Origin of the sequence: Kibdelosporangium banguiense (assembly GCF_017876405.1) — a bacterium.
GTDB classification, from domain to species: domain Bacteria; phylum Actinomycetota; class Actinomycetes; order Mycobacteriales; family Pseudonocardiaceae; genus Kibdelosporangium; species Kibdelosporangium banguiense.
This window is the reverse complement of sequence record NZ_JAGINW010000001.1, coordinates 10159917-10217587: the sequence shown is the minus strand read 5'-3', so window position 1 is coordinate 10217587 and position 57671 is coordinate 10159917. Positions and strand designations below refer to the sequence as shown.

The window sequence follows — 57671 nt, the reverse complement described above, 5'->3', positions numbered from 1 at the left end:
TCGTCAGCGCGGTCACGGAATCGACGTCCAGCCCCTGGCCGATCCACAGGTCCAGCCCGTGCCGCTCGGTCACGCGGGCGTGCTCCAGCAAGTCGTCGATCACGTTGCCGGTCTGGCCGGACAACCGAGCCTGGATACCCAAACGCATCAGAAACAGACCTCTTTCGTTCGCTGGCTGGCGGCCGCATTCCGGAAGATACTGTACCGACGGTATATTAGTAGTCAACCGGTGGGATACTAATATCGGTCCATGACCTTCCAGCGCGCACGCAGCGAGGAGCACCGCGAGATCCGGCGCCGGGCCATCCTGGACACGGCGTCGGCGATGCTGGAGGACATGCCGGTCGGCGAGATCACGCTCAACGAGCTGAGCCGCCGGGTCGGGCTGGCCAAGTCGGCCATGCGGCGCTACTTCGAGTCGCGCGAGGCGGTCCTGCTCGACCTGCTCGACGTCCAGCTGCACCGCTGGGTGGCGGAGATCTCCGTGCAACTGTCGGACGGCGATGGCGGCCGCGCCCGCGAGCGTGGCGACCGCCTGGCCGCCCTGGTCAGCCGCTCGATGCTGCGGAACTCCAGGCTGTGCGACCTGATCGCCGCCCAGCCCGGCGTGCTGGAGCACAATGTGTCCGCCGAAGGCCTGCTGCGCTTCAAAAGATCCACGCACACCAGCATCGGCATGTTCGCCGAGGCCGTTCGCCGTTACCTCCCCGAACTCGGTGAGGATTCCCGCAGTGTGTGTGCGATGACCCTGGTCGTCACCGGTGCACTGTGGACGTACGCGCACCCTTCGGCCAGTGCGCTTGCCGTGGGCGAAGCCGACCCCGCGCTGGCCGGTCTGCACCTCGACTTCGCCGCCGACCTGGAGACCACCCTGGCCCGGCTCATTACCGGCACCCTGGCCCGCCGCGCCGGCTGATCATGCGTCAGTGATCGACGATAAGAGACCATTGGTTCACTACTTGTGACCCGGCGTGAAAGCTAGGTCCGGTACCCGGAGCCGGGAACTTCACCGCCGGCCGAGACCGCGATCAGGAGCGGTTTGGTCAACCTGGTCATCTCGACGGGCGTTCGCGGACATCCTCGCTGCAACCAGTCGGTGGCCACCCCTATCAGTGCGCCGGCGACGAACGCCGCGGGCACGTCGTGCGGCATGTCCGCCGGGTCAGCCGTGTCCGATGTGGACTCAGTCGCGGCGAGATGCCGGGAGGTGTGGGCGGCCGCCGCGGTGCGCAGGCGCACGTGTTCGATGACGCGGGCGCTTCCCGTCGGTCCCAGCAGACTGCGGTAGAGACCGGCGTGCTCGGCGAAGTGTGCGAAGAAGGCCGTCAGTGGCGGGTCGGGGTCCTCCGGGGAATCGGACGGGTTCGCGTGGGCGGGGTCGAGGGCGATGACGACCCCGATCAGGTCGTCGATCATCGACGTGCTGGCGGCCTCGGCCAGTTCGTGCACGTCCCGGTAGTGGTCGTAGAACGTCGAGCGGTTGACCTCGGCCCGATCGACGACGTCGGCGACGCTGATCTGCGCCAGGTCCCGCTCCTCGACGAGGTCGATCAGGGCGCGCTGCAGGGCCGTCCGGGTGCGCCGTACGCGTCGATCGCCCGGCGGGGCGCTGCTGTTGTTCGTGGCGGTCATCCCGCTGAGCCTACCTCGATCGCCTCGGTTGGACAACGGATGGCGGTTTTCCGACGCTAGTTGGCAAACCGACATCCGTCGGCTAACGTGGGCCCGTGCCGCTCAAGGCGGTGCTCAACCACTCGGGAAACGGAGAAGGACATGCGTGGACTGCGCGGCAAGCGGATCGTCATCGCCGGGGCTACCGCCGGGATCGGGGCGGCAACGGCCGTGCGGCTCTCGGAGGAGGGTGCCTCGGTCGTCATCGGTGGCAGAAACCTCGATGCCGGGCAGGTGCTGGCCAAGCGTCTGAACGAGGCCGGCGGCAGGGCGATCGCGGTGAAGTTCGACCTGGCCGACGAGGACTCGATCAAGGCGCTCGTCGACACGGCCGCCACCGAACTCGGCGGGATCGACGGGCTGTTCAACGTCGGTGCCGAACTCTCGGCCCAGCACCTGGCCAGGGACAAGAACCTGCTGGACATGGATGTGGCCGTGTGGCGGCGCACCTTCGAGGTGAACCTGTTCGGTTACGCCATCGCCATCCGTGAGGTCATCCCGCACCTCCTGGCGCAGGGCAGCGGTGCCATCCTCAACACCTCGGCGGGCGCGGCCTGGATCGGTGAGGCCGAGCGCCCGGCCTACGGGGCGTCCAAGGCCGCCATCAACTCGCTGGCCAGGCACGTCGCTTCTGCCTGGGGCAAGCAGGGCATCCGCGCCAACACCCTCGGCGTCGGCGTGACCATGACCGAGATCGCGCAGGAGCAGATCGGCGAGGAGTGGCAGGCCAGGATTCTCGCCACGATGCGCAGTCCGCGGCTGGGCAAGCCGGCCGATGTGGCCGCTGCCGCCGCCTTCCTGCTGTCCGACGACGCGGAGTGGGTCAACGGGCAGGCCTGGGCGGTCGACGGCGGCCTGACCATCCGCGACTGAATCGCCCCATCCGCCATCCGAATACCTACCGCTCGAGAACCGGAGTTGCTGTGAACCTCAACCTGACCAACAAGACCGCCGTCGTCACCGGTGCCAGCCGGGGCATCGGGCTGGCGACCGTCCGGACCCTGATCGCCGAAGGCGTCCGCGTCGTCGGTGCCGCCCGCACCGTCACACCGGAACTGAAGGAAACCGGCGCCCATGCGGTGGCGGCGGACCTGAGCACCGCGAACGGAGTTTCCGCTCTCATCGACAGCGCTCTCGCCGAGCTGGGCGGCATCGACCTGCTGGTGAACAACGTCGGCGGCGGGGACGGGGCCACCGTCGGCTTCCTCGACGTCACTGACGCCGAGTGGGCCAGTGCGTTCGGCATGAACGTGCTCAGCACGGTCCGTGCCACGCGGGCCGCTCTGCCCAGCCTGATCGAGCGCCGGGGAGCGGTCGTCAACATCTCGTCGATCATGGCCCTGATGCCCGGAGGCTTCCCGCCTGCGATGAGTTCGGTCAAGGCGGCGCTCACTACGCTGGGCAAGTCCCTGTCCGAGGAATTCGGTCCCCGGGGCGTGCGCGTGAACACCATTTCGCCCGGCCTGGTCAACACCTCCGTGTACTCGAACCCCGACGGCGCGGTCGCTCAGTGGGCCGCCGCGTCGGGCATGAGCCTGGCCGACTTCCGTCAGCAGATGGTGACGGGCCAGAACGTCACGACCGGCCGCATGACCGAACCCGAGGAGGTGGCGGCCCTGATCGCGTTCCTGCTGTCCGATGTGGCCGGAAACATCACCGGCGTCGACTACGTCATCGACGGCGGCACGATCAAGACTGTCTGAAAGCGAAACGCGGCCGGCGACGCACCGGCATCCGCGGAGAGTTCTCCCTCCACGACCTGGGTGCCGCGGCGTTCCAGGTCGGCGACCTTGTCGCGGCTGCCGGGCCGCACCAGCACCAGCAGCCGCGTGTCCGGCCGGGTGAGTACCTCCTCGGCGATGGTCTTGCCCAGCGCTCCGCCGCCGCCAACCAGAGCGATCACTTTCGAGTCGATGATTTCTTCCATTTTTGAAGGGATTACCGCTGTTTCCGCCTGATGCGGGCGGCCTGTTCAGATCTTGATGACGATCTTGCCCCGGGCGTGGCCGGCCTCGATCCGGGCGTGGACCTCGGCGACCTGGTCGAGGCGGTAAGTGGCCGCGACGTGCGGGACGTACGTCCCGGCGGCGCCCAGGGCGGCGGCCTTGACCAGGGTTGGTGTGATCTCGTCGGGGGTCCCCGACATCGAGAAGCGAGCACCGTGTTCCGGGGCCGTGGTGTCGGCAATGCTGACGACGGCGTCAGCACTGGGCGCAATCTTTACCAGATCCGGCAGGTTGGCGCCGGCCACGTCGAAGACGGCGTCCACGCCGGCGGGGGCGAGTGCGCGCACCCGGTCCGCCAGACCGGGGCCGTAGGTCGTCGGGATGACGCCGAGTGAGCGCAGGTATTCGTGGTTGGCCTCGCTGGCGGTGCCGATCACAGTAGCCCCGCGGCCGACCGCGATCTGGACGACGGCGTCGCCGACTCCGCCTGCGGCGCCGTCGATCAGCAGCGTGCTGTCCGCTCCGACGCCCAACTGGTCCAGCACGCGGATCGCGGTCTCCGCCACCACGCCCGCGGCCGCGGCCTGTTCGACCGTCCACGCGTCCGGCTTCGGCGACCACGAGCTGAGCACTGCGTACTCGGCCATGGTCCCGGTGACCGGAGACAGCCCGAACACCTGGTCGCCGACGGCGACGCCGGTCACGCCGTCACCGACCTCGTCGACGATTCCGGCACCACGATTCCGTGGACCGAGCCGAATCCGCCGGCCCAGCGGTATTCGGCGAGATCGCCGAGGTGTGGTGTTTCCGGAGCAGTCACTTTCGGGGGAGCGCGGGTTTCCGGCTGGACCGGTGCCCACCCTCGGGCCGGGCGCACCAGCCGGGTGAACGGCCACAGGGTGAACAGCGCCATCCCGATGAGCACGTGCAGGTGGAATGCGAGCCCAGCGTGGCCCATCGCCTCGACGTCCGGTGACGAAGTGCGGCTGGAGTACCAGAGCGTCCCATGAGACACCGTTGCTGACCGTCCAGCCCGACGCGGCCTGCCTCCGTTGCATAGGAGCACGCCTGCGCACTCGCGAGCGCGAGGCATTGCCACCTGGGCTGGAACCCGCAGGGGAGCGGGCCGGCGTCGCGTTCCCCTGCCGACCCGGCGCTACTGCGCTGTGAGCTCGGTCTTTGCCGCCGGCATGCCGTCGGTTCTGACCGTCACGGTGATGGTGCCTTCTCCTGTGGTGCGCACAACGGCGAGTGCCGTTCCGTCGAACGTGGTGTGCCTTTCGTCCTGAAAGCTCTCATCCGACACGGGGTTGGCGCTGCCTAGGGCGATGAGCTCTGCGGGGCCATCGACCTCAACTGTGACGGCCGCCCGTGCGCAGGCTACGGCCAGGCCGTCGGCGTCCACGAGTTCGATGGTCACGAATCCGAGACCGCCTGCGGCACTGATTGCGGGCTCGTCGACCTTGAGCGCGAGTCCGGTGAATTCTCCCGCCGATCGCAGCGTGCTGCGGCCGACTTCCTGGCCACCCTGGTAGGCGACTGCCACCAGCTGGCCCGGCGTGTAGCTCGTCTCGAACTCCGATCGGAATCGATTGGCTTCACCGGCGGGAACGCGTCCCAGGCTCTGCCCGTTGAGCAGCAGCTCGACCTCCTCGGCATCGCTGTACACCTCGACCGTGATGGGGGCGCCTTCGAAGCCGTGCCACGTCCAGCTGCCGATGCTGTCACTCCAGGTCCACGGCCCCGCCAGCTGAGTCTTCCCGTGGTGCTCCGGGCGCTGGACGGCGATGTACGGGGCGGACTGGAGGCCGAAGACGATCTCGCGGTAGAAGGAAGCCGGTCGGCGACTGCCGGTGATGTCGAGGTCTCCGCACCAGGCGGCGATCCAGGGGAACGGCCCGCTGTGGGTGGGCTGCGGCGGGGTGTCTTCGCCGGCGTACTGCATCCGGCCGAGGCCGACCTCGCCGAGGTAGTCCCAGCCGGTCCAGGTGAAGTCCCCGAAGACATGCGGGTTGTTCTTGATGATGCGCCAGTTGTGGTCGATGCGAGTCGGGAAGGTCTCGGTCCCGATGATCAAGCGGTTGGGGAACCGCTCGTGATCGGACTCGTATCGGGCATCCAGGTAGTTCATGCCCGCGATGTCCAGGAGGCCAAAGGATTCCTCAGTGCGGTCGGTGACCAATGGTGAGGAGCCGATCTGGTTCATGAACTCGCCGGGGCCGGACATGAGGGTGTTGATGCCGGTGCCCTCATCGACGTTCTGACTGCGCTCTGCCGCCATCTTGATGATGTCATCCATCACGGCGAGCATCCCGTTGATCGCGTTGGTCACATAGCGCGTCGGGTCCAGCTCGCGCACCTTCTCTGCCAGGGCACGGCCGGTGGCCGCCCCCGCAGGGGAGCCGACCTCGGGGATCTCGTTGCCGATGGAGTAGAGGATGACGCTGGGGTGGTTGAAGTCTTTGGCTACGAGTGCACTCACGTCGCGCTCCCACCACTCTGCGAAGTGCAGCGAGTAGTCGTAGCCGCCCTTGCCGGAGGTCCACACGTCGAACGTTTCGTCCATGACGTACATGCCGTAGCGGTCGCAGGCGTCCAGCGCCGCTTTGCTCAGCGGGTTGTGCGCCGAGCGGATCGCGTTGAAGCCGGCCTCTTTCAGCAGGCGTACCCGCCGGTACTCGGCATCGGCGAAGGTCGCGGCGCCGAGGATGCCGTTGTCGTGGTGGATGCTCGCGCCGCGCAGTTTGACGCTAGCGCCGTTCACTCGCAGGCCGTGGTGAGGGTCGAGTTGAAGTCGGCGAATCCCGAAGTTCGTCGCCGCCTCGTCCAGCGTGTCTTCGTCGGCGAGCAGCTGCACGCGGGCGTGATACAAGGTCGGACTCTCGGCGCTCCACAGCGAGGGCGAGGTGACGTAAAGGCGATGGCGCGCGACGGCGCTGGAGCCCGGGTAGAGACTGACAGGAGTAGTGCCGCGCGCGACGGTCTCGCCGTCGGGCGAAGTGAGGGTGACCGTTGCCCGCACGGTGCGCAGGCGGCTGCCATGGTGCTCGATCGTGGTCGCCACCTCGACAAGCGCACCCTCCTCGTCGATCTCGCTGGCCGTTACGCGAAGACCGTCCAGAGCGATGTGGGTGTGCCCGGACGTCCACAGCCAAACGTCGCGGTAGATCCCGGCCCCGGTGTACCAGCGTGAGTCGTCGTGGGTGCGGACCTCCACGGAGACTTGGTTCGTGCCGGGGACCACATGCGCGCTGGCGTCGATGTAAAAGCCGGAGTAGCCATAGGGGTGCTGGCCGGCCAAAGCACCGTTGACGTAGACCATCGCATCCCGGTAGACGCCCTCGAACTCCAGCACGACGTGTTCGGGCAGATCGCCCTCGGGCAGCTCGAAGGTCTTGCGATACTGATACACGCCATCGGGGAAGAACGCCTGGGCCTGCGGCGCCTGCGGGCTGCGCTCACGCGTCAGCATCGCGTCATGTGGGACGACCACATCGCGATAGGCGGAAACGCTTCCGCCCAGCTCGGCGAAGGGGTTCACCTTCTCTCGGAATTGCCATCCATCCACGAATGCGGTGCGCTTCATTTCAAGATCCTTTGCTGGGGTACGTCGAACCTCTCGACGGGCCGTCCCGGGCAGCGACACCGTTCAAGGTATCACGCGATACCAATACTGTTGACACGTGATACCAGCCCATCGCACACTTAGGTATCGCGCGGTACCACCTGGCTGCGCCTTCCGCTCCAGGACGGAGCTCTCAACGATGAGCGCACAAGACGCCAAGCAGGCGGCAATTCCCGAGACTGTGCCTACGCTCCCCTCTCGCCCGGCTGACCAGGCCGAGGAGAACTTCCCGAAGATTTCGCTTCGCGAGAAACTTTCCTACTCGGTCGGAGACATCGGCTCGAACGTCGTCTACGCCCCGGCGACGACATTCGTGCTGTTCTACCTGACCAACATCGCAGGCATCGGCGCCGCTGTGGCCGGAACCATTCTGCTCGTCGGTCAGCTGCTCAACGGCGTCACGGATCTCCTCGTCGGCGTGTTCATCGACAAGACCAAGACCCGCTGGGGCAAGACCCGACCCTGGATTCTGGTGACCGCGATTCCGATGGGCCTGAGCCTGGTCCTGCTGTTCTCGGTGCCCTCCGGCTTCTCCGAGACCGGCAAGATCGCCTGGGCGTTCATCATGTACGCGCTCCTGATGGCCGTTTTCTTCACCGCCTCCAACATCGCCTACAGCGCGCTGCTGGCGGTGCTGACCCCGAGCCCGAAGACGCGCGTGACTCTCACGACGTTCCGTTTCTTCATGGCTCTTCTGACGACCCTCATCGTCAGCTCGATCACGCTGCCTCTGATCCAGACGCTGGGGAATGATCAGCACGCTTGGACCAGCCTGACGAGCATCTACGGCATCATCGCGGCGGTGACCCTGCTCATCGTCTTCTTCGGCACCAAGGAGCGCGTCGTCACGGCCGCCACCGCCGCGGACGCCGAGCCCGAGCAGCCGCTCGGCACGCGACTGAAGAACCTGTTCCACAACCGCTACTTCGTCCTGGCGGGGCTCCTCTTCATCGCCTTCTATCTCCTCAGCGGCCTCGCACAGGGCTCGGGCGTCTACTACGCCACCAACATTCTCGGCGACGCCTCGCTGTTCTCCATCCTCAGCATCGCAACCATCTTGCCGAGTCTCATCGGCATCTCCTTCATGCCGGCGATCATGGGCCGCTACGGCAAGCGCCCGATCTTCCTGATCGGCCTCGGAATCATGCTGATCGGCTCGCTCCTGCCGTTGTTCGGCCCGCACAGCTTCGAGCTGATCCTCATCTCCCAGCTCATCCGCGGCGTCGGCCAGATCCCCCTCACCGCCGGCTTGTTCGCGATCGTGGCCGATGTTGTCGACTACAGCGAATGGAAGCATGGTGTGCGCTCCGACGGCCTGATCTACAGCGCCGCGATCTTCGGACAGAAGGTCGGTGGCGGTTTTGGCGCCGCCGCAGTCGGCTGGCTGCTGTCGTGGGGTGCGTACGACGCCAAGGTCGTGCACCAGAGCGCAGCCGCGAACCAGGCGATCTTCGGCGCATACATTTATCTCCCGATCGCGCTGATCGTCGTCGTCGGCATCATCGTGTACTTCTTCAGGATCGAGCAGTACACACCACAGGTCCAGGCCTTCCTTCGCAAGAAGCGCGAGCAGACTCAGGCGGCGTCCTAAGGGCTGAAACCCGGCGTTGCAAGCGCTTCCCTGCGAGGACGCTTGCAACGCCGTCCGATCTAACGTTGCTGGAACCGGAGGACGTGTCCATGCCCAATCAGGTTCGTTGGGCGATCATCGGAACAGGCGATGTGTCGGCGATGATCGCGCCCGACTTCGCGTTGGCCCGCAACGCCACCGTGACCGCGGTTTGCTCCCGAGCCCTCGACACGGCCGAGACTTTCGCCGATCGCTTTGCGATCCCGCGGCGCTACGACAACCTCGGGCTGCTGCTGGACGACGCCGAGATTGATGCGGTCTACATCGCCACACCCCACGGCACGCATCACAGTCTGGCCATGACAGCCCTCGCCGCCGGCAAGCACGTCATGGTGGAAAAGCCGATGGCGACCAGCTCCGCCCAGGTGCGGGATATCCTCGGCTACGCACGCGGTCGGGGCCTGCTCGCCATGCAAGCAATGTGGTCGGATTTCAGCCCCATGGCCGCGCTGCTCAAACAGTTGCTGGACAGCGACGCTATCGGCGCTGTCACGAGTGTCCAGGCGAGCTTTGGCTTACCGTTTCCCCGTAGTACGGGGAGCCGCTGGAATGCGGCGCTGGGCGGTAGCACTCTGCTGGATCAGGGGATCTATCCGGTGGCGCTGGCGCTCTCCGTTCTCGGACGTCCTGACCACATCCGTGCCCGCGGCCGCGTCACCGCGAACGGGATCGACCTGGCCGAGCACATCACCTTCGAATATAAGGACGGTCGCTACGCCCAGCTCGCAGCGTCGATGGTCGACTTCGTAGAGCCGAGCGCGACGATCAACGGCACCACGGGATGGGTCTCTCTTCCTGCGCCGTTCTGGGTCGCCGACCGGCTCGAACTGCGCAGCGGCGGGTTTCCGCAGGCCTTGATGAACAGTCGGCCGCGATCGGTGACTGTGGAAGGCCACGGATTCGTCCCCATGATCCGCGCCGCGAGCGAGGCCATCCTGGAGCAGAGAACGGAGCACCCGCTGCACGACGCGGCCCGGACCCTGGCGGTGTTCGCCGCCCTCGACGAGATTCGCTCCCAGCTGCCCCCGGGCACGGCCGTCCTCGGCTAGGCAGCCGGCGGCGCCCAGGCACTGCCGGCTGGCCGGCTCACGTTGTTCCGCCGGGAACCAGGGTGGCGGCGCCCTCAACCGACTGAGGAATCCAAGGAACATCCGTGACGCGCGAGGTCATCTCCCCGATGGTTTGCTCAACTTCGCGAGCCACGTCCACGGCCACAGTTGTCAGCGGAGGATCGAGCAGCTGACCCAGCGGAGTGTGGTCGACCCCGACGATGGAGACATCTTCCGGAACGCGGAGCCCCATTTTCCTGCAAGCGGCAAGGACCGCAGTGGCAACGTCATCGTTGTAGCAGGCGACACCGACCGGAAGCGTCCCGAACAGTGGGCGTAAGGTCTGTGCCGCCTCGTCAACGGACAGCTGGATCGTCACGCCCGAGGGAGCAGGCAGCCCGCGCTTCTGGCACGCAAGAGTCACCCCAGCCTGCCGGTTCAGATCGATCTGCGCTCGATCGCGCTCGTCGTCGAGGCCGACATAGACGATCTGGCGTGGTCCCGACGCGAGCAATGCGCTCACCTGAACCTCGCCGATCCGCTGGTCCAGCAACGGTCCTTTCCCGTGCTGGGCGGTTTGAGTGCTCGGCACCACCAGCACGTCCGCCCGCTCCATCGCTTCCCGGTCCTCTCCGGTGAGACCGCCGAAGTCCAGAACGGCCAACGGGCGAAGGTACAGAATCGCCTCCAGGGTTGACTTCGAGTCTCGTCCGGCGAATCGAATCAGGACGCTGGCTCCCAGTTGCTTGACATGATCGGCCACGTAGTCCAGGGCTTCCTGCATCCGGAATCCGATGGTGATGTTCGGAAGGACGACGATCACGGTGTCGGTTCGGCCGTTGACCAGTGCCCGGCCGGCAATCGAGGGCGTGTAGCCCAGCTCGCGCGCCGCTGCGTGGACCCTCAAGCGGGTTTCTTCGGGAAACTTGGCGACTCGGCCGTTGAGAATATGGCTGACGGTGGCACGCGAGACGCCTGCTGCGCGCGCCACATCCACCGTCGTCGCGCGCCCGCCAACGTCTTCGGGCTCAGTCATAGGGCAAGCGTATAGCGCCTCGGTGGCCTGCAGCCGCACACGCAGGATGGCGGGCGTGGCCTGGACGAGCTGTAATCAGGAAATGGCTCGGCATGCTGATCCGGCAACATACCTTGGGAGGGATAGCGGCCGCAGCATCGGGCCGAGCCGACCTGGTGGACAAGCGACGCGGTCCACTCCCCTCCGCAACTGGCCCGGCGCGAGCATGTGCATCGACGGCATCTACCAGTCGGGCGCCGCCTACTGCATCCACAATCCGTCGACCGGGCGGGAACTCGAGCTGCCCCACCAGGTCGCCCGGGCCGAGACGCCGCAGAGGGTCGCGGTTGTCGGCGCGGGCCCGGCCGGCCTGGAAGCCGCTCGGGTCCTCGCCGAGCGAGGTCATGACGTCCAGCTCTTCGAAGCCGCCGACAAGGTCGGTGGCCAGCTGCTCCTCGCCTCGCTGGCCCCGCGCCGCCGCGACCTGCGCGGCATCATCGACTGGCGCGCCGACGAACTCGCCCGCCTGGGTGTGCCGATTTCGCTGAACACCTACGTCGAGGCGCTCCCGGCGCAGTCCTGGGACGTGGTCATCGTGGCGACCGGCGGCACCCCGGCCGCCCTGCGGATTCCCGGAGCCGATCTCGTCCTCGACACCTGGGACGTGCTCTCCGGCGCGCGCCGGCCAAGCGGCCGGATCATGGTCTACGACGACCACGGCGGCACCCAGGCGCTCGACGCAGTCGAAGCCCTGGTCGCCAACGGCGCGACGGTCGAACTGGTCACGCCGGAGCGCGGGATCTCGCCCGACGTAGGCGGAATCACGGCCGCGGGGTACTTCCACGAGCTGGCGAGCACGGCGACACCGTCACGATCCTCCGCCGGCTGCGCGCGGTGACACGGTCCGGCGGCGGAGTCCAGGTGGAACTCGGCATCGACGGCTTCGACTTCCGCGAGCGCCGGACCTTCGACGCCGTCGTGGCGGAGATGGGGACGGCGCCGGTCACCGAGCTCTACGACGAACTCGTTGCGGCGTCGACAAACCACGGGGCCGTCGATCTGGCCGCACTGCTGGCCGGGCGCCCGCAGGATGTGGTTCGCAACGAAGCGGGGTCGTTCCGGCTCTACCGCGTCGGCGACGCGGTGAGCAGCCGCAACGTCCACGCCGCGATCCTCGACGCAGCTCGGCTTTGCCGCGCCGTATGAACCCGATCCGGTCTGTCCACTCCAGACTCTGCCGGGACCTTTCCGGCGGTGGCACCCCCAACGGCACACGGTTGATCCTGTGGACCTGTCAAGGCAACGCGAATCAGCGGTGGACCAGGTCCTGATGATGAGCCGATGCCCCGGACGGGTGTCCGGGGCATCGGTGCGGTCAGTGAACGAGTTGCTTCATCACCGTCGGTCTTTGCCTGCCATCATCGTGTCCCACAGCACTTTGGAGCCGGTGTAGGTGTAGACGCCGGGCCCGCCTTGGGCGGCACAGCCCTCGCCGCGGGAGACGATGCCGATCTGGATGTGCGTCTGGGTACCGGGAACGGTGCGGAAGATCGGACCCCCGCTGTCGCCCTGACAGGAGTCCGTGCCCTCCACTCCGGCGCAGATGTCCGTGACCCTGTTGTACGCGTTGACGCCCTTTTCCGGACCGTAGGCGATCTCGCACTCGTTGTGGGACAACAACGGCACGTCCACCTGACGCAGCCGGTCAGGATAATGGGGCATCTCGGTGTCGGTGTTGCCCCAGCCGATGACAGTGGCCTTGGTGCCGGGGCGAATCAGTCCGTCAGTGCCCGGCGTCGGCTGCTGGATCGGTTTGATGCCCTCCACGATCTTGTCCAGGTAGAGGATGGCGACGTCGTAGCCCGGCTCCTTGCCGTAGCGCGAATGCGAAGAGATGGCTGTGACGTTGCGGAGTTGGCCCTGCTGGTTGTTGGACAGCACGGTGCGGCCGACGACGACCTCCAGGTCTGCCGGGTCGCCCCCGACGCAGTGCGCCGCGGTCATGACGATTGCTCTGTCGATCAGGCTGCCACCGCACGTCTGCCTCTCAAGGGCGCTCCCGGGTCCTTTTCTCAGCAGAGCGGCCATGAACGGATAGGCATCGTTGGACACCTCGGTGCCGCCTATGATCGGCGGCCGAGCATCGACGTTGGACGGTAACGGGTCGGCCTGCGCGGCCGTCGCGACGAGCGACAGCGTGACGCCCGCTGTCAGCAGTGTGGCGGCTGCTTTGCGGGCAAGCGGAAGTCGCATGAAACTCCTCGGTCGGGGGGATGCGGACACGAACGCGCAGCGGTCCGCTGTGATGCTCGTCGAGCCTCGCAGAGATCCACATCGGCAGCCACCCTCCGAAAGACGGTATGTGCCAGGCAGATCGGATCGATTGCTGCCATCGACATCTCGAATTCACCCGTGCCATCTGACCGGGTGGCAAGAACTGTGCGTTGTCCTATTTGGACAAAATTGAGCGGGGTCGCGGCCCCTGTAGGTGCCGACAATTGCGTCCGTCGAGGTCAGGCGGCGTGGTGATAGTGGTGGAGGATTCCGCCGAGTCGATCTTGTCGTCGGATGTTGAGGTGCTGCAGCGCGTGTGGTTCGGCGATGGGTGCTGGTAGTGCTCGTTGTGGTGCTGCGGCATGGAGTGCGCGGTGAGGGCGATGCTGGTTGTCGAAGTCTTCGTACTCGCGCAGTGCGTGCAGTAGGTGTGCCTGGTTGTGGATGAGGGTGCGGTCGAGGAGTTCGGTTCTGCAGGTGCGGATCCAACGTTCCATGATCGCGTTCATGCTTGGCATGCGGATGCCGGTGGTGATGGTGGTGATCCCGCTGTCGGCGAGGACGGCATCGAATGCGCTGTTGTATTTGCTGTCGCGATCTCGAATCAGATATCGCACCGCAGTGGCGCCAGCATCTTGGAGATCCATGATGAGGTTTCGGGCTTGCTGAGTGGTCCAGTCAGCGGTGGGGTGCGCGGTGGCGCCGAGGATGCGGACGCGCCGGGTGGTGTGCTCGATGACAGCGAGGATGAACGGCCTGGCTCCTGTGAGGGTTCGGGTTTCGAAGAAGTCCGCGGCGAGGATGGCGTGTGCCTGGCTGCGCAGGAAGGTGGCCCAGGTCTGCTGGGCGCGACGAGGCGCCGGATCGATGCCGTGGGTTCTGAGGATCTCCCAGACGGTGGAGGGAGCGATCTTGATGGCGAGTGTGGCCAATTCGCCGTGGATGCGCCGGTAGCCCCAGTTCGGGTTCTCGCGGGCGAGCCGGAGGACGAGGGTGGATGCTGCGGATGGTGGGTGGCCGACCGCGACGCTTCGGCCGGGATGCCCGAGCGTGGTGGCGGCGGAGGAGGTCGCGGTGCCAGCGCAGGACAGTGTCGGGCGAGACGATCAGGTGTAGTTGTCGCAGCTTGGGTCTGGGGAGGCGGTGGAGCAGAGCGGCGAGGAACGCGCGGTCGGGTGGAGTGAGGCGCGGTTTACTGATTTGTCGTTGCAGGATGGTCAGTTGGTGGCGCAGGACCAGGATCTCGATGTCTTTGTCGATGTTGCTTGTCGGCAGTAGCCGGAGGAATGCGAACACGCCGGAGAGCGCGAGGTAGGGGAGTCGCAGCACGACGGTGCATCTTGGTGCAGTGTCCACAGACGCGCTTCAAGAGCGTTGGAGATGCGCAGGTCAAGGCGCGCAGATGGGGTTCTCGGCACCCACACGGTGCTGGTTGTAGTGCCGCTCGTATTCGGTGAGTGCTTCTCGGGCGTGTGCTTCGGTGAGGATCAGAACGCGGTCGCAGAGTTCGGTGTGGAGCGTTCTGTTGACTCAGTGTGCGTTCATCCGCGGTGCCTGGGGTGCGCTGATCAGGATGTTCATCTCTTCGGCTCGGAACACGGCATCGAACGCCGAGGAGTACTTCCCGTCCCGGTCGCGAAGCAGGAACTGGAATGCGAGTAGGTAGCCCACTCCGCTCGCACCGCCGCCCAGGAGCTCGGCGGCATACGTCTGTTCGACGTACCGCCAAGCCCACCCACCGACATTTCCGATCAGCCGAGTTTCAGCTCGCCCGCGGCGACCGGCCGGCCAAGCAGGTAACCCTGGGCCTGATCGCAGTCGAGGTCCCTCAGGATCTCCAGCTGCAGCGGGTTCTCCACGCCCTCGGCCACCACGATCAGGTCCACCGCATGCGCCATCGCCACGATGCTGGTGACGATCGCCTCCGCGTCCTTGGACTGGCCGAGGCCCGCGACGAAGGACTGGTCGATCTTGAGCGTGTCCAGCGGCAGGGTCAGCAGCTGCGCCAGCGAGGAGTAGCCGGTGCCGAAGTCGTCGATCGCGAGCCGGACCCCGAGGTCACGCAACGCCGCGAGAGTGGCCGCCGCGATCTTGGGGTCACGCATCAACGCGCTTTCGGTGATCTCCAGGCATAACGTGCCCGGCGGCAGGCCGGTCGTGCGGATCGCGTCGCGCACCGCCGGGATCAGCCGGGGGTCGTCGATCTGGCGCGCGGACAGGTTCACTGTCAGGTGCAGGTCCGGGTTGTGCCGCGTTCGCAGTTCGACGATGTCGGTCGCCGCCTTGCGCAGCATGTGCGCGCCGACGATGTTGATCAGGTCGCTTTCCTCGGCGAGCGGGATGAACTCGACCGGGGAGATCGGGCCGTAGCGCGGATGTGTCCAGCGCAGCAGGCCTTCCACCGTCGTCGTGCGGTCGGTGCGCAGGTCGACGATGGGCTGATAGGCCAGCCACAGTTCGCCCTTGCGTGGCGCCTCACGCAGGTCCTGTTCCAGCTGCAGCCTGCGCTGGGTCCGCATCCGCAGATCCACGTCGAAGAACGCGTGCCGGCCGCGGCCCTGGGTCTTGGCCTCGTACATCGCCAGGTCGGCGTCACGCAGCAGGTCGTCGCCGTCGCGGGCGTCGTCCGGCCCGGCGATGACGATGCCGATGCTGACGTCGACGTGCAGGTTGCGGCCGTCGACGGCGATCGGGCGGTTGAGCTCGGTCCGGATGTGCTCCGCGAGCACCATGGCCTCATCAGACCCTGTCATCCCGTACGCGATGACCGTGAACTCGTCGCCGCCGAGCCTGCCGACGACGTCACCGCGTCGCATGCTCTTGCTCAGCCGCGCGCCGACGACCCGCAGGACCTTGTCGCCGACGCTGTGGCCTAGCGAGTCGTTGATGACCTTGAACTTGTCCAGGTCGATGAACAGGATCGCGGTCGGCCCCGACCGGTGACCACGCGCTGTCGGGCTGAGCCGGTCTATCGCGACAGTACGGTTGAACAGTCCGGTCAGCGCGTCGTGAGTGGCCTCGTGCTCCAACTGCCCGTCGAGCATCCGGCGTTCGGTGATGTCGTTGAAGGAGACGACAACCGCGGTAGGCGGGTCGTCTTCCATGTTGAGCACGCGGCAGCTCACCGACAGCCAGATGCGCGTCCCGTCCGTTCGTTCCACGCAGACGATGCGCCCGTTCTGCGGCTGCCCAGTCAGTCGGGTGTGGGCAGACGGGTAGCTGGACGGCGGGATGCGTGCGCCGGTCTCGTCGTAGAGCACGGCCATAGCGGCCGGGGCGCCAATGGCTTCCTTGGCCACGACGCCCAGGAGCCGTTCGGCCGCGGGGTTGAGCGACTCCACCAGCCCGCTCGCGCCGACGACGATGACACCTTCCTCAATGGCCGCGACCACAGTGGTGAAATGCTGTTCGGCGCGCCTGCGTGCGGTTTCGTCCGCACAGATGAGCACGTAACCGTCGTCCATACGCGCGACCGACACACGGACCGCGAGGTCACTACCGTCGATGTTGTGATGGACGGCCTGCGTCACGCCACCGGCGTCCAGGATCGCTTCCGGGTCGAGCGGTGCCCCGACCACGTCCTGGATCGGCTGCCCGATCGCCGCGGCCGCGCTGTGGCCATAAACCGCCTCCGCGGTGGGATTCCAACTGGTCACCACACCCTGGGCAGTGGTCGCGACGAGCGCGTCACTGACATGCGCGACGAGTGCGGCTTGAAAGCGCAGCGACGCCGCCGCGGCTTTCTGGGCGGTTACGTCCCGCATGATCACCTGGAACGCCGGGCGTCCCTCCCACATGGTCCGTACGGACACCGACTCGACGTCGAGCGTGCCGCCGTCGAACCGCAGCAGGACGGCCTCAGCGGGATCGCTGGTCGCGCCCGGCACGGTCAGCTCCGAGATCCGGCGCAGCATCTCGGGCGCCGAGCCGGAGTGGACGAAGTCGGTGATCGGGCGGCCGAGGATGTCGTCGGCCGAGTCGGCGCGCACGAACCGGATCGCCGCCGGGTTGGCGTACACGACCCGGCCTGCCTCGTGCACCACGATCGCCTCCGGCGCCAGGTCGACCAGCAACCGGTACCTGTCGGCGAGATCGGTCAACTCTTGCTGCTGGTGGTGCTGGATGGTCACGTCGGCCGCGATACCGACCAGCCGCCGGCGGCCGGCGTGCCGGGAGACACGCGCGCGGAACTGGATCCAGCGCGGCTTCCGGTCCGGGATGCTGCACGGTTGTTCCAGCTCGAACGCCTGCCATTCGGACGCCGTCCGCGCGGCGACGGTCAGCGGGGCGATCAGTTCGGCCAAGCGGGCCCGGACGAGCTCCTCCTGCGCGCCCGCCATACCGAGGACCTCGTCGAGGCCCGGCCGCCAGGAGATGTCGCCGGACGACACGTCGTAGCACCACACAACGGCCGCACCGACCGAAAGCGCGAGTTCCACGACCAAGTCATGGTCGAACCCGGCGTCGCCCATTAGTTCCTTCACGCTGTGGCCTCAGGCCCGATCTTGTGTCCATTCCAGGTGGAGCGACCATTGTGGAGCCTTTCCCGTCGCCCGCGCAAAGCCGAGCCGAGCCGACGTACCCCACATGATCCGTTATATCGGTGTACCCGAAACGGGTGACGATCAGGTCCCTAATGCGCCTCGGCTATAGCCTGGAACTGGGCATATACCCTTACGATAGCCATGTTGACGACGCAACGACGTCAGTCGCACCGGCCCTCGAGTCGAGAGGGAGAGCGCAAGATGACCGCTCGAGGCTTAGGCATCTGCGGGATAGGTGCGGTCAGCGGGTACGGGTGGGGCCGTGAACCGCTGTGGGACGGGCTGTTGAGCGGCAAGCCGGCCGCCACCGTGACCCCTGACCTGGGCCGCAACCCCTGCGGCGGAGTCTGGGTGGCCCGCGTGCCGGACGGCGGCGAGGAGCGGGACGGGCCGAGCCGGTTCGCCAGGGCCATGCACGCGGCCGCACGCGAGGCCATCGAGGACGCCAGCAACCGCGGCTGGCGCCCAGGACGCCGGGTGGGCCTGCTGCACGCCGTCGTGCTGGGCGAGGTGGACCTGTGGCGGGAGTTCTACACCACCCGAGGGGGCGAGCTCTCGGTGCACGAGTACCTGGCATTGATGCCGTCCACACCGATGTCCACCCTGATGCAGGAGTACGGCTTCCACGGCCCGGCCATGAACGTCTCCGCGATGTGCGCGTCTGGCAACGCGGGCCTGCTCACCGCCATGTCCTGGCTGGACGCCGGCCTCGTCGACGACGTGGTCTTCGTCGCGACCGACCTGTCGCTGACCCCGGAGAACGTGCTCCACTTCGTCCGTCTCGGCGTGGCGGTGACCGACGCCGAACCTTTACAGGCGTGCCGGCCGTTCCAGCAGGGCAGCCGCGGCTTCATCATGGGCGAGGCGTCCGTCTCGTTCGTACTGTCCAACCGCACGGGCAACCCGTACGCGCGCACGCTCGGCGGCTCCATGTCCCACGACGCCCACCACGTCACCTCAATAGACCCCGAGCTCGGCCAGATCACCGCCTGCTTCCAGGACGCGCTGGCCAACGCCGGCGTCCCCGCCTCCGCCGTGCGCTACCTCAACGCCCACGGTCCCGGCACCGCCCAGTGCGACGCCGCCGAGGCAGCCGTGCTCGACCACCTGTTCCCGTCGAACACCGACGTCTACTCCGTCAAGCCGCTGACCGGTCACTGCCAGGGCGCCGCGTCGGCCATCGAGGTCGCGGTGGCCGCGCTGGGTTACGACCGTGGACTCGTCCCGGCCCCGCCGATGGTCGCTCCCGGACATCCCCGGCTCCTCAACGGCGCCTCCCCGATCACCGACGGCATCACCATCAAGTCGTCGCTTGGCATGGGCGGCCACAACTCTGTCATCCTGCTCGCGCCGCCGTCGTAGCCAGCATCCTGAGTGCCTCCAACAGGGTGACCTGCCGCCGACCTCGGAAGGCACGGACAGCGGCAGGGAGCGGGTAGCCTGTGGCAAAGCAGCCCGGAGAAACGTTGCCATAGGGTCGGAGCCGAAGTTACGCGAGACGGTCCTCAATGGACGGATACGCTTGATCGCGGTACTCGCCGGGCCGCTGCTGGCGTTGGCGGGCTTGTTCGCTGACATCTGGCAGAGGTTTCCGGACATCTTCCCGGACAAGCCAGACGGGCACCTGGCGTTCGGGATCCTGACCGCGCTGTGCGTCGTGGGCGCGGAGTCGGAGTGCTGGCCTGCGACTTCTTCGAAACCGTCACACTTGCTGGGACTCGCCTGTACGTGCTGGCCGTGATCTAGCACGCGCAGCGCCGGATCCGCATCCTCGGTGCGACACTACATCCCACCGCGGCATGGGTGACCCAAGCGGTCCGTAACCTCGTGATGGACCTCGACGACGTCGGCCGCCGAGCACGGTTCTTGATCCGGGACAGGGACGGCAAGTTTCCGACCCTGTTCGACGGCGTTCTCGCCGACGCCGGTATCCAGGTCGTGCTCAGTGGCATCCAGATGCCCAGGATGAACTCCATCATGGAGTGGTGGGTGCAAACTTGCCGCCATGAATTGCTCGATCGCACCGTGATGTGGAATCAGCGGCACCTACTCCACGCGCTCCGCGAGTACGAGCAGTTCTACAACTCCCATCGGCCCCACCAGGGCATCGCCAATGCTCGGCCTCTCCGACCGTTGCCGCCGCCAATCGTCGGTCAGGCCCAGATCGCCCATCTTCACGTCCGCCAACACCAACGATTAGGCGGCATCCTCAACGAATACCGACATGCTGCCTGAGCAGCATGGATGACATTCTTGGCAAGCGCAGCGTCGATGGCGGAACTCCACTGGCGCGCAGGATTTTGCGGATGGTTGAGGCGGCGACTCGGTGGCCGAGGCGGCGCAGTTCGCCCTGGATACGAACCGCGCCCCGGGTCCGGTTCTCTCTCGTCAGGCGCAGGATGAACGTGGCTAGTTCATCGCTGATCGGCGGGCGGCCCGGCGGCTTGGGTTGTTGCCATCGCGTGGCGATCAGCTTGTGGTGCCGGCGCAGCAACGTTGCGGGTGTGACTATCCGGTGGCCACGTAGCGCCCTGGGAGGCATTCGGGCCGGCCCGGCCAGGACTGCGCGGCCTGGTCAGGACAGGTGAGGTCTGGGGGTTGTTGCGTCGCAGCACGGCGATCTCGTGGCGTAAGGCGAGGATCTCGGCGTCCTGTGACGCCGACGACCGAGCGAGCAGGGTAAGCCAGGACAGGACCTGGACCAAGAGCCGATAGACCAGCGGAACAGACACGACCGCCGATCATTGGACGTCGCGATCGCCCAGGTCAAACCGGATTACCGCATTCTCGAAGGGGACCTATTGCTCGCTGATGACCCATCGTTCGGAGTCGGCCGGCAGTCCCAAGTACTTTTCGAGCAGGCGGGTGACGATAGCCGCGAGCACGTCTCGTTCGGCTGCGTGGTCCGTCGGCTGTCCCAACGAGCCCCAGTCGATGGTCACGAAGCTGCCGGCCGCCCAGTCGTCGACGTACCAGTCGACGCTGCCGAAGATGTCGGTGAAGCCGAGGTCGGACAGCACCTCTTGCGGCTTGCCGCTGTGTGGGTAGGGCAGGTTGATCGAGTTGCCCCGCAGTTGCAGCCAGCGGCCGGCCGTTTCCCTGTCCTCGACCGTGATCGTGAAGTCGAAGTACTCGGCCGCGATCTCGTCGAACAGCCGGCCGATGATGTGTGGGGTGTCAAGAGCCACCGGTTCACAGTACCTGTGACAGGAACTGCCTCAGGCACGGCGACCGCGGGCCGTCGAAAACGGTTTCCGAGGTGCCCTCCTCCACGATGAGACCGCGGTCCATGAACGCTGACGGCGCTCTTCGAAAGTGGTCCTGTCGCTGATTGCGTGATCAATACCATGGAACCACTTGGGGCGCCGTTCCTGCGTCTGTGATCATGATCTGGGCGTGATCATGATTGGTTACTGTAACAAACTTGGGGCGGTATCGCGGATATCGATGGCCCCGTTGAACGATGTGGCGATTGTGCGCCCATCAGGGGTGAATGTGACGGCCGACCCTCCCGCCACTTCGGTCTGTTCAAGGGGATGGCGGGGAAGGATTTCCTTGAGGCTGTGTGTCCCACAGTCTGGGGTGCGTCAGGGTTGACTGCGGCCAGGAGGCGACCGTTCGGGCTGAAGGCCACATCCCAAGCAGGCGCGGTTTTGGTGGTGAGCACCGCGGTTTCTCGACGGGTTCTCGTGTCCCACAATCGGATGATCCCGTCGAGATCGCTGGTGGCGACGACGTGTCCGTTTGGGTGATACGTGACGTCCGTGACGGTACTCAGAGGACTGGATGTCATCGTGGGACCGGCTACGTCCCATGTCACAGTGCTTGCGTCGGAGCTGACAGCTGCCAGTCTGTTGCCGTCCGGGCTGAAGTCGAGGGACACGACGATGTCTGGCTGGCCCTTCAGCACAAGGGCCTGCTTCTTGCTCGCCAGATCCCACAAGCCCTGAGTATTCACCGCGATCTTGAGGCTGGGTGTGTCTGACAAAGGAAAAGTGCTCCTGGACTGGGAGAATGAGGGTGTCTACGCCTTATCCCCAGCTATCCCAAGGAGCACTTTTCCGGTGCAGGACATTACCTCATGGTCGGCGGATCTGGCCGTCGAGACCGGCGGCCGGGACGTGATCAACCACGCCGGCACCGCAGCGCTGCGGCTGATCGCCGACCGCACCGGCCTGACCACCGGGTTATCGCACGCACTACGTAGTCAGGCGGTGCGCCGCAGCGCAGCGGATCATCCCTACCGTGGTCGGCGGCTTCTGAGAGCGGGTGGGGCGGCTATTGGCGAAACATTCCTTGACCAGCGTGGAGTCTCGCCGTGGTCAGGAAGGGGGTGTGGTTCAGGGTAGTTGCGTGTAGTTGAGGGCGAGCAGGTAGAACCGGAATGACGCCGCGTTCCGGCCGGTCGGTGAGGGCAGGTCCAGGGCCGCGTTGATGGTTGGGGTGAAGCCGTTGCAGTCCGTCGCCTTGGGTGTGGCGAAGGATGTCTCCGTGTAGTTGGCTCCGACGATGTCCTCCCCGTTCGGGCCGAGGGGGTAGATCCGGAGCGAGCCGGCTACGGGCGTCATCGTGAACGCGATGGGTTCGTCGACGGTGCCGATATGGCAGTTCTGGCCGAGGCCGGGACCGGTCAACCGGAAGCGCAGGGATAACTCGGTGAAGGTGGTCGGAGTGAAGTGGCCGCCGTACTCCGGGGTGATCCAGACGCCGACGGGGAGCCCGGCGAGCCGCATCGGACGAGAGTCCAGTCGCCCGAAGATGAGCTGGTCCGGTGGGCCGTAGGCGACCGTGAGGCGGATCGGCTCGGTCAGCGGTTGGTCGAGTCGGCCCATTCGGATGTACCCGGCGTCGAAGACCATGTTGCCGCATGTCCACTGGGCCGGGTCGGCGTCCGGCGGCAGGGATGGACAGGCGTCGGCGACGAACGCGGGTGGGACGTCTGCGGGAGGTGGTGCCGGTTCGGGTCGGGCGGGCGTGGGTGCTGCCTGTGCCGGGAGTGATGCGGCGGCAAGGAAGCTCAGTGCGCACGCGATGCCGACGACCATGCGGCGGACTGCCTTCGTCATGAATGGCCTCACCTTCGCCGAACGACGCGAAATGCCAGACATGTCTTATATAGGGGCCGTTCGCTTCCGCGTCAACGAGCGACTCGGATCTCAGGACCGTGGGGGATTCATGGGCGATTGAAGAACAGCGTGGCGGGGGAGTCGCACAGGATGCGGTGGCGGTCTTCCTCGGCTAGCGAGCCGGTCGTCCGCCGCGACGTGCTCACCCAGCCGATGACCGACTTCCCGATCGCCTGGTCGCGGTCCTGTGCCTGTCCTGGTCGAAAACTCGGTTACCGGTTCTGGCCTGGACTTTCATGCGGCGGGTTGATACTCGTTAAGTAGTCCGCCGAGACACTGGCGGTGTCGGATCGTGTCGATCCGGGCCGGGAACGGGATCGTGTTCGGTTTGTCGTTGGGAGCGCGCAGACGCATTCCGTTGCCTTGGTGGCTGCGTCCGGTGTTGTGATGGGTGACGTAGGCGTCGAGTACGTGGTGTAGGTGGTGTTCTCCGGTGATGAGGATCCGGTCGGTGCATTCGCAAGCGCGGCGAGGGTCGCGCGATCCGGCCATGACAGGCGAGGTCTCGGGTTGTTCCGTCGCAGCACGGCGACCTCGTGGCGTAAGGCGAGTATCTCCGCGTCCTTCGACGCCGACGACCGAGCGAACAGGGCAAGCCGGGACAGCATCTGGCCAAAGGGCCGGTAGACCAGACGAACAGACACGACCGCCGATCATTGGACGTCACGATCGCCCAGGTCAAACCGGATTAGCATTCTCGACCAGGACAGGCGCCATCGACTCGGTGATCGGCGGACATGAGCGTTCGCCGCCGGTGTTCGCCTTAGCCGCTCTTCGCTTCGACGTGAATCATCCGTCGTGAGACAGTGGTATCTCGTAATGAGTTGCATCTGACCGGTAGTCGTGTACGCTGACGTCTAAGTGTTAGTCAGCTACCACTTGCCACTGAAGGCGGCGATGTCCGCACCAGCATTCCCGCTCGATCAGGCGGCTGACGCCCACGCGACCATCGAGGCCAGGACCACGGTCGGCAAGACGCTCCTTCTGCCATGACAGGTACGGAAAACGAAACAAAGGGTGGACAATGACGGAAGCACCGGAACTGCCGTTGGAGATGCGGCGCGACGGGCTCACCCCGGCCGGGGAGTTGGGCCGGGTACGGGACGAACAAGGTGTACTGCGGCAGATGGGCCCGTTCGGGCAGCCCGCCTATCTGATCCTGCGGTACGAGGACGTCCGGGCGGTGTTTTCGGACGCGGCCCGGTTCAGCAGCGCCATCTCCGAGTTCCCCGACGCGGACGGGATGAGCGAGAAGGAGCAGGCCCAGTTGCGGGCCGGGAATCTGATCGGGTTCGATCCGCCGGAGCACACGCGGTTGCGGCGGATGCTGACGCCGGAGTTCACGGTGCGGCGGATGCGCCGGCTGGAGCCGCGGATCACCGAGATCGTGGAGTCCGCATTGGACGATCTCGAGCGAGCGGGCAAACCGGCCGACCTGGTGTCGAACTTCGCACTGCCGGTGCCCTCGCTGGTGATCTGCGAACTTCTGGGCGTGCCGTATGCCGACCGGGCCGAGTTCCAGGACCGCACCGCGCGCATGCTCGACCTGTCCGCATCGGTCGAAGACCGCAACGCCGCGCGGCAGGAGGACCGGGCCTACATGACGAGCCTGGTCGCCCGGGCGCAGGCGGCCCCGGGGGAGGACATGCTGGGGATGCTGGTGCGCGAGCACGGTGACGATCTGTCCACCGATGAGCTGATCGGCATCGCGAGCCTGTTGCTGTTGGCCGGGCACGAGACCACCTCGAACATGCTCGGCCTGGGCACTTTGGCTCTGCTGCGCCACCCCGTTCAGCTGGCGATGATCCGCAACGACCCGGCACGGGTCGAGCCGGCCGTCGAAGAGTTGCTGCGCTGGCTGTCCATCGTGCCGTCGCTGATCCGCACGACCACGACGGACGTGGAGATCGCAGGGCAGACCATCCCCGCCGGCTCGCTCGTCGCCCCTTCGCCACTGGCAGCCAACCGCGACCGCGCCCTCCTCGACGACCCCGAGGCCCTCGACATCACCCGCGGCGTCGCCGGTCATGTCGCCTTCGGCCACGGGGTGCACCACTGCCTCGGGGCGCCGCTGGCGCGGATGGAGATGCGGATCGCGTTCCCTGCACTGCTGAAGCGCTTCCCCGGGCTGGCGCTGGCCGAGCCGGACACTGACATCGAGTTCCGGGTCTTCAGCGCGGTCTACGGGCTGAAGACACTGCGCGTGACCTGGTGAGAAGACGATGACAGGCCAGGGGCGGGAGTTGCGGGCCGATGCCGCCCGCAACTACGAGCGGATCGTCGACGCCGCGGTCGAAGCGTTCGAGGAGACCGGGCTGGAGACGACGCTGGAGCAGATCGCCGAGCGCGCGGACGTAAGCATGATGACGCTCTACCGCCGCTTCGGCTCGCGCGATCAGCTCGTCCGCGCGGTCTTCGACCGCGTCCTGGCCACCGAGATCGAACCCATGACCACAGCCGACACCGGCGATCGGTGGCGCGATCTCGTCGGCGCGCTCGACGCTGCCGTCGAGGTGATCGTCCGGCGGCCGACGATCCACCTTCTTGCCTTCCAATTCCAGTCCGTCGCCGCCGAAACCAGTCAGCGCTTGGTGCGCTCGCTGGAGCCTCTCCTACGCCGCGCCACGCAGATTCGTTTGAGCGTCACCGCGCAGTCCACGGGGAACAAGTCGCAGGCAAGCATGGTGGACCTGAGTACCAGAACTGGAGGCTAGCCGGGCCTGCGCGCGCCGCCCAGGAAGATCGCAACGGCGGCCTCGGCAGTTTCCTCGGGCGTCATGGATTCGCCGATGGCCAGCCAGAGGGCACGTTCCACGATCGCGGAGAACATGGCGAACAGGATGTCTTCACGCAGGTCGTCGCGCAGCACCTGCTCGCGCACACCTCGGGCGATGACCTCCCGGATCGGTCGGGCCGTGCGTTCGACGTCCGCGGGGTCGCAGTACTGGTCGGCCTGGCTGATCACGGCCGCGTACTTGGCGCCGTTGCGCAGGAACACCGCGACGATCCGGGTGATCGCCCGGTCGACGGGAAGCTCGTCGAGGTCCGCGGTCTCGAACGCCTTGGCCAGTTCCGCGATCCCGGTCTCGGCCACCCCGCGCAGCAACGCCTCCCGCGTCGGGAAATGCCGGTACAGCGTCGCCCGCCCCACGCCGGCCTCGTCCGAGATCTCCGCCAGCGCCGCGTCCGGCCGTCGGCCCAGTACGCGGGCGGCGGCGTCGAGGATCGCCGTCCGAGTCCGTTGCATCCCCGCTTCCGATTTCACCACCGGGCCATTCTAACGATCCGTAACGAGACAGCCATGTATCATGAAGGGAAGCTGACCCTGCCCTGCTCTCGGGGCGATGCCATCACGTTCAAGCCGCGGCCAGCTGCTTTGCCGTTTTATGTGTCAAGTCGTGAGCAAGGCGCTTCTGACCGTCGCATACTTGGCGAGCACGCGGCGCAAAGACGCCACGCGCTCCTCGTCAAACGCCAGCTTCTGGCGCTTCTGGACGTTCTGAGGCTTTGAAAAGTAGTACCCGGAGACTCCCTTGAGCGCTGGGTCGCTGGCAAGCGCCACCACGTTCGTCGCCGACTGTTCGACGGTGATCCCGAAGACGGCAAAAATCCCCTTGGAGATCGCCCTGATGAAACCCGGCAGCGAGCGGTTGATACCGGTATTTTTGACCAAACCCGCTGTCGCGCCGTTGATGGCGGGACCGTTCGGGTGTTCCGCGGCGTACATCTGCTCATACAGCACGCAAGCTGACTGATTCTGTCCGATCGCGCGCATGATCGTGAAATTCTTTTCAAGAGATGGGTCGTCCTCGAAAAGGCGCGGATTCTTCGGTGCCTGCGCGCTGACAAAGACCACCCGGCCATCATCAGCGTTAGAGAGCTCGGGTGTGAAAGCCTCGGTGAGGAGATAGCGGCCCAAGAACTGTGTCGCCCAGCCCTCTTCCAGGCCATCGGCGCTCACCACCCGCTTGCCGTTGCCCACCACCCCGACAGAGTGAACGAGTGCATCCAGCCGGCCGCCCAGCTGCGGTTTGAGAGTGCGGACAAACTGTTCAATCCCCGCGAACAGCGTGACGTCCAACGGCAGGAATTCCACCCCTGCGGGGCAATGAGGACGGAGCCGTGCGACGGCCGTCGCGCCCTTTTCGGCGCTCCGGCCCGCGATCCAAATCTTGTAGCCCTTCTTGCCGAGGGCTTTCGCCGCGGCCAAACCAATCCCGCTGTTGCCGCCCGTCACAATCGCGGTGCGCGGCATCTCTTTGCGTTCGCCCACGTCAAGATCTCCTCAAATTGGTTGCCGTAAGGAAATGGAATATCTCGTGTGCCGGTTCAAATCCAGCCATCAGGAGTCCGGTTTCGCATGGGGTGCTCCAAGGCCGCGTTGATCAGGATCTCCACCGGTCGCAGCCGTCCGGCCCGCGGCCTCGGCGAGCTCGGTCAACCAGATCACTCGCTAGCTGGTCAAGGGCACGGCGCCCGCCCGGCCCGGTGCCCCATCCTCCCTTCACATCGGCATGTCCCGTCGGGGTAGCTGTTAGCTAACTAACGCTTGGTCATCACGGTACATATCTAACGAGACGTTGGCGAATCTTCATGAGAGACGATTCTCTCATGAAGATTCGGGCTGGCGCGGGTCGCTCGTCTCTGAGCGGGAGGCCACGGCCTGAACCACCGAGACGTCCACGATCACCGGTCGGTGACGGCCCGTCCTCCCGATGATCCTCCGGCAAGTGTCGAAGGAGCGAACCGCGATGTTCCGGCATCGGCTCGATCTCTTTCCCGGGGCGCCGGTGCGAGGGTGAGGTTCGGGTTGTCGCATGGTGGAGGGGAAGTGGGGAATGAACACGGACGTCGTGGTGATCGGGGCGGGAGTGGTCGGCACGTCGGTCGTGCTGGAGCTGTCGCGGAGCGGGTACCGCGTGGTCGTCGTGGACAAGGCGGCCGGTGTGGGGAACGGCTCGACGAGCGCCTCGAGTGCGGTGGTGCGCTTCAACTTCTCGACCGCAGCTGGTGTTGAGTCGGCGTGGGAGTCGCGCGCGTGCTGGGAGTCCTGGCGGGAACACCTGGAACTGGCTGCCGGGCATGCTGGCCGGCCGGATCTCCGGTATCGACGTGGGGAGGTACTGGCCGCCGAAGCGGATCGACGACGATGCGTTCTGGGAGCCTGCCGTGGAAAGTCTTGGTGCGGTGTACACACCGGACGGTGGCTACGTCGACGATCCCCGGCTCGCCGCCCAGAACCTCGCGATTTCACCGTCGGGCTTCGGTCGATGCGGCAGGAGGTTCATCAGGTCACGGCGCCAAAGGCGTTGTAGGACAGGGACAGTGCGATCTGCTACGACGTGGCGTGCGGTGATGCGGCCGCCGCCGGTGTGCACACGCACGGCGTCGGCGAGGCTTTCGAGACGGATCGCCGGAGTACGGGCCTGGAACGTCACGCCCATCGCCGCGGCGAGCACACGGTGAGCGTTTCCCGCACGCCCGCAGGCACGATCGACGACCTGCGCGGCAAACCGATCGGCGCGCTCGCGGGCTCGGCCTACGTCGAATCCCTGCGAACCGCACTCGGCGCCGACCGCGTCCGCGAATACCCGTCCACCAGCGACCTGCTCGCGGACGTTCAGAACAGCAGGCTCGCCGCCGCCGTGACCGCGTCTGCCGAAGCGCGTTACCAGACCTTTCGCCAAGTCGAACACAGCCTTCGGCGCGGCCCTGAGCGCGGACATCGCGGCGATCCGGGCGGTCGGCACCGCGCAGAAGATCCCCGCGAACTGGCAGCAGGACGACTCACTCACCCCCCAACGGAAAGTAACCATGTCACCGCTCGTGCAGCTGAAGGACACCTTTTGCGACTGAGCAACCACCTACCGGCCGGTGCACGAGGATCGCGTTAGGCTCGGGTCGTGACTTCCGAGCCGATTGGTGCCCCGGAGAAGGACCGGCAAGAGCGCATCCTCGATGCGGTGCTGGGTCTGCTGTCGCGGCAAGGGATTTCCGGCGTGAGCATGCGTGCTGTGGCGCGGGAGGCCGGGGTCGCTCTGGGGCTGGTGAACTATTACTACGCGGACAAGACGAGCCTGATCAGTGCCGCGCTGCGTCGGATCGAGGAGCAGGACATCACCCTGGTCGAGCCGGATCCGTCCTTGGCTCCCGAGGATCGGCTCCGTGCCGCTCTGCGGCGGGTGGCCGATCCGGAGTTCCTGACCACGGAGTACCTGTCGCTTCGGCTTCAGCTGTGGGCGCTCGCGCAAGCCGACGAGGCCTTTGCCGACATCAACACGACGGCGCAGAAGCGCTATCGTACGGGCCTCGCTCAGCTCATCCGTGGGGCGCGGCCGGAGCTGTCCCGCCGCGACTGCAACAGACGGGCGGCCGATGTCGACGTGGTGCAGAACGGCATGTGGCTCACCGCTCTGCTGGGGCTGGATCGAGCATCATTGCAGCGGGCGGTCACTTTGTGCGAGGAGATCGCGCTGGCTCCGTAGTGCGGGCTGAACGTACGTACAAGACAGAGGATTGAACGATCGTTCAGTCTGCTCTACCATCGGTGTATGAGCCCTGTAACGGTGGATGAGGTACGCCGCATCACGTCGGGCTTCGACCCGGACCCCGCACGCTCAATGTCGCTGCGGTCGGAGGCGTATGTGGAGCCGAAGTGGCTCGACGCCGAAAACGAGGCGGTGTTCGCCCGCACGTGGCAATGGATCTGTCACGTCGAGAAGCTCGCTCAGCCCGGCAGCTACATGGCGTCGACCGTGGCCGGGATGCCAATCGCGGTCGTCCGCGACCGGGCCGGCGTGCTGCGCGGGTTCTACAACGTCTGCAAGCATCGCGCCCACGAGCTGCTCTCCGGCTCGGGGACCACACGTAACATCGTGTGCCCATATCACGCGTGGACCTACGACCTGAGCGGCGGACTGAAGGCGGCTCGCCGCGCCGATCGCATGGAGACCTTCGACAAATCACAGATCTGCCTCGACCAGGTGCGGGTCGAGGAGTTCGGCGGGTTCGTCTATGTCAATCTGGACCCGACCGCCACGCCGCTCGCGGAGCAGGCGGCCGACCTGGCCGCCGAGATCGACTTCTGGGCACCCAACGTGGCCGGGCTGACCCACGCGAAACGCCTCACTTACGACGTGGACACCAATTGGAAGAACGTCATCGACAACTTCCTCGAGTGCTATCACTGCCATATCGCGCACCGCGAGTTCGTCGACCTCGTCGACATGGACACCTACGAGGTCAAGACGCACGGCGTGTGGTCCAGCCACTTCGCCGAGGCTGGCAAGCACGAGAACACCGCCTACGACGTGTCGGCGGCGACGGTCAACCAGCACGCGGTGTGGTGGCTGTGGCCGAACACCTGCCTGCTGCGTTACCCGGGTCGCGACAACTTCATGGTGTTCCAGGTACTGCCCGCCGGCCCCGAGCGGACCCTGGAGACGTGGGACTTCTACTTCGAGACCTCCGAGTTGGAGGACGCCGAGGTCCAGTCGGTGCGCTACATCGACGAAGTGCTGCAGCAGCAGGACATCAGCCTCGTGGAGAGTGTGCAGCGCGGGATGCGAACCCCGGCCTTCGACCAGGGCCGGATCGTCTACGACCCCGCCGGATCGGGCCTGTCCGAGCACGGGGTGCACCACTTCCACGGCCTGCTCATCGAGGCTTACAAGTCCTTGGTCGGCCTGCCAGTCGATGCCGTCCCGTCGGTGAATGCCTGAACCATGGCCAAGCCCGTCATCGTCACGTGCGCACCCACCGGCGGCATCCACACACCGACGATGTCACCACACCTTCCGGTGACCCCAGCCGAGATCGCGACCGCGTCGATCGAGGCCGCCGAAGCCGGTGCGGCCATCATCCACCTGCATGCTCGCGACCCGGAGACAGGCCGGCCGGACCCCCGGCCCGAACTGTTCGCAGAGTTCATGCCGTTGATCGCCGGCGCGACCGACGCGGTCCTGAACGTCTCCACCGGTGGCGGGCTCGGCATGACACGCGAGGAACGGCTCCGCGCGGCGGTCGCGACCTCACCCGAGATGGCCTCGCTCAACGTCGGGTCGCTGAACTTCGGCATCTTCCCCATGGTCGAGAAGTACTCCCAGTGGAAGCACGACTGGGAGCCGGAGTTCCTGGAGATGACGCGCGACTTCGTCTTCAAGAACACGTTCGCCGACCTCGAGTACATCGTCAAAGAGCTGGGACACGGCCACGGGACGAGGTTCGAGTTCGAGTGCTACGACCTCGGGCACCTCTACAACCTGGCGTGGCTGATCGACCAGGGCTGGGTCGAGCCGCCGTTCTTTGTGCAGATGGTCTTCGGCGTGCTCGGCGGCGCGGGCGCGGATCTCGACAACCTCCTGCACATGCACACCGTGGCCGACAAGCTGTTCGGCGACGACTATGAGTGGTCCGTTCTCGCCGCTGGCCGCTACCAGATGCCCTTCGCGACCCAGGCCGCCATGCTTGGCGGCAACCTCCGAGTGGGCATGGAGGACAGCCTCTACATCGGACCCGGTGAGCTGGCCGCGACGAACGCCGGCCAGGTGCGCAAGATCCGCGGCATCGTCGAGTCCCTCGGTCACACGCTGGCCACGCCGACCCAGGCACGCAAGCGCCTCGCGCTCAAGGGAACCGACCATGTCACATTCTGACCCGTCCCCGGGCGGGCACGTCGCGGTACTGGGTGGCGGGCTCATCGGCCGCAGTTGGACCGCGCTGTTCCTCGCCGCCGGCAAGTCCGTCGCCGTGTACGACCCGGACCCCGCAGCCAAGGCGCGGATCAACGAAGCGATCGATGCAGCCTGGCCGGTGCTGACCGCACTCGGCCTTACCCAGACCAGCACCCCCGACGCGGACCTGGTTCTCTGCGACGACCCACGCGCCGCGATCGAGGGGGCCGAGTTCGTCCAGGAAAGCATTCCGGAACGACTCGACCTCAAACACGGGCTCTATGCCGCCATCGAGCCCGTCCTCGGCCGAACCGCCGTGGTCGCCTCCTCCGCGTCGGGCCTGACGCTCAGCGAACTACAACGCGGATGGCGGCAGCCCGAGCGCTTCGTGCTCGGGCACCCGTTCAACCCGCCCCACCTGATACCGCTGGTCGAGGTGATGGGCAACGAACGTACCGGTCCTGGTGTCGTCGACCTGGCCCGTCGGTTCTACGAATCGGTCGGCAAGGTGACGATCGAGGTCAAACGCGAGGTACCCGGACATGTCGCCAACCGCCTCCAGGCCGCCCTCTGGCGCGAAGCCATCCACCTGGTCAACGAAGGCGTGGCAACCGTGAACGACATCGACACCGCCATCTCCTCCGGCCCCGGACTGCGCTGGGCCGTCATGGGTCCCACCCTCCTGTTCCACCTCGGCGGCGACGAAGGCGGCCTCACCACGTTCTGCGATCGATACGCGGACAGCTTCAACCGCTGGTGGGACGACCTCGGCCGGCCACACCTGGACACCGCTACCGCGCAGCGACTCGTCGAAGGCCTGTCACCCATCACAACACGCGACGACATCAACAACCTCGCCGCCAAGCGAGACGCCCTCCTCACTGCCGTGATCACAGCCACGCACAACAAGTGCGGCCAGAACTCGCAGACATGATCACGGTGTCTCTCCCGCAGTTCGGCGTAGAGCGCGTACGGATCCCCTGCCCACCAACGACAGCAGAGTGGTCATGAGGTCGCTCGCGATTCCGGTCGTTGACTGGTCATTCATGGTGACTTCACCGGACATTGAAGGGCCTCTTTTCGTTGAGAAGCTCACTGCACGATCCGTTGGAGTAAACGACGGCCGAGGATACGGACGTAGCGGGTAGCGGCCTCCATCACGAAGAACACGTAGATCCGCTTGATCGTCACCGCGCAGTCGACGTGGGAGAAATCGCCGGCCAACATGGTGGACGCCTGGTACGCAGGAATCTGCGCCAGGACGTGTCGGTGTCCCGGTGAGGTGCTGGTGGTCTCCACAGGCGTCTGAGCACCCGGCGGATGGTCGAGGCACTGACCCGGTGACCAAGCTCAAGCAGCTCACCCTGGATCCTGCGGTAACCCCACCGCGGGTTCTCTCAAAACCATCTGTTCGATCAGCGCGGCAACAGTCGGGTCAAGCGACGGGCGGCCAGGCCGGTTCGGGTAGGTCCATTTCCTGGCCACCAGGCGTCGATGCCACTGCAGCAGTGTCGCCGGTGTGACCAGTCGGTGTCGGCGCAGCATGGCGGGCAATCGCCGTGCCAGGGTGGCAAGTACTGGACGAGCAACCCAGTCCGATCGCGGACGAGGGTTTCCGCGCCGCAGCACCGCGACTTCATGCCGCAACACCAGCAACCCCGCGTCCTTCGACGCCGCCGAGCAGGATCAGCCAACCAGAGAGCCGAACGAAGATCAGATACAGCAGTCGCAACTACACCTCACGATCATGCCCTGGTGTCGAAGACCCCGCTGGCGCGCAGGATTTTGCGGATGGTGGAGGCGGCGACTCGGTGGCCGAGGCGGCGCAGTTCGACCTGGATACGAACCGCGCCCCGGGTCCGGTTCTCTCTCGCCAGGCGCAGGATGAGTGTGATCAGTTCACTGCCGATCAGACACGAACGCCGATCATCAGACGTCACGATCGCCCAGGTCAAACCGGATAGCCGCATTCTCGACCAGGACAGGCCTCTACATCACCCATTTCAGCTCCGATAACAAGATCCGGCGCAACCGATTCTTCAATGTCAGCGGCCAAGGCGTCAAGCTCCGTGACCGCAGCAACGGCAACGAGTTCAGCGGCAACACCTTCGAGCAGAGCGGATGGTGGGCCTACTACCTCGACGAGTTCTGTGACATGACGTGCGTGCGGGGCCCAGGGAACGGCAAGCCGCGGGAATGCGCGTCCTACGCCAATCGATTCGTCGACAACCGGCTGGTTTCCGACCACTGGAACGGCAAGACCAAGGAATGGCAACTGGAACCGCCCGGCCAGCTCAACGCCGGTGAGGCGGGCTGCGCCATCCCGGCCGGCGAACAACGCGTGCACGTCTCCGGCAACACCAAGGGATAGTTGACTGAACGGGCGCCTCAGCGAAATCGCTGAGGCGCCCGTGTCATTCCGGGATTCAGAGCTCAGGGCGCAAGTAGTAGCTCTGGTTGGTCTTCGGCACGACGCCGCACCGCCACTGGATGACCACCCCGCCGTTGTCCTGGCTGAAGCCGGAGACGTCCAGGCATTTGCCGCTGTGCGCGGCTCGCAGTTCGGTCACCAGGTCCAGGCCGACACCGTCGACGTAGTTGAGGCGGAACTGCTGATTGGCCTTGGGCACGCCGGCGTTGCCGCACGGGAACTGCTGTACTGCGGCCTTGTCCTGGTGCGACCAGCCCGCGATGTCCACGCACATACCGGACACCGCGTTCTCAACGGTGTAGTACGGGCTGGCGCCGATCCGCTTCACCACGAACGTCTGGTTTTTCGCCGTGGTCACGCAGTCCGACTGTTGCAGGGGAACGGCCTGCTGCTTCACTTTGTCGGCCGGCACTTCGAGGCACTTGTCACTGTGTTGGGCCACCAACCGGTACTTCCAGCCGGTTTCGACATACACCTCGGGCCGGGCGTCCCCGATCCGGCCAGTCCAATCGACGCGCTTGTTGCCAAACGCGCTTCCAGTCGACACGTAGGTGTGCAGGGCGCGCTGCCCATCACCGGCGTCGTACAGGGCGGCGATGTCGGTTTTGCCATCGCCGGTGAAATCACCCGCGGTGAGTACGGCCCGGGCGATCTCGAAGCTGTGTTCCTCGCCGCTGCTCCACCACGTCTTCTGGGTCCAGGATCCGCCGGGCGAGCTGAACGTGATCATCTGCACGCTGGCATCGCCGTTGTCGTACACCGCTACGACTTCGTCCTTGCCGGCCGCGTCACCGTCCACATTGCCCACCAGGAACCGGGCCCGCTCCCGGTCGAACATGCTCAGCCCGCTGTCCCACTGCTGCACCGGAGCAGCGAACTGGCCCTTGTTCGACGTGTGCAACCACAGCTTGGTCTGATCGTCCGGATAGCCACGGAACACGGCGACGTCGTCATCACCGTCACCGTCGAAGTCCCCGGACACCGGGCTGAAATCCCGGACATCGGCCTTGCCCGCGCCGCTGTCCCACTGCAGCACGGGCTCGCCGAACTGGCCCTTGTTCGACGTGTGCATCCAGAGTTTGGTCTGCGCGCCGGCGTATCCCTGGAACACACCGATATCGTCGTCGCCGTCACCATCGAAGTCGCCAGCCACCACGTAGGCCGTGGACAGGCGGTACTTGTTGTCGCCGGTCCACGCCGGGCCGCTGCCGGCCAGGATCTGGGTGCCGTCCGAGTTCAGCAGGTACAGCCCCACCTTCTGACCCGGATCCTCCCGGAAGATCGCCACGTCCGACCGTCCGTCGCCGTTGAAGTCACCGCGCGCCGACCGAATGGTAGTGGCGGGAAAGCCGCCGTTGATCCCGGTGTCCCAAGCGATATAGCCGCCAGCGAATCCGCCGTCGCGGGACAGGAAGTTCCACACGGCAGTGCGCCCATAGCCCTGGTCGAACACCTGCGTCACGTCGGCACGCCGATCGCCGTTGGTGTCGCCGCGCACTGGCTTTGTTGACACGGCACGGCTCTTCGCGTTGACCTCCCACGCTGGCGCCGAGGAGCTCATGTTGTCGGCACGATCCACCGTGCGGACATACAGCCGCTGCAGAATGCCGGACGTGCCGCCAGGCTGATCGGGCCACAACGTGATCGGCACAGTGGCCTTGCCCTGTTGATCGGCAGCTACTCGCAGCGGTGTCTCCGGACTGAATCCGTAGGCGAACCCGGCGATGTCGTCGCCCGTCGCGGCGAAGGCCACCGAACCGGTCTCACCGACCCATCGAACCGCAACCCCATCAGGAAAATCGGTGGAGCTGACGGTGGGACTGTTCGGTGACACCACGTCGACCGTGAAGTAGCACGTCTCGGTGTACGGACCGAACGTGCCGGTCGGGTCGACCAACCGCGACCGGTAGGCGAACACCGTGCCTGGCTGGTCCTCCGGTAGCACACCAGCGGGCAGTTCGGGCCAGCTGAACGCCGTGCCTGAGCCAACCGTGGCGCCGGTCAGCGTGGTCAGCACCGTGTCCCCGCGCAGGATCTCCAGTTGCCCGGACACGTTGCTGCCGTCCGGGTCGCTGGCCACCGCGGAGAAACTCGGTGTCGAGGTGTTCAGCGCGGTGGGCGCTGCCGCCGTGCCGCACGGTTTGGGTGGCACTGTGGAGAAGCTGGTCGGGACGCGTGGTTTGGTGTTGTACTCGACCAACAGGTGTGCGGTGGCGGGGAAGAACTTCTTCCACTGGGCTTCGGTGAGCTCGTTCTGCGCCCGCAGACCGAAGGTGATGGTCTCGTCGCCACGGTCGGCCGCGCCTTGGACCGCGTTGAACAACGCGGATGAACTGAATGACATGGGCAGGTCCGGTTGGATCTTGCCGCAGCCGCCGGCGTCGTTCGCGTTGCCCTTGCCGGTCCACAGCTGCTTCAACCAGTGCCCTGGAACGCTGTTGTTCCACGTCAGCTTCTTGGCCGGATCGATGTCGCGGGTCTGCCACAGCTCGACCGGGCTCGGCTTGCACGACGCGGAGTGATCCAGCGTCATGGTGACGTAGGCCTTCTGCACGGTCGTCCCGATCAGCTGCGCGGTGTTCATCTGGAACAGCGACCGGAATCGGGATTCGCCTTTGTACTCCTGCCAGCCGACGCGGAAGGCCTTCCGGTAGTAGTCGTCATCCCAGTACGAGGTGTCTTTCGCTTTCTCGTTCACCAACGTGTAGCGGTATTGCTTGGCGTCGAACGAGGTACCCAACGACATCGGATACTCGTTCGGCCGCTCCCACCGCGCCAGTTGCCCGCCGGTGAACACCGTCTCGCCCTTCTCGTCCACAATGGCCGTACGGTCCGCGTCCGACCGCACAGTCAGCCCGCGAGCGCTGGTGCCGAACTGGAATCCACGCAACACGGGGTTGGCCGCCGCCTGGGCGTCGTGGACGACCAGTTCCGGGGCGAATCCCGCGGCGCTCACGTGCACTCGCAGATCGACTCCAGGCAGCACCTGCGCGTAGGTGGCGGTGTCGCCGGCCAGGCCTGGCGTGGGCAGCACGCCGGGCCACGACAACGACATTTCCTTGCCCTGTAGGGAAGCGGTCACCAACGGCCCGGTGCCGCCGCCGGACAACTTCAGGCCGACCACGGTGGCCTTGGGCGCTACCACGCCGTCGGATCCGCGAACCAGCGTGGTATCCACCGGAACCCACCCGTTGTCCTTACGAGCCCGCACGGGCAGCAGGTACTGCTCCAGCGTTCTTGTTCCGGACGGGTTCACGAAGACACGCGCTGTCTCCGTGCGCTGCCCGGTCACTTCGACCTGCTTGCCCGTGTTCCGCGCGATGGCGGCCGCGGCCACCTCATTCGCCGCTTCGGTCACCACCACGGGACCGGCCTGCGCGCTTCGGACTGAAGGTAAACAAGCCATCCCCGCGGCGGCCACCGCTAAGACGACGGCGGCCGCCCCTCTGGACTTCAGCATGTCTATCCCCTTCTCCGGGCGAACCAGCCGCCGATCTTCTTGCCGGCGATGACGACCACGATGGGTGCCACCACCACCGCCGATTCGAGCGAACCGCTGGCCTCGTGCTCGATGCCCTTCGCCACCGTCGAGAGCGAACTTGTCCGCTCCTTCTTGTCGTCGACCTGCGCCTTCTGCCGATCGGAGTTGTTCACTCGGTTGAGTTCCTCGTCATTGCCCGATGGCCGGTTGGGGTTCTTCTCGCAGAGCGGGCACTTGGCCGGATCCACGCCGTGCGGACAGGAGTTGTTGTGGTTCAGCAGCGCGGTATCGCCGGCCAGCACGAAGTACGTGTGCATGCCGTCGACGGTGAGGTTGCGCACCTGCTGCTGTGCCGTCCACGCCCGGGTGCCGACAACGCGCACCTGCGTGCCCGTCGCGGTCTGCAGCATCGAACCCGCGTGCAGTTCGCCGGCAGTCACCCATTCCTTCAGATCCGGTGCCCAGAACGGATGTCCATCCGTCGCGACCACAGTGCCCGTTTGGGTACCAGTGTCCACAGTGAGCTCGACGAGGTTCTTCTCGCCCTCACCGATGATCGTGGCGACCACCGGACGGACCTCGGTCACGCCGGTCTCCGGGTTGGTGGCCAGCACGAGGTCACCTGGTTGCAGATCCTCGATCGGTTTGGTGGACCCGTCGGCCATCAGCACCCTGGTGCCCGGCACGAAGCTATTGCACGACGTCAGCTTCTGGCCTCGGCTGAGGAAACCCTTGCCCAGCTTGGAAACCCGTCCGGCCGCGGCCGCGACACGCTCTCCTGGGACGATGCTCATCAGCTCAAGTCCGGCGCCCATGTAGTTGCCGTTGGCCGCCGCGATCACCGCGTCGATCCCGCTCATCGCCCCGGAGACGGCGAGGCAGACGCCGCAGCCGAACATCCCAGCGATACCGAGCCCCAGCTTGGTGACGTTCCAGATCTTCCCGCCCGGCAAGGAGTTGCGGCCGACCCACTTCGCGCCCTTCCAGAGCTGGCTGTTGACGTGCCGGGTGACCTTCACCGCCTTCTTGACGATCCGGGCCGCCTTGCTGTGCTCCACCTTGTGGTAGACACGCTTGGCGATGTGCACGACCTTCTTGATGTGCTCGGTGACCTTCTTCTCGATCTTCTTGACGAAGTGGTAGGTCTCCGTCCACGCCTTGTGCATGCCGTCCACAACGGCTTCCACTTGCCTGTACGCGGTCTGCACCACCGGCTGGATGACGGTCTTGACCACCGGCTGCACGACCGTCTTGGCGATGTGCACGATCGAGGAGAACCCGAACCGGCCATCCGGGTCGGTGAACGTGACCGGGCTGTTGTTGGCGTAGGCGTAGCCGTGGAGTTGCTGCGGATCCTCGTGATCGATCTCGGGATCGACCGAGATGAACCGCCCGGTGGTCGGGTCGTACTCACGGGCGCCGAGATGCGTCAGCCCGGTAGAGCTGTCCGTTGTGCCGCCCACGAATCCCTTTTCGCCTGGCCACCACGCTGGTGCCGCGCCACGCGCTTCGCCATACGGCGTGAGGAGTCGGCGCTGCGTGTCCTGGCTGTCGGCGTCCACGGCCAGTTGCGCGGTGCCGTGATGGTCCACCCCGAGCCAGCTCAGCTTGCCGTTGGCCGTGCGCACAGCGACGACCTTGCCGGAATGGGAGTAGTACCGGGTCGCCGTGACAACGCCGTTCTGGTCGAGCTGGACCTCGTCCTCGCCGACGTAGAGCGTGGTGCCGGTCGGATCACGGCGGATGAGCCGGTTTCCGTCCGCGTCATAGAGGAACGACGTGGTTTTGCCGCTCTCGGTGACCTTGGCCAGGTGCCCTTCGGCGTCCCACTCCAGGTTCTGGTCCGTGCCCGCCCGCTTGCGCAATGTCGTGTTGCCGGTCGGGTCGTAGCCGTACGAGTCGACGCTGGTAGTGCCGGTGGGCCCGACGGTCGTCACCGATCGCAAAGCGTGCGGCTGTGACTGCCCTGGCGCCGAATAGCCGTAGGTGCTGGTGGTCTTCTTGCCATCCGGCGTGGTTTTGGTCTCCTGCTTGCGGTTGCCGACGTTGTCCAACGTCCACGTGTGCCAGTACGACGCGGGCCCACCCAGGCCGGCGGCGCTCGGCGCGGCCGCGCAGTCCCCGTTGCCTGGCGTCCACGCGGAGGTCAGGCGACGCAGGTAGTCATAGCCGAAACACTGGGTGTCCGGCGCGACACCGGTGTCGGCTCCCGGTGTGTCCGAGATCCGGGTGATGTTGCCGGCCTCGTCGTAGCTGTAGCGGACATCGGACTGGCGCTGTGGTCCGGTCTCCCGGTCGGTGGTCGCCCGCGACAGCCGGTGGGTGCCTTCCTCGTAGTCGAACCGATGGGTCAGCCACTTGCTGCCGGCGTTGAGGGTGACCTCCTCCACCTCGTCGAAGTGGTTGTACTTGGTGCCGGTGACGTACGTCGTCTTGCCGGACAACTCGGTGGGCATGCCCAATGGGTTGTACTTGTGGGTCATGGTCTCCTCGGACAGCCCGCCCACCGCAGGGCGCTTGTCCGTGGCCACCTTGCCATCCTGGTAGTAGCTCGTCTCGAACTCGTAGGTACGGGCGAGCTTGCCCTCCACCGCCGGGATTGTGATGGCCGCCTTGGTCGGCCGGTTTGCCGCGTCGATGGCGGTAACCGCTGTGGTGTAGGCGTTTCCGTCCACGTACCGAATGGAGGTTGTGGTCATCCCGGTCGCCGCCTTGCCGTCCGGCAGCGTGTCGTACTTCCATTCGGCACGCTTGGGCCCGGCCAGCGAACCCTCGTGCAGCTCGGTCTTGCGCCCGAGCTTGTCATAGGCGTAGGCCAGGGTGATCCCGCGTGAGTCCTTTTCGGACAGAAGACGGTCGTTGTCGTCGTAGGTGTACTCGGTGGTGCCCTGGTCGGGATCGTCGGCCCGGATCTTGCGGCCACGCAGGTCGTAGCCGTAGCGCCAGACGTTGCCGGCCGGGTCGGTCACCGACTCCAGCTCGCCCCGCTTCGTGTAGCTGTAGCGAGTGCTGTCGTAGTCACCGGACGGCCCGTCACCCTTGTACTGCCGCAGTTCGACCAGCTTGCCGGTGCCGTCCATGATGCGAGTGGTCGGCGTCTCCCCCTTCGGCGGGTCGATGTGCTGCCGGTCAGCCTCGTACGTGTAGGTAGTGCGCCACTTCTCGGCGTTGTTCGCCTTGAAGATCTCCGCGGTCGGCCGGTCCTGGCCGTCGTATTCGGTCACGGTCTGCGCCGGCAACAACTTCTCGTCCGGCAGGAACACCGTCGCGCCTGGCGGCGCGCTGTTGTAGTACGGCCCGTTGAGCCTGATCTTCAAGCCGCGCGAGTCGTAGACGGTGTCGGTGATGACCCGGCCGCCGTTGGGCGAGGGATCCTGACTCTGGCGCAACCGCAGCAGGCCGTCGTACAGGTCATAGTCGGTGGTGTACCCGCCGTCCTGCTGGAGATTGCGCTCCACCACGACGTTCGGGCCGTCCACCCGCATCTCGTAGCTGAACTCCGTGTTGGGCGACTCGCCCTTGTCCTTGTCCCGCCCCGGGTACCACACCTTGTTGACCCGGCCCATCGGGTCGTAGGCGATCCGCGTGACCCGCTGGTTGACGTCGGTGATGTGTTCCTCGGCGCCCCATGCCGGGTTCAGTTTGGTGCGGGTGGTGTGCCCGAGCGGGTTGGTGGTGACGACCTCGGTGACCGGCGCACCGGCCGCCGGCTGATAGCTCGTGGTCGACTTCTGGTTGTAGACGTCGACCGTCTCGGTCTGCCGGCCGTAGTTGTCGTACGTGGCCCGGGCGATCGTCTTGTAGAGCGGCTGCCCGTTCTCCCAGCCGACGATCTCTTCCTTGCGGGTGATGTCACCGCGCACCGGCGGCGCGCCGTAGGTTTCGTTGTTGTCGTAGTACACCCGCTCGTCGGTGACCACGTCGGCCGGATAGTTCGGCTGTTTGCCGCAGGCCACCGAGACCTTCTGGGAACGTGCCGGCAATTCGATCAACCACGCGGCGTCGTTGCGGACGTACGTGTGCGTGATGCAGCTGTCGTCGTTCGGATCCGCGAGATCGCCGAAGTCGGATGTCTGCTCCAGGACACCTTCCGCGTTGTACACGTTGTCCTGGCCGGTTTCCCGCCACTTGCCGTCGGGCAGCTGCTCCCCTTGCCGGACCTTGGCTTCGAAGACACGGCGTGCTTCGGAGGTACCCCAGCTGCGGGTGCGGGTCGCGGTCGGCTCGGACAGCCAGGGCTCGGTGATCGCGTACTTCGTCGGCGTACCACCGGCGTTGGCGTCCACGTACGTGAGCGACTCCCGCTCGGTCCCGGCGAACTGTTCGGTGTCCGGCCACTGGCCGCCCTTCGAGTCCCGGATGCTGACCGCCTTGCGGCCACCCGACTCCAGCTTGTCGCCGTCCATGCCACGGAAGTAGGCGGTCTCGGTCATCGACCGCAGCCCGCCGGCCAGGCCCTTCCTGACCTTGACCCGTTCGTAGCCGCGCCACTGCGCCCAGGTCTTGCGTTCGGCGGGCACGAGGCCGTCTTCCTCGTCATGGTGCCATGCGGGTGCGCTGGCGTACTCGACTTCGGTCCTGGTCGGTTGCGACCCGGAGGTGAGGTCCTTCTCGGTCACCTCGGTGACGACGTACTTGTTGAACCAGTCCTTGCGTTCCGCACCGGTCTGGTCCGGTGTGGCCGGTGTCCACTTCTGCTGGTAGCACCGTTTGTCGTTGGTGTCAGGGGCCGGCACGCCGCTCGGTGCCGTGCACTCCTTGTCCGAGTAGCCCACGGTCAGCTCGCCGCCGGATTCCGTGCGGATGGACTGGATCCGGAACCAGTTCAAGATCGGGATCCCGGTCGTCCCGTCCACCACGTTGTTGAGCTGCCTACCAGCGAAGATCACCTCGGGCAAGGCCGCGGTCCCGCCCGCCAAGCCGGCGTGCTGGACTCCGTTGAGCCACAACCGTGCCGTGGTGCCGTCCTGCGGATCGGCGAACGAGTGCCGGAACGTCCAAGCCGCCACGTCCACAAAGGACGTTCCGGAGCGGACCTGGGTGGTGATCTTCTCCAGTCGTTTCTGCGTCCAGTACGTCGGGGAGTACTTGTCCTTGCAGTTCGTGGTGCTGGCGCAGTACTGGTCCCACGGGGTGTCCGGCCAGTTGGTCGGCTTGCTCGACACGCAGTCCGCGGCCGGGGTGCCCGGCAGGCACCGGTCGGCGGTCTTGATGATGACCTTGGCGACCGGGAGCGTGCTGAAGACCTCCTTGTCTCGCTGGCCGTACTCGATTCGGGTCAGATAGCCGCCGCGGTCGTACGCGCTGACCTTGGTGGCCGTGATGTCCCGGGCGTAGTGGTTGGTCTCCTTCTGGTAAAAGTAACTCATCGTGTTGCCGTGCGGGTCCACGACGTAGTCCAGGTTCCACCGCCAGCCCTGCGCGCAGAACGACTTGTCGATGCTCGACTGGTAGCAGGGGTCCTTGGGGTGGTTGCCGGACACCGGCACGGTCCACGCCGAGGAGGTGTCGTCCTTGTCGTCGCGCCAGCCGGGAATCCGGTTGAGTCCGAAGTAGAACTGGGTGCCGTTGCGGGTGGTGATCCGCCAGTACTCACCGTCGTTGTCGCCGTTGTTGGCGCCGAACAGCTGCTCGACCCGGGAGCCGTCGTCCTGGCGTGGATGCCAGACGCGCTGCTTGTCGTTGTTGTCCCGGACCAGCTCGCCGCCCTTGCCGTTGAGCGAGAAGTAGGCGTTGTCGGTGGCCCAGCACTGGTCGCCGGTCTTCTTGTGGTCCTTGTTGTTGGGCGCGCCACCGTTCTCCGGCTGGTCCTTCTTGTCCATGCCGCAACTGGTGTAGCGCCGCTCGATGAACCCACCCGGGTTGAAGTCGAAGCCCTCACCGGCCCAGGACGGCTGGTTGTTGGTGGCCGACGTGCGACCGTCCACCGCGCCCGAGGAGTAGCTCAGGGACAGTTGCGGCACTGGGCCGTTCAACGCGGGCGGCGCGGACATCGGATAGGACCAGTTGAAGTCGCCGGACGCACCGCCCGCCGTCCACGACGAAGATGGCGACAGCTGCGAAGCGCCGAAGTCTCCGGCACCACCAGCAGCCGCCGCCTGGACCGCGTACAGGCCGTCTTTCGGTGGCGCAGTGGCATCAGCGACCAGCTTGCCGGAGCCGTCGTTGCGCGTGCTGAGGGACGTGCCCTGGCAGTCATCGCGATCTGGGGTCTGCAAAGCACATTCGGGCAACGCGACCAGCCGCAGCCGGGTGGCCCAGTCACCGCCGAACGCCCCGCGGAACTGCGAATAGTCGACCTCGACCGACACCTTGCCAGCCGCACCCGCGTCCACCCGGTTCAGCCGGAAGACCGGACCGTCCAGCCTGCGGTCGAGCATCTCGACCCGGACCTTGGCCGGCGCCGCCTGCCGTGCCTCGGCCCGGGACGCCACCTGCTCGGGCAGGCCGACCCGCACCGGGAAGCCCGCTATCTCAGCCCGTGCGGTCATCTCGCCGGCCAGCGACAACTCAGCCACCCCAGGCCTCGGCCACGTCACCGCCGGTGGGGCGCGAAGCTCTTTCTCCTTGGCCTGATCAGGCCCGGCCGGCTGGACGACCGCGTCCTGGCCGGGCACCGACCTTTCCTGTCGTGCCGACCATCGATCAGCTGGTGCGGCATCCGCTGGCCGGACCAAACCCGGTAGCGCGGCGAGCATCGCGCCCACCAACGTGAGAACCAACATGCCAGGCAAGAACCGCCACTGTCGAAACCATCTGCGCCGATATGGCCAACGCCCCATGGAACCCCTCCTACGTGCGAGCGCGAAACCCGGAACTGCGCACCCAAACCCCAGGACAGCCGCCGGAGCGTAGCTCGGACGCACCCGCGGCAAGAAACCTTTCCACCACCGCTAAAACGTTGCGCGGTAGCCATATCGACCGGTCAGGTCAGGCGGTTGTGCGGCCAACTCCTTGGCCCGCAACGTTTCCTGCCCACGTGGAAAGTCAAAGGTGAACGTGAGGTGGTCCAGCGCCGTGGCGAGTTGCTCGACCAGTTGCTCGTAGCTGTCCGCCTGCCCGCTGATCTGGTCGAGTGGACGGGTCATCACGCCGTCCCGCAGCGGCTGCCCGGGGTTGGCGTACGGCGTGTACTGGGTTATCCCGGGCACGGCGAGGACATCCCGCCAGCCGGCGATCTCCACCAGGTAGCACGGCGCCAGCGGCGCGAGATTGTGGTATTGCCAGTGCACTCGGGCCGGTTCGAGTATGTCTTCGAGCGTGTCGAAGCCGGTCGGTTCGCCGAGGGCGATCCGGCCGGCCAGCGCGACCAGATTGGTGCCGCACGCCCTCGTACACCTCGTGGCGTTCTACGGTGCCAGGCGAGGATCGTCGCGGGTTGGGCGGGGAAGGCGTGCCAGCGATGGCGGGGGAGTAGCGAGGAAAGGGGCTTTCCGAGTGGCACACGGTGAGCCTACCGAGTCCGATCGTCCACTGTGGTCTGCGCTGGGGTCTGCCTGGTCCGCCGGGATGGTCGCCGGGTCAACCTGGCCAGCCGTGGCCAGAACTCGAGCTTCCGGTTCAGCAGCACCAGCATGATCGCCAGGACGAGGCCGGCGGTGAGGTAGCCGAGCGGCACGAGGTGCGCGCGGCCGATGAACGAACTGCCCGGTGGCGGGATGCTGATCGCGAAGATCGTGCAGCCGATCGCGGTCAGTGTGCGGAAGCGTTTCGTGCCCGCCATGGATGCCGACAGCGGGATGACGGCGTACAGGAGGTACCACGGCTGCAGCGACGGCAGCAGGATCAGTGCGGCGGCCAACGACACGCCGAGTCCTGTCATGGGGCTGCGGCGTCCTTTGAAGCTGTCCCAGATCATCCACGCGGTGATGCCGGTCGCGACGACGTTGCCGAGGGGTGTCAGCACGTCCAGGACCGCTGTGGTGTGGTTGCCCAGTCCCATGGCGATGCCCATGACTCCGCCGAGGTTCGCCAGTTGGGCGACCGGCGACATGTAGCTGCGCACCATCCCCGGTGTGCCGAGCGCGCCGAGCCAGCCGAAGCCGAGGCCGGTGGCCAGGCCGATGAGCGTCATTGTCGCCACGGCCACGACGAGGAAGATCGCGGCGACGGAGAGGAATGATTTCCAGGTGGCACCCCATCGCCTGGCGATCATGACGCCCAGGAATGCCAGCGCGGTCGCCGCTGGGATCTTCACCGCGGCGCCCAACGTGATCAGCACGACGCCGAGCAGTATGTAGGTCCACTCGCCGCGCTGCAATGGATGGGGTGGGCCGCCGGCCACGATCGGGGGTAGCCGCCGGACGCCGAGCTCGATGCCGGCCATCATCAGACCGATGGACAGTGCCTCGTTGTGTACGCCACTCACGAGATGGAACAGCACGAGTGGGTTGGCCGCTCCCAGCCACAGCGCCACGACAGGATGTACGCCGAATCGTTCGGCCAACCGTGGCAGGGCCCATACGAACAGTGCGATGCCGACGAGCGCGAGCAGTCGTTGTGCGAGTACACCGGTGATGACGTGGTCGCCGGTGACCGTGTTGAGTAAATGGCTGAGGAAGAGGAACAGCGGTCCGTAAGGCGCGGGCGTCTCGCGCCACATGTTGGACACGCCGCGGGTCAGCAGGTGGTCCTGGCCCAACGCCGGGCCAGGGCCGACCTCGTACGGGTCGAGACCGTGCGTGACGATCGAGCCCTGTGCGAGGTAGCTGTAGACGTCCCTGCTGAACAGTGGGACCGTGAAGATCAGCGGGATGCCCCACATCATCAGGGTGCGGTTGAGCTGGCTGCGGCTGATCATGGCGGGCCGGCCCGGCATCGCATAGCGGCCGAGCAGCAGCCATGACGCGATGAGCATTCCCATGCCCAGGAACGCCACCGCGAGGGTCGCGCTGTACGCGCGGGAGAAGAGTCCGATCACCGGGGCAGTGATGATCGGGTTGTAGATCGGCAGCGCCCCGGCACCCAGCGAACCGAACAACAGCATGAGCGAGCCGGTCGTGCCGAACTGCCTGATCAGCTCGAGCTTGCGGCACTCGGCGCGGTTCAGCGCTCGGTGTTCGCTCGCTGTCGCCTTGTCCCGCACACCCTCCGTCATCACGTGTGCAGGCTATCGACCCTGTCCTGGTCGAAAACTTGGTGACCGGTTCTGGCCTGGGCTTTCACGCGGCGGGTCGGTATTCGTTGAGTAGTCCGCCGAGGCGCTGCTGGCGTCGGATTGTGTCGATCCGGGCAGGGAACGGGATCGTGTTTGGTTTGTCGTCGGGTGCGTGTAGATGCATCCCGTTGCCTTGGTGGCTGCGCCCGGTGTTGTGATGGGCGATGTAGACGTCGAGTACGTGGCGTAGGTGGCGTTCTCCGGTGATGAGGATCCGGTCGGTGCACTCTCGTCGGACAGAGCCGATCCAGCGTTCGGCGAAGGTGTTCATCCGTGGGGCTTGTGGTGCGGTGAGCAGGATCTTGATGCCGATGGAGGCGAAGACTGCGTCGAAGGCGGTATCGAATTTCGTGTCGCGGTCGCGAATCAGGTGTGTGAATCTGTGGCCGCCGTCTTTCAGATCGCTGGCAAGTCCGCGGGCTACTTGAACTACCCAGGCTGCGGTCGGATGTTGGGTAATGCCGAGTAGGTGGGCCCTGCGTGTCTTGATGTCGATGATGAACGCGACGTACAGCCGCTTCAGTGTCACGGTGTCGATGTGGAAGAGGTCGATAGCGAGCAGGCTGTCGGCTTGGGCGCGTAGGAAGGTGCGCCAGGTGTCGTCGCGGCGTGTCGATGGTGGGACTCCGTTGGCCCGCAGGATCTTGCGGATGGTCGAGGCGGCGACTCGGTGGCCGAGGCGCGCTCATCGCTGATCGGTGGACGACCTGGCGGTTTTGGCTGTCGCCATCGTGTGGCGATCAGCTTGCGGTGCCAGCGCAATAACGTTGCGGGTGTGACTATCCGGTGGGCGAGTAGGGCTTTGGGAAGCATTCGGGCAAGTGCGGCCAGGACCGCGCGATCCGGCCAGGACAGGTGGGGACTTGGGTTGTTGCGTCGCAGCACGGCGAGCTCGTGGCGCAAGGCGAGTATCTCCGTGTTCTTCGATGCCGACGACCGAGCGAACAGTGCAAGCCAGGACAGCACCTGGACGAAGAGCCGGTAGACCAGACGAACAGACACGACCGCCGATCATCAGATGTCACGATCGCCCAGGTCAAACCGGATTGCCGCATTCTTGACCAGGACAGAGTCAGGTGATACAGCAATGACACGATCACTGGACCATAATCTCAACGCTTGCTTGGTGTTCTGAGCGGTACAGGAAACAGTGCAACACCCCAGCGAACACGCTTGCGGATGTTCACGGCCACCCTCCGGTCCTCCGGTTATGTGATCTTGCTGGCGACGGTGTCCATCTTCGTGCCTTTCGGCAGGAAATCCGGAATTTTCTTTCCGTTTGTTTTCAGATACTCCTTCAGGGTCGAATTCAAACCCAGGTACTCGGCGTTCAGCACCAGATGGTCGCGGATCGATCGCTCGAACGGGTTCGGAGAATGCGGAAACTTGACGTTGTCGCTTACCTTGACCTCGTACCGTACCGCCAGTTCGTCGAGTCCTTTCCTGATCTTGCGGACTTTCGACTTTGGCCACCCTGCATTTAAGAGTGAAGCGTCGCGAGATGGCGTGTTTTTACGCCATGCCGGGATCGCGTCCACCGCCGTTTTGAGTGGCTCCTCGAATTTTTTCGACATGTTCTTGTTCGCTGTCGAGGTCAGCGGGGGTCAGGTTGGTCGAATCGCCTTTGCCGCCGAGGTTGTCATTCTGTAGATGACCCTTAACCCATGTCTCATCGATGTCCAGTCCGTTGTTGAGCAGGTAGCGACCCAGGTCGTCACTGAGTTTGTTCTCCTTAGTTCCGTCTGGATGGAAGATGTGGAATTCTTTAGCTTTGTTCAACTCGTTGACGTCGGTGCACGCCTCTTTTGACGGTCGTGAGCCACCACCTGGCGGACCGTCCTTCAGCGTATGTATACCCGACGTGGTGCCACCACCCTGGGTAATGGTTCGGCCGCTGGCTGGATCCGTTCTGGGCTTCTTCGCCACGTGGGCACCCGCGGCGACGGACATGCCATGGCTGCTTCCGGGAGTCGGGACAGCCGGTGCCGGAGTTGCCACAGCGCCCCACTTGCGCTTCTTTGTCAGCGGCATCGCTCTACCCACCCCCTAGTCCCTGAGGTAGGCGCAGAAAAGCATGCCCGCGTGCGCGGCTATCGCGAGGGCGGACGGTGACGTGAACGGGGTGGCGCGGTCGGCGCTCCAGTCAAGGCCATCGCTGACACACCAGTAGACGTTGGTGTTCCCGTCGCCATTCTCACTGTCCACTCCCTGATGGAAACAGTGCAACACCCCAGCGAACACGCACACCGCTGGTCCGGGCCCGCATGCGGTGTTGGGAAAGGTGTACTCGCTGGTACTCCACTTGTTGGTGGCGGGCCGATAGGTCTGCCAGAGCAGCGGCCCGGTCGGATCGACTCCGGAGTGGACATATCGTACCGCTCCGCGGTAATAGGCCGACGCCACAACGAACGACCTCAGCGAAGGAGGCGACGATGTGAGTGCGGCGTAGGCTGCGGTTTGCTGTTCCAGGACAGCGAATCGAGCATCGTCCGACTGGTCGTTCTTGGCCGGTAGTGCCGGATTTCCATGCTCGTCGAAGACGACGACTTTCTGCTCCGTGTTCGCCGAGAACAGGAGGGCCAGGTTCCCCTGATCGGCGACCATCGCCAGGTTGGCCACCTGCTCGACGTCTGCGACCACTGTTTCGTCCGACCAGGAGTTTCCGTCGAAAGTCCGCCACGCCAATTTGTTCGCCACTGTTCATCCTTCCGCTTGAAAAGACTGGTCAGTTCTTGGGCGTGCCGAGGATGCCTGCGGCGATAAAGCTGAACTTCCGGGCCAGTGGCAGCCCGTTCGGTGCTCCTGTGGCGATCTGGAACCCCCGCGTCGTCACCCATCGAACCGCCACGTTGGACAGCGTGTTCGGTGTTATAGCCGATTCTTGTTTGTCGGGATACACCTGGGTCGCGACCACCGCAGGCGGTTCGGCAAAAGTCCATTCCGGCCGGAAAGTGACCGTGACAATCCCCGGCTTGTCCTTCTCGAAGACGGAATCGAATCCCTCGCCCATCTCCGGAGTTCCGTCGGCGCCGACCGTTCCGGCTATGAAGTTTCCGTACATGGCCACCTTCCAGAGTTGTCACCAGAAACGTCAACCATGGGATGCTCGTCGACGGCGAGCAGGTCCTGAGTCACCCATTCGTGGAACTGCTCGCCGAAATCAGCCGGGGTGACCGCGAGACCGAGCTTCCGGTACTCCCGCCCCACCGACACGACCAGGTCACGCAGCCCGATGGTGGTGGCGTTCCGGTCCGTGCCCAGCACACGGAACGCCGCGTCCATGACGACGTTGCGGATGTCCCCACCGGAGATCGGGAACCGCTCGGCCAACTCGGCGAGTTCAGCGGGATCCGGCGGGGTGACCGGCTCGGGAAACATGCCCCGCCAGATCCGGCGGCGCGACTCGGCATCCGGCAGCGGGAAGTCCACCACCGCGTGCAGGCGGCGCAGCAGCGCCGGTTCGACGTTCTGCCGCAGGTTCGTCGCGAGGATCACCACCCCGCTGAACTCCTCGACTCGTTGCAGCAGGAACGCCATCTCCACGTTCGCCCAGCGGTCCCGCGATTCCCGGACCTCGCCGCGCTTGGCGAACAGGGCGTCGGCCTCGTCGAAGAACAACATGGCATTGGTGCGCTCGGCGTCCTCGAAGATCTGGTCCAGGTTCTTCTCGGTCTCTCCCACATACTTGCTCACGATCGCGGCCAGATCGACACGGTGCAGGTCCACGCCGAGACCAGCGGCGAGCAGCCGGGCCGCGGTGGTCTTCCCGGTTCCGGGGACACCGGTGAACAACGCGAGCACACCGGTTCCCTGACCAAGGCGGACACCGAAGCCCAGTTCGTCGACCACGCGTCCGCGTGCGGCGATCCGGGTGGCCAGCTCGGTGAGCTGGCGGCGGCCACGAGCGGGCAGCACGAGGTCGTCCAGCGTCAGCCCCGCGCACGGAGGCATCCTGCGAGCAAAGGCGACCAGGCCACGCCCACACTGGCGGCGGCAGGCCTCCTGCAGATCCGCAGTGGTCAACCGGGCCGGTCCCGGTGCCCGCAGGCGGGCCAGCCCGGTCGCCGATCCGATCGCGGCACTGATCTGACCAGGGGTGAGCCGGAACGTCGCGGCCAACGTCGCGGCGACGTCATCCAGGTCCGGTGCGGGGGCTGCGAAGTCCTCAGCCGGTGGCAGCATCGACCGCCACCACCGGGAGCGTTCGGAGAATCCCGGCGTGCCCAGCTCCACGCGCAGCCATGGGCATCCGACCGAGGCGCCAGGTGGATCCCACTCGTTGTCCCCGATCAACAGGGTGAGGCGCGGATATGTCGCCGCCGCGTGGGCGAGCGCGGTCCAGTGGTCGTGCTCGCGGTTGATCACCGGTTCGACGCCGTGCCAGCAGATCACCGCGTCACGCAAGCGCGCCTCTCGGTAACACAACCGCACAATGTCCGGCCACTGTCCGGCGAGCGCGGCCCGCACGTCGACGACCAGCAAGGTGACTCCGGCTTCCTCGCAGGTCGCCGCCGCCAGTGTCCGGCGCCCGGTCCCGGGTCGGCCGTGCAGCAGGAGCATCGCCGGTTCACGTTCGGCTGCCAGAAGGCACAGGGCCGCGACCCGGTCATGGTCCGGCATCAGCACGTCGGCGCGGCAGCGCGCCTGGCCGGCCTGCCGGACGATTCCCACCAGCTGGTCGTCCATCAAGTCCGAACCCAGCAGGTGGCGCGTGACCCGGTCGGCGAGCTGGAGCGCGCCCGACGGTTCCGCAATGACCAAGCCATCACCGACGAGCGGCCCCTCGGCCGCGAACACCAGCCAGGTCTCGGGCATCCCGGCCAGATCTGCCACGACGGCCCGCAGCACGAGATCGACCGTGAGCGGGCCGCCGGTCAGGTCACTCACCAGCCGCCTGCTATCGGAGTCCACTTCGGCCAGTAAGCACAGCAGGACAACGTCTCGCTGGCGGGTGTCCAGCCCGAAGGCGTCGACCAACGCGGAAAGTCTAAAATGGACGGTCGATGCCGTGACCCGCTTACCGATCAGAACCGCCATTTCCTGCGCCTCGCGGCGGCAGTCCGCCCCGTCGTCGGATTCGGGATCGACGCACGCGCGTAGCAACAGGTACACCCGGGCCAGTTCGTCGCGCAGATGCGTGAGGCTGTCAGGGTATCCGTCGTCGCTCATCGCGCACCGATCCGATAGGTCACGCTCCGCCCACCGAGCCACGGCACCGTCGCTATGGGCGCGTCGTATCCGGCGAGTTGCAGGACGACGTCCAGCGGACCACCGGTCAGCTCAACCACGATCTCGTCCTCGGTCAGGTGCACTGTGCCGGCCCGGCACAGGAAATGACCAACCAGGTAGCCAAGACTGGACCCTGCGAACTGCCCGAGCCACCGCGACCACGCCCGCAGGACGGCGACGGACACCAAACCGATGGTGGCGTCGGCCGACGGCACGCCAAGCAGCCCGTCAGGCAGTTCGGCGGCGGGATCGCTGTCCAGTGTGAACCGCTGAGCCCGCGCTGCGGAGATGACCTCGTCGCGGACCATCGCGCAGCGGTCGTCGTCAGCCTGCCGCCACACGTCCAGCAGTACGTCCAGAGGCTGCTCAGGAAGCCCGGCGAACACATGCGCGGCAGGGTCGCTCGGGTTAGCACCAGTCAGGCGCGCAGCGACGGTCAGCAGTGTCGCCGACAGGCCGGTGGCGAAACCGGCGCGGGTCAACAGCGCAGGCAGGCGCAGATCCGCCACCGAGCGCAGCAACAGCAACACTCCCGCGTTCGGACTGGTGACGACTTCCTCCGGCGTGCTCACGGCGGTCATCGCTAGCACCCGGGCCAGGTCGCCGAATTCCGTAACCCGATCGGGATCGCGCCAAGCGGCCATCGCTTCGGTGATCACCTCGCTGACGGCGGGCTCGTTGGTCCACTCTGGATGCTCGGCGAACAGGGCCGCGGTAAGCAGGACAGTCGAATAGGGCCCAGGCCCGGCGGCGCCGATCCGCTGGCCGAGTTCGACCGCGCCGGGCGCGGTGGTAAGCAGGTGGTGCACCACCATCCGCACCTTCGCCAGATTGCCGCCGAGTCCACCAGGTTGCGTCTGCGGCGGCGTGCCCACCGGGGTCGCCGTAGCTGGTATCTGAGCACCACTGAGTTCGACCCCACTGCCGACGTCGGCCGGTAAGTGACGCATCACGTCTGACTCCGGGGCCGGCGTCGAAGTGGTGGCCGGGCCGAGTTCGACCGGAACCCTACCCAGTCTGTCCGCCATCGCGATCCTCCATCCGGCGAGCACGCTCTCGTGGGTGCGAAGGACCGATCCGGTGTCGAGCAGAGGAAAACCGGGACCGGCTGAGAACGCCGGGCCGCCGCTGTGCGATCTCGTGCCGGTGTCCGGGCGTTGCCCACTGCGACCCGGAAGCAGGAGTCGTGACGGTTCTGCTTCGGGTGTGATGTGGGGGTTGGGTCTTTCGGTGGTGGGTGCGGTGTTGAATCCGAGGAGTACTGGTGTTCCGCCGAGGTTGGTTGCTGTCTTGATGAGTTGGTTGGCCATAGTGGACAGCCAGTGGTCCAGTAGGTTCACTGGGGGTAGTCGTCTGCTGGGTTGTGTTGTTTCGCCAGGGAGTGTGAGGTTCGGTGATGTGGTGGTCTGGGTGGGTGGCTGCCTGTCTGCTGCTTCGGGTGTGGCGGTGTGGGGGTTGGTCCAGTCATGCCCCTCGGCGGCAAGTGTGGGGGCGGATCCCAGTAGTAGTGGTGTTCTGTCGAGGCTGGCTGTAGCTCTGGCGAACTGACCGGCCATAGTGGATAGATGATGGTCCAGTAGGTTCGCCGCGGAGGGGCGCCTGCTGGGCTGTGCTGTCTCGCCGGGAAATGCCAGGTTCAGTGCTGCGGCGAAGTGAACGAGTTCAGCAATGCCAGGCTGCTCGACCGCGGATGGCGGCCAGACGAAGAGCGCCGCTGGGAAGATCGGTCGCCTCTCCTGGGCCAATATCACCGCATCAGGAGCCAGAGGGACATCCGGAACCGACAGCCATTGGTCAATCCGCGTCAAGTCCAGCCACCCGAATTCGGGTCGCACCTCATCCGGCAACACGGCCCCACTACGACGGAGCAGACCCCGATGCTCAAGCTGACGCAGAGCGTCGATCACGGCCTCAGTCAACGCTGTAGGCGAGCGCCAATCCCGCACCTCAACGACGATGTCCTTCGGGACCACCGCCTCATCTGTCCATAATGCACAGCTACTGGCAATCTGGATCGCGGCCGTCAGGAGTGGATCTCCCGTGGCTGATGTCTGTTCAACTGGGAGCAGCGCCTGTTCGGCCACTGCGGCGAGGGCTGCGTCGTCCAACACGCTCAGAACGTCCGGCAGTGTTCCCTGTCGATGCAGGGCCGCCAGTACCTCCCCGGCGGACGGGCCACGGATCGCGTCGAGCACCGCGACATCGGATGGACGGTGACCGGACCGGGCCAGTGGGCGGTAGTACCAGCGACCAGCGGCACGACCATGCACATGGTCGGCGAGATAGCGTGCGGTGTAGTCGGCCTGGTCGGCGAACCGCATCACGTTCACCTGGTCGTGCCGGTTGTCGCCGATCGCGCGGCTGATCGAACCGGCGAGCGCCTCGGCCCAGCGACGGGCGAGGTCCGGCGCGTGCGGGTCGAGTACGCAGTCGGATCGAACGTCCCGGCATACGTACACGGCCTCGCCGATACCGGCCAACGCTGTGAGCGCGGTGTCCAGCGCGCCGGGGAGCGTCGTGCGGGCGATCTGGTCGAGCGCCTCGGCATCCTCCCGTTGGCTCACCAGGTACTCACAGTGCAGCGAGCCGATCCGGCCATCCACTGCTCACGTCTCCCGGTTCAGGGCAACGCGCAAGGCCTGAACGACCGCCGGGTGGTTGCGCACCAATTCGTCGGCGAACTCACTGACAGCCGCCGGATTCTGGGCAAGCCCAGCGGCCAGTACCGGCGCTGAAAGCTTGCCGGCCAGTGTTTTCGCCGTCTCCGGGTAATTCTGGACCAGACCGATGGCCATGGCGGCAAGGGTGTCGTCGGCGGCGGCGAGCAGAGCGGCCATGGCCAGCGGGAGGTTCTCGTCCTGGGCCGCACCCCCACCGGGGACGCCATCTATCGTGCCCCGAACCACCAAGGTGCCATCCACGGTGACGGTGTGATCGGAGGCGACGGTCAGGCAGGGCAGGAACTTCTGCTCCTGCTGCGACCACGCCCCGATGGCCAGAGTGTTCGGCCCATCGCCGTCTTCCTCGGCGGGTAGTTCGACCCGGAGTTCGCGATAACCGGTCTCCGCTCGGTACATCCGCCAGGGTTGGGCGTCACTGGGTATCGGAGTGCCGGCCGGCTTGGCGAACTGCAGCGGGCCACTGTCGATCGTGAGCCCTCCGGCCACCTTCAGGCCATCGGTCACCGCGACCCCCTCGGCGGACGCGGTGAACACCTTGGTCTTCTTTGTCCTGCTCTTCCCGACCTCCACGGAGAATTGTTTCAGACCGACATTCACCACAGTGGTCTTTCTCGGGTTTTCGACCCTTGCGGCGATGACCCGGACATAGCGGCGATGGCCGGAGTCAACGGTGAACGACGGGGGGTCGGTGGGGTGGGTGGTGATCCTGGCCAGGAACACCGGCCACGGTTTGTCCGCGGGCGGCGGTGGGCGAGTGGCGTCGAACGACCAGTCACAGGCGGGCACCGTCGGTGGATGGTCCGGATCCTGGGCGACGGAGGGCTGGGGCACGTCATTCACGAAGATGTCCGGGTGTTCCGTCCAGCGGGTGTCCCGTTTCGTCGCGTCGAACGCCGCCTGTGCCGGGTCAGTCGACTTCTCCCGGTAGCACAGGTACAGGTCGTAGGTGAACTGACCATCGGTTCTCAGCTCGATCGACGACACCTGGATGCGTGTGGCAAGTACCAGCTCCCTGCCGTAACCGTCCACGGCGAATCCCGGTTGGACGAACAGGTTGCCGTTGTCGAGAATCACGTCGAGGCCGGACGCGATACCCCAAGCGTGGCCTGAAAGGTTGTGGCGCCGGCGCATGGCGACGTGGTAGTCCTGCTCGTCGGTGAAGTCCTGAAGCCGCAGGATCTGGTGGTCCTGGTACTGAACTCGCTTTGCCGAACCGTTCGACATCCTCGCCTCCGGTGCGTCAGATCGGTCAAGACAGGTCGAGCACTGCGCTGGCATGACACAGCACACCGCCCGGCAGCACCCCGAACACGCTCGCTGTCACCTTCTGGACGGCGCTGTCCACAGTGGTGCTGACCGAGATCACGTCTCCGCTGCGCAGGAACGGCCGGCGACTGACGACCTTCGGTTCCCGCGCGTCGGTGACCAGCAGAAAGGTCGACGTACGGATCAGCTTCGCGGAAAGGTTCATAGCCAGGATGTCCACTGGTTTCGTGCTGGTGCTGGAATCCGGCTCGTCTTGTCCCAGCCGGACTGATACGCCGAGAGCCGGAGTTTCCGCTGGAACCCCATCCGGCGCGGCGTGGACTATCGGGCCGCGGACCTTGAGCCGCCCGCGGACCGCGGTGTTGCCGCCGGCGTCGACCGTGAGCATCGGGTCGAAAGTCGATCGCGAGGACGACAGGCCGACGACGAACCGGCTGCGGTCCACGGCGCCAGGTATGAGTGGAGACTCCAACTCGATTCGGGACTCGCGCCTCTCAGCTCCTCCTGGGCGATGACAGTTCCAGGGCATGGCCCGAGCCTGTGGCTCCTCGGTCGAACCGATCTCCAGTACGTCGACTGTCATATCCTGGGCAGTCAGGGGTTCTGCCACTGCGCACACGCCGTCAGGGGCGACGCACAACAGCTCTCGAACGCTGCCCTGGGCACCGGGAACGCGCACGGTGAACGTGGGTTCGAGCACCATCTCCGCACCCCCAGGGGCCTGAACGGCAGCGGCGACGACCTGCTTGCCGGTGCCGGGCGCCGTGGTCTCGTCGAATGCCGGGTTGCCATCATGGAGTTCGAGCTCGTGCCGGTAGCGCATGTCGACCCGGTAGCCCTGTTCACCGACCAGGTCGCACAGACCCAGAACCTGTCCCTCCAGGTAGCGAGGGCGTTGCGGGTAGGCCGGCTGGGGCACTGGGGAATCGGTCACGGCAGGACAGCAATCTTCTGCGCACCCACTACCAAGGGCGTTTTTCCGTTTGGTGGCACGGCATGCCGGACCTGAACCAAGGTTCCTGGGCCGACGGCCGGAGCCGGGAACAGGGCGCTCACGTCCGCAACGGTGGCCGGATTCCACTCCGTCCATTCGGACACGACCACACCACGCCCGGTAAGCGTGGCGGTCGCCTCACTCAATCCGCGGCCGTAGGCGTCGGTTGGTGGTACCGCACCGCCCGACGTCGCGTGCAGCATCTTGCGCACTGTGTTGTCCACTGTCGGTGGCCCGTTTTCAGCCACAATCACCTGGGCAAGGAGCAGTTCGTTGCTGGAAGGTCGTTCTTCGGCGGCGGTCCGGAACATGTCGGCCGCCCACCAACCGAGCAGCTGAACGAAGTAACCAGGCAGTGGTCCCCATGTACCGGTGATCCACTCGCGCTGAAAGCAGAAACCACCGGACGGATGCGCATCGACGAGATGTCCCAGCCAATCCTGCAGGGTTTTCTTGTTGCTGGGCTCGAGCTTGAGCTCCCTCGCCCCGGCGATGGCTTCATTCACCACGGCAGTTGTGTTCGCTGCCGGGCTTACGGTGATCGTGACATCGTCGCTGACCAGAGGGTGGTCGTGGTCGCCACTTTCGGTCTCGGCGTAGGCGATGTTGACGTCGTATGTTCCCGCTTTCTGCTCGAGGGTCAGCTGCTGAGCATTCGCCACTATCAGGTCGTCGCCCGTAGGGCTGATCGCGTGCCCGGGACCGACCGTCACCGTGCCAGTCACAGCGGACACCTCCAGACCCTGGAGGACGCCCCAGCCGTCCCGTTGCGCGGCCAACTGCCGGATCGACGTGACCCAGGAGATGATCCCGTTGAGGTCGTCACTGGTCAGAACCTGTCCACAGGCGAATGTCGGGTGCGTCGTCATGGCGTCACCTC

General features: G+C 65.9%; 55 protein-coding genes and 1 pseudogene (2 of these 56 cut by a window edge). 20 read left to right on the top strand and 36 right to left on the bottom strand.

Annotated elements, in window-relative coordinates:
- Window positions 1-148, bottom strand: partial view of a TIGR03564 family F420-dependent LLM class oxidoreductase gene (locus JOF56_RS46065; protein WP_209645829.1) — the start only. 776 nt of this gene lie to the left of the window's left edge; only the first 148 of its 924 coding nucleotides appear in the window; its start codon is at window positions 146-148; the stop codon falls past the left edge of the window.
- A 102-nt stretch (window positions 149-250) separates the two neighbouring features.
- Here JOF56_RS46065 and JOF56_RS46060 point away from each other — a divergent pair, with 102 nt between their 5' ends.
- Window positions 251-916 carry a TetR/AcrR family transcriptional regulator gene (locus JOF56_RS46060; protein WP_209645828.1) on the top strand — a complete coding sequence of 222 codons (666 nt, stop codon included), beginning with the start codon at window positions 251-253 and terminating at the stop codon, window positions 914-916.
- Between the two features lie 62 nt (window positions 917-978).
- Here the strand turns inward: JOF56_RS46060 and JOF56_RS46055 are convergent, their stop codons facing one another.
- Window positions 979-1632 (bottom strand): TetR/AcrR family transcriptional regulator, encoded by a 654-nt coding sequence (locus tag JOF56_RS46055; RefSeq protein WP_209645827.1) that lies wholly within the window; start codon window positions 1630-1632, stop codon window positions 979-981.
- Between the two features lie 141 nt (window positions 1633-1773).
- On the opposite strand from JOF56_RS46055, the gene JOF56_RS46050 reads away from it, so the two are divergent.
- Window positions 1774-2544 carry an SDR family NAD(P)-dependent oxidoreductase gene (locus JOF56_RS46050; RefSeq protein WP_209645826.1) on the top strand — a complete coding sequence of 257 codons (771 nt, stop codon included), beginning with the start codon at window positions 1774-1776 and terminating at the stop codon, window positions 2542-2544.
- Window positions 2545-2594: 50 nt separating this feature from the next.
- Window positions 2595-3374 (top strand): oxidoreductase, encoded by a 780-nt coding sequence (locus JOF56_RS46045; RefSeq protein ID WP_209645825.1) that lies wholly within the window; start codon window positions 2595-2597, stop codon window positions 3372-3374.
- Here JOF56_RS46045 and JOF56_RS46040 read toward each other — a convergent pair.
- The 4 genes from JOF56_RS46040 to JOF56_RS46025 form a co-directional block, all read right to left on the bottom strand.
- Window positions 3338-3574, bottom strand: coding sequence for an NmrA family NAD(P)-binding protein (locus JOF56_RS46040; RefSeq protein ID WP_209645824.1), 237 nt, complete (start codon window positions 3572-3574; stop codon window positions 3338-3340). The genes JOF56_RS46045 and JOF56_RS46040 overlap by 37 nt on opposite strands.
- A gap of 69 nt (window positions 3575-3643) precedes the next feature.
- Window positions 3644-4321 carry a zinc-binding dehydrogenase gene (locus tag JOF56_RS46035; protein ID WP_209645823.1) on the bottom strand — a complete coding sequence of 226 codons (678 nt, stop codon included), beginning with the start codon at window positions 4319-4321 and terminating at the stop codon, window positions 3644-3646.
- Window positions 4318-4632, bottom strand: coding sequence for a respiratory nitrate reductase subunit gamma (locus JOF56_RS46030; RefSeq protein ID WP_307855565.1), 315 nt, complete (start codon window positions 4630-4632; stop codon window positions 4318-4320). Before JOF56_RS46030 ends, JOF56_RS46035 begins: the two co-directional genes overlap by 4 nt.
- A 141-nt stretch (window positions 4633-4773) precedes the next feature.
- Window positions 4774-7203, bottom strand: coding sequence for a glycoside hydrolase family 2 TIM barrel-domain containing protein (locus JOF56_RS46025; protein ID WP_209645821.1), 2430 nt, complete (start codon window positions 7201-7203; stop codon window positions 4774-4776).
- A 178-nt stretch (window positions 7204-7381) separates the two neighbouring features.
- Between JOF56_RS46025 and JOF56_RS46020 the strand changes: the two genes are divergently transcribed.
- Together JOF56_RS46020 and JOF56_RS46015 are read left to right on the top strand one after the other, a co-directional pair.
- Window positions 7382-8833: an MFS transporter gene (locus JOF56_RS46020; protein WP_209645820.1), complete on the top strand. Its 1452-nt coding sequence runs from the start codon at window positions 7382-7384 to the stop codon at window positions 8831-8833.
- A gap of 89 nt (window positions 8834-8922) precedes the next feature.
- Window positions 8923-9921 (top strand): Gfo/Idh/MocA family protein, encoded by a 999-nt coding sequence (locus tag JOF56_RS46015; protein ID WP_209645819.1) that lies wholly within the window; start codon window positions 8923-8925, stop codon window positions 9919-9921.
- 37 nt (window positions 9922-9958) lie between these two features.
- Here JOF56_RS46015 and JOF56_RS46010 read toward each other — a convergent pair whose 3' ends face one another.
- Window positions 9959-10957 carry a LacI family DNA-binding transcriptional regulator gene (locus JOF56_RS46010; RefSeq protein ID WP_209645818.1) on the bottom strand — a complete coding sequence of 333 codons (999 nt, stop codon included), beginning with the start codon at window positions 10955-10957 and terminating at the stop codon, window positions 9959-9961.
- A 205-nt stretch (window positions 10958-11162) separates the two neighbouring features.
- On the opposite strand from JOF56_RS46010, the gene JOF56_RS46005 reads away from it, so the two are divergent.
- The 3 genes from JOF56_RS46005 to JOF56_RS60935 are packed head-to-tail and all read left to right on the top strand — an operon-like array spanning window position 11163 to window position 12267.
- The gene (locus JOF56_RS46005; protein ID WP_209645817.1) at window positions 11163-11834 is read left to right on the top strand and encodes an FAD-dependent oxidoreductase; all 672 of its coding nucleotides are present in this window, start codon (window positions 11163-11165) and stop codon (window positions 11832-11834) included.
- A complete protein-coding gene (locus tag JOF56_RS46000; protein ID WP_209645816.1) occupies window positions 11831-12142 on the top strand; it encodes a hypothetical protein in 312 nt (103 codons plus the stop codon). The genes JOF56_RS46005 and JOF56_RS46000 overlap by 4 nt, the downstream gene beginning before the upstream one ends.
- The gene (locus JOF56_RS60935; RefSeq protein WP_209645815.1) at window positions 12139-12267 is read left to right on the top strand and encodes an RICIN domain-containing protein; all 129 of its coding nucleotides are present in this window, start codon (window positions 12139-12141) and stop codon (window positions 12265-12267) included. Before JOF56_RS46000 ends, JOF56_RS60935 begins: the two co-directional genes overlap by 4 nt.
- A 64-nt stretch (window positions 12268-12331) precedes the next feature.
- Here JOF56_RS60935 and JOF56_RS45990 read toward each other — a convergent pair whose 3' ends face one another.
- The 4 genes from JOF56_RS45990 to JOF56_RS45975 all read right to left on the bottom strand — a co-directional run bounded on the left by JOF56_RS45990 (window position 12332) and on the right by JOF56_RS45975 (window position 17694).
- Window positions 12332-13189, bottom strand: a complete 858-nt coding sequence (locus JOF56_RS45990) for a S1 family peptidase (RefSeq protein ID WP_209645814.1) — start codon at window positions 13187-13189, stop codon at window positions 12332-12334.
- Between the two features lie 260 nt (window positions 13190-13449).
- Window positions 13450-14142 (bottom strand): integrase core domain-containing protein, encoded by a 693-nt coding sequence (locus JOF56_RS45985; RefSeq protein ID WP_245378680.1) that lies wholly within the window; start codon window positions 14140-14142, stop codon window positions 13450-13452.
- Between the two features lie 598 nt (window positions 14143-14740).
- Window positions 14741-14881: a hypothetical protein gene (locus JOF56_RS45980; RefSeq protein ID WP_209645813.1), complete on the bottom strand. Its 141-nt coding sequence runs from the start codon at window positions 14879-14881 to the stop codon at window positions 14741-14743.
- Window positions 14882-14961: 80 nt separating this feature from the next.
- On the bottom strand, window positions 14962-17694 hold the full coding sequence (locus JOF56_RS45975; RefSeq protein WP_307855564.1) for a sensor domain-containing protein: 2733 nt from the start codon (window positions 17692-17694) through the stop codon (window positions 14962-14964).
- A gap of 261 nt (window positions 17695-17955) precedes the next feature.
- Here JOF56_RS45975 and JOF56_RS45970 point away from each other — a divergent pair, with 261 nt between their 5' ends.
- The 3 genes from JOF56_RS45970 to JOF56_RS45960 all read left to right on the top strand — a co-directional run bounded on the left by JOF56_RS45970 (window position 17956) and on the right by JOF56_RS45960 (window position 19989).
- Entirely contained in the window at window positions 17956-19116 is a 1161-nt protein-coding gene (locus JOF56_RS45970) for a beta-ketoacyl synthase N-terminal-like domain-containing protein (protein ID WP_209645812.1), read from the top strand.
- Between the two features lie 160 nt (window positions 19117-19276).
- Complete coding sequence (locus JOF56_RS45965; protein ID WP_209645811.1) at window positions 19277-19495, top strand: hypothetical protein; 219 nt, start codon at window positions 19277-19279, stop codon at window positions 19493-19495.
- An 89-nt stretch (window positions 19496-19584) separates the two neighbouring features.
- Window positions 19585-19989: an integrase core domain-containing protein gene (locus JOF56_RS45960; RefSeq protein WP_245378679.1), complete on the top strand. Its 405-nt coding sequence runs from the start codon at window positions 19585-19587 to the stop codon at window positions 19987-19989.
- Between the two features lie 179 nt (window positions 19990-20168).
- Here the strand turns inward: JOF56_RS45960 and JOF56_RS45955 are convergent, their stop codons facing one another.
- The 5 genes from JOF56_RS45955 to JOF56_RS45935 form a co-directional block, all read right to left on the bottom strand.
- Entirely contained in the window at window positions 20169-20486 is a 318-nt protein-coding gene (locus tag JOF56_RS45955) for a hypothetical protein (RefSeq protein ID WP_209645810.1), read from the bottom strand.
- Between the two features lie 66 nt (window positions 20487-20552).
- On the bottom strand, window positions 20553-20942 hold the full coding sequence (locus JOF56_RS45950) for a hypothetical protein (protein WP_209645809.1): 390 nt from the start codon (window positions 20940-20942) through the stop codon (window positions 20553-20555).
- A gap of 212 nt (window positions 20943-21154) precedes the next feature.
- Window positions 21155-21664 carry a WD40 repeat domain-containing protein gene (locus tag JOF56_RS60930; RefSeq protein WP_372448404.1) on the bottom strand — a complete coding sequence of 170 codons (510 nt, stop codon included), beginning with the start codon at window positions 21662-21664 and terminating at the stop codon, window positions 21155-21157.
- A gap of 430 nt (window positions 21665-22094) precedes the next feature.
- Entirely contained in the window at window positions 22095-22820 is a 726-nt protein-coding gene (locus JOF56_RS45940) for a hypothetical protein (protein WP_209645807.1), read from the bottom strand.
- 294 nt (window positions 22821-23114) lie between these two features.
- Entirely contained in the window at window positions 23115-23372 is a 258-nt protein-coding gene (locus tag JOF56_RS45935) for a transposase (protein WP_209645806.1), read from the bottom strand.
- A gap of 532 nt (window positions 23373-23904) precedes the next feature.
- Between JOF56_RS45935 and JOF56_RS45930 the strand changes: the two genes are divergently transcribed.
- Both JOF56_RS45930 and JOF56_RS45925 read left to right on the top strand, forming a co-directional pair.
- Window positions 23905-25095: a cytochrome P450 gene (locus JOF56_RS45930; protein ID WP_209645805.1), complete on the top strand. Its 1191-nt coding sequence runs from the start codon at window positions 23905-23907 to the stop codon at window positions 25093-25095.
- Window positions 25096-25102: 7 nt separating this feature from the next.
- Complete coding sequence (locus tag JOF56_RS45925) at window positions 25103-25594, top strand: TetR/AcrR family transcriptional regulator (protein WP_209645804.1); 492 nt, start codon at window positions 25103-25105, stop codon at window positions 25592-25594.
- Here the strand turns inward: JOF56_RS45925 and JOF56_RS45920 are convergent.
- Together JOF56_RS45920 and JOF56_RS45915 are read right to left on the bottom strand one after the other, a co-directional pair.
- Complete coding sequence (locus JOF56_RS45920; RefSeq protein ID WP_307855563.1) at window positions 25591-26148, bottom strand: TetR/AcrR family transcriptional regulator; 558 nt, start codon at window positions 26146-26148, stop codon at window positions 25591-25593. The genes JOF56_RS45925 and JOF56_RS45920 overlap by 4 nt on opposite strands.
- Before the next feature lie 123 nt (window positions 26149-26271).
- Window positions 26272-27153, bottom strand: coding sequence for an SDR family NAD(P)-dependent oxidoreductase (locus JOF56_RS45915; RefSeq protein ID WP_209645803.1), 882 nt, complete (start codon window positions 27151-27153; stop codon window positions 26272-26274).
- 544 nt (window positions 27154-27697) lie between these two features.
- Between JOF56_RS45915 and JOF56_RS45910 the strand changes: the two genes are divergently transcribed.
- Complete coding sequence (locus JOF56_RS45910; RefSeq protein ID WP_307855562.1) at window positions 27698-28195, top strand: FAD-dependent oxidoreductase; 498 nt, start codon at window positions 27698-27700, stop codon at window positions 28193-28195.
- Here the strand turns inward: JOF56_RS45910 and JOF56_RS58860 are convergent.
- Window positions 28088-28675 (bottom strand): hypothetical protein, encoded by a 588-nt coding sequence (locus tag JOF56_RS58860; protein WP_245381310.1) that lies wholly within the window; start codon window positions 28673-28675, stop codon window positions 28088-28090. The two genes, JOF56_RS45910 and JOF56_RS58860, sit on opposite strands and share 108 nt — an antisense overlap.
- Window positions 28676-28783: 108 nt before the next feature.
- Here JOF56_RS58860 and JOF56_RS60460 point away from each other — a divergent pair, with 108 nt between their 5' ends.
- From JOF56_RS60460 to JOF56_RS45885, 4 genes are all read left to right on the top strand, one after another.
- The gene (locus JOF56_RS60460) at window positions 28784-29365 is read left to right on the top strand and encodes a TetR/AcrR family transcriptional regulator (protein WP_209645801.1); all 582 of its coding nucleotides are present in this window, start codon (window positions 28784-28786) and stop codon (window positions 29363-29365) included.
- A 66-nt stretch (window positions 29366-29431) separates the two neighbouring features.
- A complete protein-coding gene (locus JOF56_RS45895) occupies window positions 29432-30601 on the top strand; it encodes an aromatic ring-hydroxylating oxygenase subunit alpha (protein ID WP_209645800.1) in 1170 nt (389 codons plus the stop codon).
- Window positions 30602-30604: 3 nt separating this feature from the next.
- Window positions 30605-31534 (top strand): 3,5-dioxohexanoate:acetyl-CoA acetone transferase, encoded by a 930-nt coding sequence (gene kce / locus JOF56_RS45890; protein WP_209645799.1) that lies wholly within the window; start codon window positions 30605-30607, stop codon window positions 31532-31534.
- The gene (locus tag JOF56_RS45885; protein ID WP_209645798.1) at window positions 31521-32486 is read left to right on the top strand and encodes a 3-hydroxyacyl-CoA dehydrogenase NAD-binding domain-containing protein; all 966 of its coding nucleotides are present in this window, start codon (window positions 31521-31523) and stop codon (window positions 32484-32486) included. The genes kce and JOF56_RS45885 overlap by 14 nt, the downstream gene beginning before the upstream one ends.
- 158 nt (window positions 32487-32644) lie before the next feature.
- Here the strand turns inward: JOF56_RS45885 and JOF56_RS58855 are convergent, their stop codons facing one another.
- Window positions 32645-32851: a hypothetical protein gene (locus JOF56_RS58855; RefSeq protein ID WP_245378677.1), complete on the bottom strand. Its 207-nt coding sequence runs from the start codon at window positions 32849-32851 to the stop codon at window positions 32645-32647.
- 446 nt (window positions 32852-33297) lie between these two features.
- Window positions 33298-33492, bottom strand: coding sequence for a hypothetical protein (locus JOF56_RS45875; RefSeq protein WP_209645797.1), 195 nt, complete (start codon window positions 33490-33492; stop codon window positions 33298-33300).
- Window positions 33493-33512: 20 nt separating this feature from the next.
- Here JOF56_RS45875 and JOF56_RS60925 point away from each other — a divergent pair.
- A pseudogene (locus JOF56_RS60925) lies at window positions 33513-33662 on the top strand (right-handed parallel beta-helix repeat-containing protein); the annotation flags it as partial.
- Window positions 33663-33716: 54 nt separating this feature from the next.
- Window positions 33717-33923 carry a hypothetical protein gene (locus tag JOF56_RS58850; RefSeq protein WP_245378676.1) on the top strand — a complete coding sequence of 69 codons (207 nt, stop codon included), beginning with the start codon at window positions 33717-33719 and terminating at the stop codon, window positions 33921-33923.
- A 55-nt stretch (window positions 33924-33978) separates the two neighbouring features.
- Here JOF56_RS58850 and JOF56_RS45865 read toward each other — a convergent pair whose 3' ends face one another.
- The 15 genes from JOF56_RS45865 to JOF56_RS45795 form a co-directional block, all read right to left on the bottom strand.
- Window positions 33979-37443: an RICIN domain-containing protein gene (locus JOF56_RS45865; protein WP_209645796.1), complete on the bottom strand. Its 3465-nt coding sequence runs from the start codon at window positions 37441-37443 to the stop codon at window positions 33979-33981.
- A gap of 2 nt (window positions 37444-37445) precedes the next feature.
- Window positions 37446-44189 (bottom strand): RHS repeat-associated core domain-containing protein, encoded by a 6744-nt coding sequence (locus tag JOF56_RS45860; protein ID WP_245380808.1) that lies wholly within the window; start codon window positions 44187-44189, stop codon window positions 37446-37448.
- Window positions 44190-44357: 168 nt separating this feature from the next.
- On the bottom strand, window positions 44358-44696 hold the full coding sequence (locus tag JOF56_RS45855) for a hypothetical protein (protein WP_209645794.1): 339 nt from the start codon (window positions 44694-44696) through the stop codon (window positions 44358-44360).
- Window positions 44697-44917: 221 nt separating this feature from the next.
- Window positions 44918-46561 (bottom strand): polyprenol phosphomannose-dependent alpha 1,6 mannosyltransferase MptB, encoded by a 1644-nt coding sequence (mptB, locus tag JOF56_RS45850; RefSeq protein WP_209648887.1) that lies wholly within the window; start codon window positions 46559-46561, stop codon window positions 44918-44920.
- A 64-nt stretch (window positions 46562-46625) separates the two neighbouring features.
- A complete protein-coding gene (locus tag JOF56_RS45845; RefSeq protein WP_307855561.1) occupies window positions 46626-47150 on the bottom strand; it encodes an integrase core domain-containing protein in 525 nt (174 codons plus the stop codon).
- 679 nt (window positions 47151-47829) lie between these two features.
- Window positions 47830-48159: a hypothetical protein gene (locus JOF56_RS45840; protein ID WP_209645793.1), complete on the bottom strand. Its 330-nt coding sequence runs from the start codon at window positions 48157-48159 to the stop codon at window positions 47830-47832.
- Window positions 48134-48571 carry a hypothetical protein gene (locus tag JOF56_RS45835; RefSeq protein ID WP_209645792.1) on the bottom strand — a complete coding sequence of 146 codons (438 nt, stop codon included), beginning with the start codon at window positions 48569-48571 and terminating at the stop codon, window positions 48134-48136. Before JOF56_RS45835 ends, JOF56_RS45840 begins: the two co-directional genes overlap by 26 nt.
- Window positions 48572-48667: 96 nt before the next feature.
- Window positions 48668-49318 (bottom strand): hypothetical protein, encoded by a 651-nt coding sequence (locus tag JOF56_RS45830; protein ID WP_209645791.1) that lies wholly within the window; start codon window positions 49316-49318, stop codon window positions 48668-48670.
- A gap of 28 nt (window positions 49319-49346) precedes the next feature.
- Window positions 49347-49682, bottom strand: coding sequence for a hypothetical protein (locus tag JOF56_RS45825; RefSeq protein WP_209645790.1), 336 nt, complete (start codon window positions 49680-49682; stop codon window positions 49347-49349).
- Window positions 49664-51790 carry an ATP-binding protein gene (locus JOF56_RS45820; protein ID WP_209645789.1) on the bottom strand — a complete coding sequence of 709 codons (2127 nt, stop codon included), beginning with the start codon at window positions 51788-51790 and terminating at the stop codon, window positions 49664-49666. Before JOF56_RS45820 ends, JOF56_RS45825 begins: the two co-directional genes overlap by 19 nt.
- Window positions 51787-54453 (bottom strand): hypothetical protein, encoded by a 2667-nt coding sequence (locus JOF56_RS45815; RefSeq protein WP_209645788.1) that lies wholly within the window; start codon window positions 54451-54453, stop codon window positions 51787-51789. Before JOF56_RS45815 ends, JOF56_RS45820 begins: the two co-directional genes overlap by 4 nt.
- Before the next feature lie 3 nt (window positions 54454-54456).
- Window positions 54457-55755: a hypothetical protein gene (locus tag JOF56_RS45810; RefSeq protein WP_209645787.1), complete on the bottom strand. Its 1299-nt coding sequence runs from the start codon at window positions 55753-55755 to the stop codon at window positions 54457-54459.
- A gap of 25 nt (window positions 55756-55780) precedes the next feature.
- Window positions 55781-56731, bottom strand: a complete 951-nt coding sequence (locus JOF56_RS45805; protein WP_209645786.1) for a hypothetical protein — start codon at window positions 56729-56731, stop codon at window positions 55781-55783.
- Window positions 56728-57660 carry a hypothetical protein gene (locus JOF56_RS45800; protein WP_209645785.1) on the bottom strand — a complete coding sequence of 311 codons (933 nt, stop codon included), beginning with the start codon at window positions 57658-57660 and terminating at the stop codon, window positions 56728-56730. The genes JOF56_RS45805 and JOF56_RS45800 overlap by 4 nt, the downstream gene beginning before the upstream one ends.
- Window positions 57657-57671, bottom strand: partial view of a hypothetical protein gene (locus JOF56_RS45795; RefSeq protein ID WP_209645784.1) — the 3' end only. Its footprint extends 948 nt past the window's final position; only the last 15 of its 963 coding nucleotides appear in the window; its start codon lies off the right edge, out of view — the gene reads right to left on this strand; its stop codon occupies window positions 57657-57659. Before JOF56_RS45795 ends, JOF56_RS45800 begins: the two co-directional genes overlap by 4 nt.

Bases quoted from the DNA above. Each gene is read 5' to 3' on its own strand.
- JOF56_RS46060 (WP_209645828.1), top strand. From the start codon at position 251: ATGACCTTCCAGCGCGCACGCAGCGAGGAGCACCGCGAGATCCGGCGC.
- JOF56_RS46055 (WP_209645827.1), bottom strand. From the start codon at position 1,632: ATGACCGCCACGAACAACAGCAGCGCCCCGCCGGGCGATCGACGCGTA.
- JOF56_RS46050 (WP_209645826.1), top strand. From the start codon at position 1,774: ATGCGTGGACTGCGCGGCAAGCGGATCGTCATCGCCGGGGCTACCGCC.
- JOF56_RS46025 (WP_209645821.1), bottom strand. From the start codon at position 7,203: ATGAAGCGCACCGCATTCGTGGATGGATGGCAATTCCGAGAGAAGGTG.
- JOF56_RS46020 (WP_209645820.1), top strand. From the start codon at position 7,382: ATGAGCGCACAAGACGCCAAGCAGGCGGCAATTCCCGAGACTGTGCCT.
- JOF56_RS46015 (WP_209645819.1), top strand. From the start codon at position 8,923: ATGCCCAATCAGGTTCGTTGGGCGATCATCGGAACAGGCGATGTGTCG.
- JOF56_RS46010 (WP_209645818.1), bottom strand. From the start codon at position 10,957: ATGACTGAGCCCGAAGACGTTGGCGGGCGCGCGACGACGGTGGATGTG.
- JOF56_RS46005 (WP_209645817.1), top strand. From the start codon at position 11,163: ATGTGCATCGACGGCATCTACCAGTCGGGCGCCGCCTACTGCATCCAC.
- JOF56_RS60935 (WP_209645815.1), top strand. From the start codon at position 12,139: ATGAACCCGATCCGGTCTGTCCACTCCAGACTCTGCCGGGACCTTTCC.
- JOF56_RS45990 (WP_209645814.1), bottom strand. From the start codon at position 13,189: ATGCGACTTCCGCTTGCCCGCAAAGCAGCCGCCACACTGCTGACAGCG.
- JOF56_RS45970 (WP_209645812.1), top strand. From the start codon at position 17,956: ATGACCGCTCGAGGCTTAGGCATCTGCGGGATAGGTGCGGTCAGCGGG.
- JOF56_RS45960 (WP_245378679.1), top strand. From the start codon at position 19,585: ATGGACCTCGACGACGTCGGCCGCCGAGCACGGTTCTTGATCCGGGAC.
- JOF56_RS45940 (WP_209645807.1), bottom strand. From the start codon at position 22,820: ATGACGAAGGCAGTCCGCCGCATGGTCGTCGGCATCGCGTGCGCACTG.
- JOF56_RS45935 (WP_209645806.1), bottom strand. From the start codon at position 23,372: ATGGCCGGATCGCGCGACCCTCGCCGCGCTTGCGAATGCACCGACCGG.
- JOF56_RS45930 (WP_209645805.1), top strand. From the start codon at position 23,905: ATGACGGAAGCACCGGAACTGCCGTTGGAGATGCGGCGCGACGGGCTC.
- JOF56_RS45925 (WP_209645804.1), top strand. From the start codon at position 25,103: ATGACAGGCCAGGGGCGGGAGTTGCGGGCCGATGCCGCCCGCAACTAC.
- JOF56_RS45910 (WP_307855562.1), top strand. From the start codon at position 27,698: ATGGTGGAGGGGAAGTGGGGAATGAACACGGACGTCGTGGTGATCGGG.
- JOF56_RS45895 (WP_209645800.1), top strand. From the start codon at position 29,432: ATGAGCCCTGTAACGGTGGATGAGGTACGCCGCATCACGTCGGGCTTC.
- kce (WP_209645799.1), top strand. From the start codon at position 30,605: ATGGCCAAGCCCGTCATCGTCACGTGCGCACCCACCGGCGGCATCCAC.
- JOF56_RS45885 (WP_209645798.1), top strand. From the start codon at position 31,521: ATGTCACATTCTGACCCGTCCCCGGGCGGGCACGTCGCGGTACTGGGT.
- JOF56_RS45865 (WP_209645796.1), bottom strand. From the start codon at position 37,443: ATGCTGAAGTCCAGAGGGGCGGCCGCCGTCGTCTTAGCGGTGGCCGCC.
- JOF56_RS45860 (WP_245380808.1), bottom strand. From the start codon at position 44,189: ATGTTGGTTCTCACGTTGGTGGGCGCGATGCTCGCCGCGCTACCGGGT.
- mptB (WP_209648887.1), bottom strand. From the start codon at position 46,561: ATGACGGAGGGTGTGCGGGACAAGGCGACAGCGAGCGAACACCGAGCG.
- JOF56_RS45835 (WP_209645792.1), bottom strand. From the start codon at position 48,571: ATGTCCGTCGCCGCGGGTGCCCACGTGGCGAAGAAGCCCAGAACGGAT.
- JOF56_RS45825 (WP_209645790.1), bottom strand. From the start codon at position 49,682: ATGTACGGAAACTTCATAGCCGGAACGGTCGGCGCCGACGGAACTCCG.
- JOF56_RS45820 (WP_209645789.1), bottom strand. From the start codon at position 51,790: ATGAGCGACGACGGATACCCTGACAGCCTCACGCATCTGCGCGACGAA.
- JOF56_RS45810 (WP_209645787.1), bottom strand. From the start codon at position 55,755: ATGTCGAACGGTTCGGCAAAGCGAGTTCAGTACCAGGACCACCAGATC.
- JOF56_RS45800 (WP_209645785.1), bottom strand. From the start codon at position 57,660: ATGACGACGCACCCGACATTCGCCTGTGGACAGGTTCTGACCAGTGAC.